54 protein-coding genes (1 of these 54 running past the window's edge) are annotated in these 55,916 nt (G+C 72.8%); 18 read left to right on the top strand and 36 right to left on the bottom strand.

The window, feature by feature from the left end:
- From ftsH to dacB, 5 genes are all read right to left on the bottom strand, one after another.
- Nucleotides 1–1,790 carry the 5' portion of an ATP-dependent zinc metalloprotease FtsH gene (ftsH, locus tag AB0O19_RS33815; protein WP_363586576.1) on the bottom strand. It extends 265 nt beyond the left edge of the window, so the window shows 1,790 of its 2,055 coding nt (coding positions 1–1,790); it begins with the start codon at nucleotides 1,788–1,790; the stop codon falls past the left edge of the window.
- 228 nt (nucleotides 1,791–2,018) lie between these two features.
- A complete protein-coding gene (gene hpt, locus AB0O19_RS33810) occupies nucleotides 2,019–2,573 on the bottom strand; it encodes a hypoxanthine phosphoribosyltransferase (protein ID WP_063348252.1) in 555 nt (184 codons plus the stop codon).
- 70 nt (nucleotides 2,574–2,643) lie between these two features.
- Nucleotides 2,644–3,771, bottom strand: coding sequence for a tRNA lysidine(34) synthetase TilS (tilS, locus tag AB0O19_RS33805; RefSeq protein ID WP_363586575.1), 1,128 nt, complete (start codon nucleotides 3,769–3,771; stop codon nucleotides 2,644–2,646).
- A 312-nt stretch (nucleotides 3,772–4,083) separates the two neighbouring features.
- Nucleotides 4,084–5,259 (bottom strand): zinc-dependent metalloprotease, encoded by a 1,176-nt coding sequence (locus tag AB0O19_RS33800; protein ID WP_363625026.1) that lies wholly within the window; start codon nucleotides 5,257–5,259, stop codon nucleotides 4,084–4,086.
- 102 nt (nucleotides 5,260–5,361) lie between these two features.
- A complete protein-coding gene (gene dacB / locus AB0O19_RS33795) occupies nucleotides 5,362–7,014 on the bottom strand; it encodes a D-alanyl-D-alanine carboxypeptidase/D-alanyl-D-alanine-endopeptidase (RefSeq protein WP_363625024.1) in 1,653 nt (550 codons plus the stop codon).
- A 76-nt stretch (nucleotides 7,015–7,090) separates the two neighbouring features.
- On the opposite strand from dacB, the gene AB0O19_RS33790 reads away from it, so the two are divergent.
- Both AB0O19_RS33790 and AB0O19_RS33785 read left to right on the top strand, forming a co-directional pair.
- Nucleotides 7,091–7,582, top strand: coding sequence for an inorganic diphosphatase (locus AB0O19_RS33790; RefSeq protein ID WP_063348256.1), 492 nt, complete (start codon nucleotides 7,091–7,093; stop codon nucleotides 7,580–7,582).
- Nucleotides 7,583–7,797: 215 nt separating this feature from the next.
- Nucleotides 7,798–8,466 (top strand): biliverdin-producing heme oxygenase, encoded by a 669-nt coding sequence (locus AB0O19_RS33785; protein WP_363625022.1) that lies wholly within the window; start codon nucleotides 7,798–7,800, stop codon nucleotides 8,464–8,466.
- 94 nt (nucleotides 8,467–8,560) lie between these two features.
- Here the strand turns inward: AB0O19_RS33785 and AB0O19_RS33780 are convergent, their stop codons facing one another.
- Nucleotides 8,561–10,222: an HtaA domain-containing protein gene (locus AB0O19_RS33780; protein WP_363625020.1), complete on the bottom strand. Its 1,662-nt coding sequence runs from the start codon at nucleotides 10,220–10,222 to the stop codon at nucleotides 8,561–8,563.
- Between the two features lie 59 nt (nucleotides 10,223–10,281).
- Complete coding sequence (locus AB0O19_RS33775; RefSeq protein ID WP_363625018.1) at nucleotides 10,282–11,847, bottom strand: HtaA domain-containing protein; 1,566 nt, start codon at nucleotides 11,845–11,847, stop codon at nucleotides 10,282–10,284.
- 251 nt (nucleotides 11,848–12,098) lie between these two features.
- Here AB0O19_RS33775 and AB0O19_RS33770 point away from each other — a divergent pair, with 251 nt between their 5' ends.
- From AB0O19_RS33770 to AB0O19_RS33760, 3 genes are read left to right on the top strand one after another with little or no spacing between them, the layout of a single operon-like run.
- Nucleotides 12,099–13,058 carry an ABC transporter substrate-binding protein gene (locus AB0O19_RS33770; RefSeq protein WP_363625042.1) on the top strand — a complete coding sequence of 320 codons (960 nt, stop codon included), beginning with the start codon at nucleotides 12,099–12,101 and terminating at the stop codon, nucleotides 13,056–13,058.
- Complete coding sequence (locus tag AB0O19_RS33765; RefSeq protein WP_363625016.1) at nucleotides 13,055–14,116, top strand: iron ABC transporter permease; 1,062 nt, start codon at nucleotides 13,055–13,057, stop codon at nucleotides 14,114–14,116. The genes AB0O19_RS33770 and AB0O19_RS33765 overlap by 4 nt, the downstream gene beginning before the upstream one ends.
- Entirely contained in the window at nucleotides 14,113–14,928 is an 816-nt protein-coding gene (locus AB0O19_RS33760) for a heme ABC transporter ATP-binding protein (protein WP_363625015.1), read from the top strand. The genes AB0O19_RS33765 and AB0O19_RS33760 overlap by 4 nt, the downstream gene beginning before the upstream one ends.
- 51 nt (nucleotides 14,929–14,979) lie before the next feature.
- On the opposite strand, the gene AB0O19_RS33755 is transcribed toward AB0O19_RS33760, so the two are convergent.
- The 3 genes from AB0O19_RS33755 to AB0O19_RS33745 form a co-directional block, all read right to left on the bottom strand.
- Nucleotides 14,980–15,189, bottom strand: coding sequence for a dodecin (locus AB0O19_RS33755; RefSeq protein WP_063348261.1), 210 nt, complete (start codon nucleotides 15,187–15,189; stop codon nucleotides 14,980–14,982).
- A gap of 182 nt (nucleotides 15,190–15,371) precedes the next feature.
- Nucleotides 15,372–16,334, bottom strand: coding sequence for an asparaginase (locus tag AB0O19_RS33750; RefSeq protein ID WP_363586565.1), 963 nt, complete (start codon nucleotides 16,332–16,334; stop codon nucleotides 15,372–15,374).
- Between the two features lie 73 nt (nucleotides 16,335–16,407).
- Nucleotides 16,408–17,019 carry an ABC transporter substrate-binding protein gene (locus tag AB0O19_RS33745; protein ID WP_363625013.1) on the bottom strand — a complete coding sequence of 204 codons (612 nt, stop codon included), beginning with the start codon at nucleotides 17,017–17,019 and terminating at the stop codon, nucleotides 16,408–16,410.
- Nucleotides 17,020–17,527: 508 nt separating this feature from the next.
- Here AB0O19_RS33745 and dtd point away from each other — a divergent pair.
- Nucleotides 17,528–17,968, top strand: a complete 441-nt coding sequence (dtd, locus tag AB0O19_RS33740) for a D-aminoacyl-tRNA deacylase (RefSeq protein ID WP_363586563.1) — start codon at nucleotides 17,528–17,530, stop codon at nucleotides 17,966–17,968.
- A gap of 19 nt (nucleotides 17,969–17,987) precedes the next feature.
- Here dtd and AB0O19_RS33735 read toward each other — a convergent pair whose 3' ends face one another.
- The 3 genes from AB0O19_RS33735 to AB0O19_RS33725 all read right to left on the bottom strand — a co-directional run bounded on the left by AB0O19_RS33735 (nucleotide 17,988) and on the right by AB0O19_RS33725 (nucleotide 20,134).
- Nucleotides 17,988–18,950: a glycine cleavage T C-terminal barrel domain-containing protein gene (locus AB0O19_RS33735; RefSeq protein WP_363625011.1), complete on the bottom strand. Its 963-nt coding sequence runs from the start codon at nucleotides 18,948–18,950 to the stop codon at nucleotides 17,988–17,990.
- 10 nt (nucleotides 18,951–18,960) lie between these two features.
- Nucleotides 18,961–19,425, bottom strand: coding sequence for a transcriptional repressor (locus AB0O19_RS33730; protein ID WP_363586561.1), 465 nt, complete (start codon nucleotides 19,423–19,425; stop codon nucleotides 18,961–18,963).
- Between the two features lie 106 nt (nucleotides 19,426–19,531).
- Nucleotides 19,532–20,134 (bottom strand): FABP family protein, encoded by a 603-nt coding sequence (locus AB0O19_RS33725; RefSeq protein WP_063348266.1) that lies wholly within the window; start codon nucleotides 20,132–20,134, stop codon nucleotides 19,532–19,534.
- Between the two features lie 348 nt (nucleotides 20,135–20,482).
- Between AB0O19_RS33725 and AB0O19_RS33720 the strand changes: the two genes are divergently transcribed.
- Entirely contained in the window at nucleotides 20,483–20,845 is a 363-nt protein-coding gene (locus AB0O19_RS33720) for a DsrE family protein (RefSeq protein WP_063348267.1), read from the top strand.
- A 3-nt stretch (nucleotides 20,846–20,848) separates the two neighbouring features.
- Here AB0O19_RS33720 and AB0O19_RS33715 read toward each other — a convergent pair whose 3' ends face one another.
- The 7 genes from AB0O19_RS33715 to AB0O19_RS33685 form a co-directional block, all read right to left on the bottom strand.
- The gene (locus tag AB0O19_RS33715; RefSeq protein ID WP_350885170.1) at nucleotides 20,849–21,121 is read right to left on the bottom strand and encodes a DUF3099 domain-containing protein; all 273 of its coding nucleotides are present in this window, start codon (nucleotides 21,119–21,121) and stop codon (nucleotides 20,849–20,851) included.
- A 127-nt stretch (nucleotides 21,122–21,248) separates the two neighbouring features.
- Nucleotides 21,249–21,539 carry a DUF1416 domain-containing protein gene (locus AB0O19_RS33710; RefSeq protein ID WP_030059605.1) on the bottom strand — a complete coding sequence of 97 codons (291 nt, stop codon included), beginning with the start codon at nucleotides 21,537–21,539 and terminating at the stop codon, nucleotides 21,249–21,251.
- A gap of 38 nt (nucleotides 21,540–21,577) precedes the next feature.
- Complete coding sequence (locus AB0O19_RS33705) at nucleotides 21,578–22,414, bottom strand: sulfurtransferase (protein WP_063351213.1); 837 nt, start codon at nucleotides 22,412–22,414, stop codon at nucleotides 21,578–21,580.
- Nucleotides 22,415–22,645: 231 nt separating this feature from the next.
- Nucleotides 22,646–22,726, bottom strand: coding sequence for an Ms5788A family Cys-rich leader peptide (locus AB0O19_RS33700; protein ID WP_350517234.1), 81 nt, complete (start codon nucleotides 22,724–22,726; stop codon nucleotides 22,646–22,648).
- A 294-nt stretch (nucleotides 22,727–23,020) separates the two neighbouring features.
- Entirely contained in the window at nucleotides 23,021–23,746 is a 726-nt protein-coding gene (locus AB0O19_RS33695; RefSeq protein ID WP_363586559.1) for a DUF2993 domain-containing protein, read from the bottom strand.
- Between the two features lie 181 nt (nucleotides 23,747–23,927).
- A complete protein-coding gene (locus tag AB0O19_RS33690; protein ID WP_363625009.1) occupies nucleotides 23,928–25,301 on the bottom strand; it encodes a hypothetical protein in 1,374 nt (457 codons plus the stop codon).
- Nucleotides 25,302–25,306: 5 nt separating this feature from the next.
- A complete protein-coding gene (locus tag AB0O19_RS33685; RefSeq protein WP_363586557.1) occupies nucleotides 25,307–25,600 on the bottom strand; it encodes a MoaD/ThiS family protein in 294 nt (97 codons plus the stop codon).
- A 679-nt stretch (nucleotides 25,601–26,279) separates the two neighbouring features.
- Here AB0O19_RS33685 and AB0O19_RS33680 point away from each other — a divergent pair.
- From AB0O19_RS33680 to AB0O19_RS33660, 5 genes are all read left to right on the top strand, one after another.
- Complete coding sequence (locus AB0O19_RS33680) at nucleotides 26,280–27,011, top strand: response regulator transcription factor (protein WP_350885162.1); 732 nt, start codon at nucleotides 26,280–26,282, stop codon at nucleotides 27,009–27,011.
- Between the two features lie 126 nt (nucleotides 27,012–27,137).
- A complete protein-coding gene (locus AB0O19_RS33675; protein ID WP_363625007.1) occupies nucleotides 27,138–28,199 on the top strand; it encodes a LacI family DNA-binding transcriptional regulator in 1,062 nt (353 codons plus the stop codon).
- 125 nt (nucleotides 28,200–28,324) lie between these two features.
- Entirely contained in the window at nucleotides 28,325–29,461 is a 1,137-nt protein-coding gene (locus tag AB0O19_RS33670) for a trypsin-like peptidase domain-containing protein (protein ID WP_363625005.1), read from the top strand.
- 63 nt (nucleotides 29,462–29,524) lie between these two features.
- Nucleotides 29,525–30,295, top strand: coding sequence for a response regulator transcription factor (locus AB0O19_RS33665; RefSeq protein WP_363625003.1), 771 nt, complete (start codon nucleotides 29,525–29,527; stop codon nucleotides 30,293–30,295).
- The gene (locus tag AB0O19_RS33660) at nucleotides 30,292–31,833 is read left to right on the top strand and encodes a HAMP domain-containing sensor histidine kinase (RefSeq protein ID WP_363625001.1); all 1,542 of its coding nucleotides are present in this window, start codon (nucleotides 30,292–30,294) and stop codon (nucleotides 31,831–31,833) included. The genes AB0O19_RS33665 and AB0O19_RS33660 overlap by 4 nt, the downstream gene beginning before the upstream one ends.
- A 74-nt stretch (nucleotides 31,834–31,907) precedes the next feature.
- Here AB0O19_RS33660 and AB0O19_RS33655 read toward each other — a convergent pair whose 3' ends face one another.
- The 6 genes from AB0O19_RS33655 to AB0O19_RS33630 form a co-directional block, all read right to left on the bottom strand.
- Nucleotides 31,908–33,707, bottom strand: a complete 1,800-nt coding sequence (locus AB0O19_RS33655) for a bifunctional metallophosphatase/5'-nucleotidase (RefSeq protein WP_363624999.1) — start codon at nucleotides 33,705–33,707, stop codon at nucleotides 31,908–31,910.
- A gap of 248 nt (nucleotides 33,708–33,955) precedes the next feature.
- Nucleotides 33,956–35,305: an ATP-binding protein gene (locus tag AB0O19_RS33650; protein WP_350885150.1), complete on the bottom strand. Its 1,350-nt coding sequence runs from the start codon at nucleotides 35,303–35,305 to the stop codon at nucleotides 33,956–33,958.
- Between the two features lie 54 nt (nucleotides 35,306–35,359).
- Nucleotides 35,360–36,934, bottom strand: a complete 1,575-nt coding sequence (locus tag AB0O19_RS33645; RefSeq protein ID WP_350885148.1) for an SCO6880 family protein — start codon at nucleotides 36,932–36,934, stop codon at nucleotides 35,360–35,362.
- 7 nt (nucleotides 36,935–36,941) lie between these two features.
- Entirely contained in the window at nucleotides 36,942–38,231 is a 1,290-nt protein-coding gene (locus tag AB0O19_RS33640) for a hypothetical protein (RefSeq protein WP_363624997.1), read from the bottom strand.
- Nucleotides 38,221–39,036 (bottom strand): hypothetical protein, encoded by an 816-nt coding sequence (locus AB0O19_RS33635; protein ID WP_363624995.1) that lies wholly within the window; start codon nucleotides 39,034–39,036, stop codon nucleotides 38,221–38,223. The genes AB0O19_RS33640 and AB0O19_RS33635 overlap by 11 nt, the downstream gene beginning before the upstream one ends.
- A 168-nt stretch (nucleotides 39,037–39,204) precedes the next feature.
- Nucleotides 39,205–39,555: a hypothetical protein gene (locus AB0O19_RS33630; protein WP_350885142.1), complete on the bottom strand. Its 351-nt coding sequence runs from the start codon at nucleotides 39,553–39,555 to the stop codon at nucleotides 39,205–39,207.
- Nucleotides 39,556–39,803: 248 nt separating this feature from the next.
- Here AB0O19_RS33630 and AB0O19_RS33625 point away from each other — a divergent pair, with 248 nt between their 5' ends.
- Together AB0O19_RS33625 and AB0O19_RS33620 are read left to right on the top strand one after the other, a co-directional pair.
- A complete protein-coding gene (locus AB0O19_RS33625; protein WP_363624993.1) occupies nucleotides 39,804–41,030 on the top strand; it encodes a bifunctional lytic transglycosylase/C40 family peptidase in 1,227 nt (408 codons plus the stop codon).
- 185 nt (nucleotides 41,031–41,215) lie between these two features.
- The gene (locus tag AB0O19_RS33620; protein WP_363586549.1) at nucleotides 41,216–41,929 is read left to right on the top strand and encodes a phosphatase PAP2 family protein; all 714 of its coding nucleotides are present in this window, start codon (nucleotides 41,216–41,218) and stop codon (nucleotides 41,927–41,929) included.
- A gap of 14 nt (nucleotides 41,930–41,943) precedes the next feature.
- On the opposite strand, the gene AB0O19_RS33615 is transcribed toward AB0O19_RS33620, so the two are convergent.
- Entirely contained in the window at nucleotides 41,944–42,141 is a 198-nt protein-coding gene (locus AB0O19_RS33615; protein ID WP_363586548.1) for a hypothetical protein, read from the bottom strand.
- A gap of 162 nt (nucleotides 42,142–42,303) precedes the next feature.
- Between AB0O19_RS33615 and AB0O19_RS33610 the strand changes: the two genes are divergently transcribed.
- Nucleotides 42,304–43,203 (top strand): hypothetical protein, encoded by a 900-nt coding sequence (locus tag AB0O19_RS33610; protein ID WP_363624991.1) that lies wholly within the window; start codon nucleotides 42,304–42,306, stop codon nucleotides 43,201–43,203.
- Nucleotides 43,204–43,399: 196 nt separating this feature from the next.
- Nucleotides 43,400–43,600: a hypothetical protein gene (locus AB0O19_RS33605; protein ID WP_363586546.1), complete on the top strand. Its 201-nt coding sequence runs from the start codon at nucleotides 43,400–43,402 to the stop codon at nucleotides 43,598–43,600.
- Nucleotides 43,601–43,670: 70 nt separating this feature from the next.
- Here the strand turns inward: AB0O19_RS33605 and AB0O19_RS33600 are convergent, their stop codons facing one another.
- Complete coding sequence (locus AB0O19_RS33600) at nucleotides 43,671–44,063, bottom strand: metal-sensitive transcriptional regulator (protein ID WP_363586545.1); 393 nt, start codon at nucleotides 44,061–44,063, stop codon at nucleotides 43,671–43,673.
- A 403-nt stretch (nucleotides 44,064–44,466) separates the two neighbouring features.
- On the opposite strand from AB0O19_RS33600, the gene AB0O19_RS33595 reads away from it, so the two are divergent.
- Together AB0O19_RS33595 and AB0O19_RS33590 are read left to right on the top strand one after the other, a co-directional pair.
- Nucleotides 44,467–45,087: a DUF47 family protein gene (locus AB0O19_RS33595; protein WP_063348282.1), complete on the top strand. Its 621-nt coding sequence runs from the start codon at nucleotides 44,467–44,469 to the stop codon at nucleotides 45,085–45,087.
- A gap of 5 nt (nucleotides 45,088–45,092) precedes the next feature.
- Complete coding sequence (locus AB0O19_RS33590; protein ID WP_063348283.1) at nucleotides 45,093–46,088, top strand: inorganic phosphate transporter; 996 nt, start codon at nucleotides 45,093–45,095, stop codon at nucleotides 46,086–46,088.
- A 157-nt stretch (nucleotides 46,089–46,245) separates the two neighbouring features.
- Here the strand turns inward: AB0O19_RS33590 and pstB are convergent, their stop codons facing one another.
- From pstB to mshD, 8 genes are all read right to left on the bottom strand, one after another.
- Nucleotides 46,246–47,022: a phosphate ABC transporter ATP-binding protein PstB gene (gene pstB, locus AB0O19_RS33585; protein ID WP_063348284.1), complete on the bottom strand. Its 777-nt coding sequence runs from the start codon at nucleotides 47,020–47,022 to the stop codon at nucleotides 46,246–46,248.
- Between the two features lie 43 nt (nucleotides 47,023–47,065).
- Entirely contained in the window at nucleotides 47,066–48,142 is a 1,077-nt protein-coding gene (pstA, locus tag AB0O19_RS33580; protein ID WP_363624989.1) for a phosphate ABC transporter permease PstA, read from the bottom strand.
- The gene (gene pstC, locus AB0O19_RS33575; protein WP_363586543.1) at nucleotides 48,139–49,116 is read right to left on the bottom strand and encodes a phosphate ABC transporter permease subunit PstC; all 978 of its coding nucleotides are present in this window, start codon (nucleotides 49,114–49,116) and stop codon (nucleotides 48,139–48,141) included. The genes pstA and pstC overlap by 4 nt, the downstream gene beginning before the upstream one ends.
- Before the next feature lie 149 nt (nucleotides 49,117–49,265).
- Nucleotides 49,266–50,396, bottom strand: coding sequence for a phosphate ABC transporter substrate-binding protein PstS (gene pstS, locus AB0O19_RS33570; protein ID WP_363586542.1), 1,131 nt, complete (start codon nucleotides 50,394–50,396; stop codon nucleotides 49,266–49,268).
- 243 nt (nucleotides 50,397–50,639) lie between these two features.
- A complete protein-coding gene (locus AB0O19_RS33565; protein WP_363625040.1) occupies nucleotides 50,640–51,062 on the bottom strand; it encodes an NUDIX hydrolase in 423 nt (140 codons plus the stop codon).
- 88 nt (nucleotides 51,063–51,150) lie between these two features.
- Complete coding sequence (locus tag AB0O19_RS33560) at nucleotides 51,151–52,239, bottom strand: CHAD domain-containing protein (RefSeq protein ID WP_363624987.1); 1,089 nt, start codon at nucleotides 52,237–52,239, stop codon at nucleotides 51,151–51,153.
- Nucleotides 52,240–52,342: 103 nt separating this feature from the next.
- Entirely contained in the window at nucleotides 52,343–54,520 is a 2,178-nt protein-coding gene (locus tag AB0O19_RS33555; protein ID WP_363586586.1) for an RNA degradosome polyphosphate kinase, read from the bottom strand.
- Between the two features lie 321 nt (nucleotides 54,521–54,841).
- Nucleotides 54,842–55,804, bottom strand: coding sequence for a mycothiol synthase (gene mshD / locus AB0O19_RS33550; protein ID WP_363624985.1), 963 nt, complete (start codon nucleotides 55,802–55,804; stop codon nucleotides 54,842–54,844).
- Nucleotides 55,805–55,916 lie beyond the last annotated feature (112 nt).

The following is a 55,916-nucleotide window of genomic DNA, read 5'->3' as shown; positions in this document are numbered from 1 at the left end:
TCGCGGTTCTCGACCAGGATCTCCCAGGCCTCGTTGTGCGCGTTCTCGATGAGCTTCTTGACCTCTTCGTCCACCAGCCCGGCGACCTCTTCCGAGTAGTCGCGCTGGTGGCCCATCTCACGGCCCAGGAACGGCTCCGCGTTGTCCGAGCCGAACTTGATGGCACCGAGCCGCTCGGTCATGCCGTACTGGGTCACCATGGCCCGGGCGGTGGCGGTGGCCTTCTCGATGTCGTTCGACGCACCGGTGGTCGGGTCGTGGAAGACCAGCTCCTCCGCCGCGCGCCCGCCCAGCATGTAGGCCAGCTGGTCGAGCATCTCGTTGCGGGTGGTGGAGTACTTGTCCTCGTCCGGCAGCACCATGGTGTAGCCGAGGGCCCGGCCGCGCGAGAGGATCGTGATCTTGTGCACCGGGTCGCTGTTGGGGCACGCCGCCGCCACCAGGGCGTGGCCGCCCTCGTGGTACGCGGTGATCTTCTTCTCCCTCTCGGACATGATCCGAGTGCGCTTCTGCGGACCGGCCACGACGCGGTCGATCGCCTCGTCCAGGATGCCGTTGTCGATCAGCTTCTTGTCCGAACGGGCCGTCAGCAGAGCGGCCTCGTTGAGGACGTTCGACAGGTCCGCGCCGGTGAAGCCGGGGGTGCGCTTGGCGACGGCCGAGAGGTCGACGTCGGGCGCGATCGGCTTGCCCTTCTGGTGCACCTTGAGGATGTCCAGCCGACCCTGGAGGTCGGGGCGCTCGACCGCGATCTGGCGGTCGAAGCGGCCCGGGCGCAGCAGCGCCGGGTCCAGGATGTCGGGGCGGTTGGTGGCCGCGATCAGGATCACGCCACCCTTGACGTCGAAGCCGTCCATCTCGACCAGCAGCTGGTTGAGGGTCTGCTCGCGCTCGTCGTGACCGCCGCCCAGACCCGCACCGCGGTGCCGGCCGACGGCGTCGATCTCGTCGACGAAGACGATCGCCGGGGCGTTCGCCTTGGCCTGCTCGAAGAGGTCGCGGACGCGGCTGGCGCCGACACCCACGAACATCTCGACGAAGTCCGAGCCGGAGATCGAGTAGAACGGCACCCCGGCCTCGCCCGCGACGGCACGCGCCAGCAGGGTCTTGCCGGTACCGGGCGGGCCGTAGAGCAGCACACCCTTGGGGATCTTGGCGCCGACGGCCTGGAACTTGGCCGGCTCCTGGAGGAACTCCTTGATCTCGTGGAGCTCCTCGACCGCCTCGTCGGCGCCCGCGACGTCCGCGAAGGTCGTCTTCGGGGTGTCCTTGGTGAGCAGCTTGGCCTTGGACTTGCCGAACTGCATGACCCGGGAGCCGCCGCCCTGCATCTGATTCATCAGGAACAGGAAGACCAGGACGATGATGACGATCGGGAGCATCGACAGCAGCAGGCTGACGAAGGTGCTCTGCTTCTCGGGGCTGATGGTGTAGCCCTCGGCGAGCGTGCTCTGGTCGTTGTCGTTGATCTGGGCCTGGAGCTTGTCGGCGATCGCAACACCCTGGTCGCCGATGTACGAGGCCTGGAACTTGCTGCCGGACGGCGTCTTGCCGGTACCGGCGTTGGACAGCGTGGCGCCGTCCTTCAGCTGGATCTTGATCGTGTTCGAGTCACCAGTGGTGATCTGCGCGGACTTGACCTGCTTCGCGTCGATCGCCGCGACGACCTGACCGGTGTCCACCGTCTTGTAGCCGTTCGAATCCGAAACGACCTGCATCAAAACGATGACGGCGAGGACGGCCAGCACGATCCACATGATCGGCGCACGGAAGTATCGCTTGACGTCCATCCATGCGGGGCGTTGCCGCCCCGTCCCTCCTGCCACTCAGCGGCGCCGCGGGCTGGGTGCCGCCGGCGCATCCTGGTCGGTGCTCATGTGAAGAGCGGTTTTAATGGACCGTACCGCAGTCGCACCCGCCCATGGCGGGAGCACAGCGACACGGCCGTCGTTCTTGGTCCCCCCGGTCCAACGGGCGGGAACCGGCTCCTGTTCCCACCCGTAGCCCGAACGGAGCCCTCAGCCCCCGTAGACGTGCGGGGCGAGCGTCCCGATGAAGGGCAGGTTACGCAGCTTCTCCGCGTAGTCCAGGCCGTAGCCGACCACGAACTCGTTCGGAATGTCGAAACCGACGTACTTCACGTCGATCTCGACCTTGGCCGCGTCCGGCTTGCGCAGCAGGGCACAGACCTCCAGCGAGGCCGGGCCGCGCGAGCTCAGGTTGCCCAGCAGCCAGGACAGGGTCAGACCGGAGTCGATGATGTCCTCGACGATCAGGACGTCCCGGCCGGCGATGTCGGTGTCCAGGTCCTTCAGGATGCGGACCACGCCGGAGGACTTGGTGCCCATGCCGTAGGAGGACACCGCCATCCAGTCCATGGTGACCTGCGAGTGCAGGGCCCGGGCGAGGTCGGCCATGACCATCACAGCCCCCTTGAGGACGCCGACGATCAGCAGGTCCTTGCCTGCGTAGTCCCGGTCGATGCGCTCGGCCAGCTCCAGGAGCTTGGCGTCGATCTCGTCCTTGCTGATGAGCACCTTCGCGAGGTCAGCGCCCATGTCGTTCTGGTCCACCGGGGATACGTCCTCAAACGTTCGGGGTCTGTGTGGCCGGCGGCCGACTACCCCGGGACATGCCCGCCCGTCAGTCGCCCTGCCGCCGAAAGACCAGCGTGCCACACCTGCGGGTGGCCTCGACGCCCCCGGGTAGGTGCAGCGGCCCCTGGCCGCGCCATCCGGTGACCAGCAGGTCGATCGTCTCCAGGTGCCGCGCGAACAGGTCCCCGGCCGGGCAGCCCGCCCGCAGCGCGGCCCGGCGCAGCACCCGGCGGCGGACCGCGGGCGGGAGCTCGGCGAGCTTCACCGCGTCCAGGGCGCCCTCACCCGTCCGGAGGTCGCGTTCGGCCAGGGAGGCCCACTGGTCGAGGGCGTCCGCGTCGTCGCGGAACAGCCGGGCGGTGCGGGCCAGCGCCTCGACCACCCCGCCGCCCAGGTGCTTCTCCAGCACCGGCAGCACCTCGTGCCGGACCCGGGAGCGGGTGTAGGCGGGATCACAGTTGTGCGGGTCGTCCCAGACCGGGATCGCCTGGGCGGAGCAGGCCTGCCGGGTGGCCGCCCGGTCCAGCTCCAGCAGCGGGCGGCGGTAGCGGCCCTTCTGCGCCGGCATCCCGGCCAGCGAGCGGGAGCCCGAACCGCGCGCCAGGCCCAGCAGCACCGTCTCGGCCTGGTCGTCCCGGGTGTGGCCGAGCAGCACCGCGAGCGCGCCGAGCCGCTCGGCGGCCGCGTCCAGGGCCGCGTAGCGGGCGTCCCGGGCGGCGGCCTCCGGGCCGCCGGACCGGCCGACGCGCACCGGGATCGCCTCGACCGGGTCCAGGCCGAGCGAGCGCAGCCGTTCGGCCACCTGGGCGGCCCGGTCGGCGGAGCCGGGCTGCAGGCCGTGGTCCACGGTGACGGCGCCGACCCGCAGGCCGATCTTGGGGGCTTCGAAGGCGGCGGCGATGGCCAGCGCCATCGAGTCGGCGCCGCCGCTGACGGCGACCAGCACCAGCGGCGAGCCGGGGGCGGCCGGGGTCCGGGGCAGTCCGGACGGGTGCCGGGCGGCGTTGCCGATCAGGGTGGTGCCGACGGCGGCGCCCACCAGGGGCGCCCCGGCCGGGCGCTGGCGGGGCTCGCGCACGGGCGCGGTGAAGGTGGTACCGGCCTCGGCGGCGAGGTCGGTGAGCGTGCGGCGGACGGCCAGGCGTATCGCTGCGACTGCGGGGTGTGGACCCACGGCGGACGACTCCTCGACGGAGGGGACAGGACGGCGGCTCGCGCGGCGGGGCCGCGCAGCTTCATGAGCGCCCTGTTACCGGGCGCTCACAGATGGTGGCAGAAAGGAGCACCCCGCTACGCCACCCGCGCCACCGGTACGACCACCGTCCCACGTTCGGGTGAATGGAGAAACGTATCTTCACCCTCCGTCTGCCCGATTGGACCACTCGTACGAGCGGGTTTGACCACCACCGACCACCGCGCGGCGCTTGGGGTCCGAACCCCGTCCGAACCCCGTCCGAGCCCCGTCCGAGCCCCGTCCGAGCCCGCCTCAGCGGGCGACGCGGGCGACCCAGGCGGCCGGATCGTGGATCTCCTCCTTGGTCGGCAGCGTGTTCGGGGAGGTCCAGACCCGGTTGAAGCCCTCCATGCCGACCTGCTCCACCACCCCGCGCACGAACACCGCGCCGTCCTGGTACTGGCGCAGCTTCGCGTCCATCCCGAGCAGCCGGCGCAACAGCAGGTCGAGCCGGTTCGCCCCGCGGTCCCGGCGCTGCTGGAACTTCTCCCGGATCTCCGCCACGGTCGGCACCACCGCCGGGCCGACCCCGTCCATCACCACGTCCGCGTGGCCCTCCAGCAGCGACATCACCGCCGTCAGCCGGCCCAGGATCTCGCGCTGCGCCGGCGACTGGACGACCTCCATCAACCCCGCCGACGGCATGCCGTCCCGGCCCCCGGCACCCGGCAGCCCGCCGCCGAGCGAACCCGCCGCGTCCCGCAGCCGCTCCAGCAGGGCGCCGGGGTCCACGTCGGTCTCCGCCAGGAAGGACTGCACCTCGGACTGGATGTGGTCGCGCAGCCACGGCACCGCGGTGAACTGCGTCCGGTGCGTCTCCTCGTGCAGGCAGACCCAGAGCCGGAAGTCGGACGGGTCGACGTCCAGCTCCCGCTCGACGTGCACGATGTTCGGCGCCACCAGCAGCAGCCGGCCCGGCCCCGGGCCCTCCGGCCCCAGCCGGGGCTTGTCGAACAGCGCCGCCGGGCTGTCCGGGGCCTCCAGCGAAGGCTCCGCCGGGGCGAAGGTCTCGTACTGGCCGAGCACCTTCCCGGCCAGGAACGCCAGCAGCGCGCCCACCTCGATCCCGGTGGCCTTCTCCCCCACCGCGCCGAACACCCCCGCCGTCGGGCTGCTCGCCCGGCGCGCCTGGAGCTTCTCCACCAGCGGCTGGACCACCGTGCGGAAGCCGGCCACGTTCGCCCGCACCCAGCCCGGGCGGTCCACCACCAGCACCGGCGTCGCGGTGGCCGCCGTCAGACTGCTCGACCGCATCCCCGTGAACGCCCGGACGTGCTCCTCGGCCTCCAGCGCGTGCCGGCGCAGTTCGGCGACCACGGCCGCCGCCTCCGCCCGGCTCACCTCCGGCCCCGGCCGCACCAACCTGGTCGCGGTTGCGACCGCGAGATTCCAGTCGACCATGCCAGCACCGCCACTCGCGCTCGTCATGCCCTCACCGTACGTGCTCCCACCCACCAGCGGCAGCCACCCGCCACGAACACCCCCACCCCGCCCCCGGCGGGGCGGGGGCCGCGGGCGGGCGGGGGCGGGTCAGCGGCAGCCGCAGGCGGCGAGGCGGGCGGCGATGCGGTCCATGGCGGCGCGCGCGGTGTCGGCGGGGGCGGTGGTGCGGGTCATGACGGCGAAGGCGAGGAGGCGTCCGTCGGCGTCGACGACGGTGCCGGCGAGGGTGTTGACGCCGCTGAGGGTCCCGGTCTTGGCACGGATCAGGCCGGCCGCGTCGGCGGCGCCCGAGCCGGTGCCGTAGCGCTTGCCGAGGGTGCCGGTGAAGCCGGCGATGGGCAGGCCGGTGAGGACCGGGCGCAGGGTCGGGTGCTGGTCGGAGGCGGCCAGGGCGAGGAGCCGGACGAGGACGGCCGGCGGGACGGCGTTGCCCGGGTGCAGTCCGCTGCCGTCGTTCAGGGACACGCCCGCCATCGGCACGCCGAGCTTGGCGAGCTCCCGGGTGACGGCGGTGGCGGCGCCCTCGAAGCTGGCCGGTTGGCCTGCGGCGAGGGCCGCCTGACGGGCCATCGCCTCGCCGATCTGGTTGTCGGAGGTGGTGAGCATGCGCTCGACCAGCCGGGCGACGGTCGGCGAGTCCACCCGGCCGAGGACGGGGGCGGCGGAAGCGGCCGGGGCGGCGGCGGGCCTGGCCGTGCCGTCGACGGTGACGCCCTGGGCCTTGAGCAGAGCGGCGAAGACCTCGGCGGCCTTCCCGGCCGGGTCGGCGACCCGGGCCGGCGCATCGTCACGGCTCTTGGGATCCACCTTGGCCTCGTCGACCATCAACGGGACGACCAGGGCGATGTTCTGCCCGTCGTGGTTCTTGTGCTGCGGGTTGCCCGCGTACATCGACAGGTCGTAGTCGAGCTTGACGGTGGTGGTGCCGGCGGCCTTGAGGGCGGCGGCGGTCTGCCGGGCCAGGGCGTCGAGCGAGGCGGGGGCGGTGTCGGCGTCGGCCGCCCGGCCGCCGATCTGGACCTGGTCGGCGGGCAGCGCGGTGAGCGTCGGGTCGCCGCCGCCGACCAGGGTGATCGTGCCGGGGTCCGCGCCCCGGACCACCCGGGTGGTCAGCCGGGTGTCGCCGGGGATCAGCGACAGGGCCGCGATCGCGGTGGCCAGCTTGGTGGTGGAGGCGGGGGTGGCCGGGGTGTTCTCGCCGGAGCCGTACAGGAGTTGGCCGTCGGCGGCGTCCGCGACGGCGAAGGTGACGGTGCCGAGGCTCTTGTCGGCGACGGCGGCGGCGAGCGCCTGCTGGAGGCCCTGGGCGGTGGGGGCGGCGGCGGGGCCGCCGGCCTCGACGGTGGCCAGGACGGCGCCGGGGGCGGGGGCCGGGCGGGCGCCGCCGCCCGGGGCGGGGGCCGAGCCGGTGGGGCCCGTGGAGCCGGTGCCGGTGGGCGTGGAGCCGCCGGTGGTGCCGGGGGCGGTGGGCTGTTCGCCCGGGCGGGTGGCCGGGGTGTCGCCCGGTCTGGGCTTGCCGTCGCCCCTTCCCCGGCCGCCCTTCCCGCCGTCGCGGCCGTCCCGGCCGTCGCCCCGGCCGTCGCCCTCGCCGTGCTCGGTGCTGTGGCCGCCGGGGCCCGGGGAGGGCTGCGCGTACGCTCCGCCCGAGGTCAGGACCGTTCCGGCGACCAGCAGGGCCGCTCCGAACAGTCCCGCGGCCGTCCCCCTGCGGCGGCGCGCCGCCCCGACCCCTGTTCCCACCGACCGGCCCCTTTCCTGAGCACTCACTCCCGTAGGAGACACTTGGATTCTGTCAGTCCCTACCTTGGAGGAACCGTTGGAATTCGACGTCCTTATCGAAATCCCGAAGGGCTCTCGTAACAAGTACGAGGTCGACCACGAGAGCGGCCGGCTGCGGCTCGACCGGATGCTCTTCACCTCGACCCGCTACCCGGCCGACTACGGCTACGTGGAGGGCACGCTCGGCGAGGACGGCGACCCGCTGGACGCGCTGGTGATCCTGGACGAGCCGACCTTCCCGGGTTGCCTCATCAAGTGCCGTGCCATCGGCATGTTCCAGATGACCGACGAGGCCGGCGGCGACGACAAGCTGCTGTGCGTTCCGGCCACCGACCCGCGCTGGGAGCACCTGCGGGACATCCACCACGTGTCGGAGTTCGACCGCCTGGAGATCCAGCACTTCTTCGAGGTCTACAAGGACCTGGAGCCGGGCAAGTCCGTCGAGGGCGCCAACTGGGTCGGCCGCGCCGAGGCCGAGGCCGAGGTCACCGCTTCGATCAAGCGTCTGGCGGAGCAGGGCGGTCACTGAGCCGTCGTTCCGATCTCGTTCGATCAGATAGTTCTGAGCAGTTCGAGGTAGGTCGGGGCAGCCGGAGGCCGGGGTTCGCGGATTCGTCCGCGGGCCCCGGCCTTCGCCGTGTCCGGGGCCGGGCGCGGCCGTCTTGCCGACAGCCTGTCGGCAAGACGGCTTGTTAGGTTAGGCTAACCAAAACAGTCGGGGCCGAATCCGATCCTGGAGGCCGCATGCCCACGCCCGAGCCCGTCCCGTTCTCCACCGCGCTCCGCACCGCCAGCAGCGAGGAGCACGAGGCTGCGGAGCAGTCCTCGTTCATGAGCCACCTGCTGGGCGGACGGCTCGGGGTCGAGGCCTACGCCGACCTCACCGGCCAACTCTGGTACGTCTACCGGGCCCTGGAGAACCGCGCCGGACACCTGGCCGAGCACCCGCTCGCCGGGCCCTTCATCGACCGGGCGCTGCTGCGCACCGCCGCCATCGAGCGCGACCTGGCGCACCTGCGCGGGCCGGACTGGCAGGACGGCCTGGCGCCGCTGCCCGCCACCGCCGCGTACGTCGCGCGGGTGGAGGAGCTGGCCGAGACGTGGCCGGCCGGGTACATCGCGCACCACTACACCCGCTACCTGGGCGACCTGTCCGGCGGTCAGATCATCCGCGGCATCGCCGAGAAGACCTGGGGCTTCGAGCGCAAGGGCGACGGCGTGCGGTTCTACGTCTTCGAGGAGGTCGACAACCCGGCCGCCTTCAAGCGCGAGTACCGGGCCCGGCTGGACGCCGCCGGGCTGGCGATGGACGAGGTGGAGCGGCGCCGGGTGGTCGAGGAGTGCAAGCGGGCCTTCGTGCTCAACGGCGCGGTCTTCCGGGACCTGGACGCGCGCTACCCCCTGAGCGCCTGAACGTTTCTCCCGAGGCGCACCCGCCCGGGTGCGCCAACGGGTCGGCCCCGGCGAGCGGTTGCTCGCCGGGGCCGCCGCGCGTCCCGGGGGTGCGTCAGGAGCGCGCGCCGCGCCGGTTGCGCACCAGCACGGTGGCGCTGCCGCCGACCAGCAGCAGACCGGCCGCGGTGGCCAGCAGCGGGACCACCGGGGTCTCCGAACCGGTGGCGGCCAGCACGCCGCCCGCACCGCCCGCGCTGCCCGCACCGGTCAGGCCGCCGCCGGTGGTCAGCGAGGCGCCGCCGACCGTTCCGGTGCCCGAACCCTGGCCTCCGGCAGGCTGGTTGGCGCCACCGGCACCGGCACCGGACCCGGCGGTCGGCGGGGTGGCCGGCAGCTTGGCGTCCTTGTCGAACGCCAGGGTGGCGCTGACCGGGTCCAGGGCCGTGCCCGCCGGGTAGTTGGAGAACACCGGGACACCCTCGGCGGTGAGCGTGGCCGGGACGCCCGAGAGCGTCACCACGCCGTTGACCGGCTTCAGGGCGGAGGCGGGCACGTCCAGCTTGGCGATCCGCGCGCCGCTCAGCGACGTCGCCTTGCCGTCGGGGGACTTGCCGTTCACGTCGGCGGTCAGGAAGGCGCCGCCCTGGTCGATCGTCAGGCCCAGCTTGGAGAGCGTGGTGTCGAGCGCCCAGCCGTCCTTGCCGGGGTGGCCGAGGAAGCGGACCGAGCCGTCGAAGGCGGCGGTCAGCGAGTGGTCGGCGGTGTTGTAGCCGCCGGTGGCGCCGCCGAAGCGGTAGTCGGCCGCGCCGCCGCCGAACTCGACCTTGCCGCTCGCCATCGGGGTGGCCAGGTACGCGCGGAAGCTCTCCTTGACCGTCCAGTCGAGGGTGCCGTTCAGCACGGGCAGCCGGCCGGGGGCGCCGGTGGGCGCCGGGGTCCCGGTCGCGGACGGGGTGGCGCTCGTGGACGGCGAGGCGGTGGCGCTCGGCGACTGCGTCGCGGACGGCGTCGAGGTGGCCGACGGCGTGGCGGAGGGCGTGGCCGTCGGCGTGCCGGTGGCGGACGGCGAGGCGGTCGGCGTGCCCGTGGCGGACGGCGTCGACGTCGGGGTCGGGGCCGTCGGCGAAGCGGTGGCGGTCGCCGTGGCGGTCGGCGACGGCGTCGCCGGGCTCTGCTTCAGCAGCAGCGACAGCGGGTCCATGTCCGCCCCGGCCGCGTAGAAGCCCGCGAAGGCCTTGGCGCCCTGCTCGGTCAGCTTCGCCGCCGTCGGCACCCCGGTGGTGGTGTCCCGCCCGACGGTGAACGTCACCAGCGGCACGTCGTCCCGTCGGGTGACCTCGGTGGCGCCCATCGACTCCTTGGAGGCGGTGTCGGCGGTGAGCGTGCCGGTCGTCCCGGCGGTGGTGACCTTGAGGTCGCTGAGGGCGACGTCCAGCGCGCCGTGGTGGGCGGTGAAGCGGACCCCGCCGGTGAAGGAGGAGCTCAGCGCGTGGGTGGCGAGGTCGTACGTGGCGTTCGCCAGGCCGAAGTGGAAGGTGCCGTCGGCGTTGGTGGTGGCGCCGCCGGTCAGTTCGATGGCGCCGCCCTGGGAGGCCGGGCCGCTGACGTAGCTGCGGAAGCTGGCCTTCACGCCCCAGTCCAGCGAGCCGGTGTCGTACGTGACGCTGCCGGGACCACCCGCGCCGAAGGCCAGTGCGGGGGCGCCGAGGGCGGTCAGGCCGAGGCCGGCGGTGGCGGCCGCGAGGGCGGCCAGCCGGGTGCGGTTGCGGGACATGGTGGGTACTCCGTTCGGGTGGGGCGGGGGGGGAGGGAGCGGGGGGACGCTCCGGGGTGTCAGGCCGCGTCGCCGGGGCCCGGCGCGGCACCGGGGCCGCCGTCGGCGCCCGCGCCCGGCGCGGCGGCCGCGCGGCGGCGCCGGACGAGCAGGCCGCCGGTCACGGCGAGCGCGGCCACCAGCACGGCGCCGCCGGCCACGGCCGCCACCGGGAAGCCGCCCGGGGAGGAGGCGGCGGCGACGGGCGCGGCGGAGGGGCCGGTGGCGGGGGTCGCGGTGGCGCTCGGCGCGGTGGCCGGGGCGCTGCCGAGGTCGGGCAGCGGGGGCAGCGCGGCGGCCGGGTCGAGCGCGACGGCGAAGCTCAGCGGGTCCATCTCGGTGCCGGCCGGGTAGAGGCCGCCGAAGGCCTTGGCGCCGCCCTCGGTGAGCTTCAGCGGCACCTCGACGGCCTTCAGCAGGCCGCCCTCGGGCTTGAGGCCGGCCGGGTCGAAGGCGGCCAGCTCGACGCCGGTGAGCTGCTGGGTGGCGCCGTCCGGGGTCCGGCCGGAGACGTCCGCGACCAGTCGGCCCTGGCCTCCGGCCACGGTGACGCCCGGGTTGGCGAGGGTGAGGTCCAGGCCGTAGGTGTCGCCGCTGCGCAGGCCGGTGAAGCGCACGGTGCCGGTGAAGGCGGCGGTGAGGTCGCCGTTCGCGGGGTCGTAGCCGCCCTTGGCCGGGGTCCAGCGGAAGTAGGCGCCGCCGTCCGCCGCGCCGGCGCCGAGTTCCCAGCGGCCCTGGGCGATCGCGCCGGTGACGTAGTCGCGGAAGGTGCGGCGCACGCCCCAGTCGAGGGCGCCGTTCGCGAACTCGGTCCTGGCGGGGGCCTGGGCGACGGGCGGGGCGGTCGGGGTCTCCGCGGTCGGGGTCTCGGCGGTCGCCGACGGCGTCGGCACGGCGGCCGCCGAGGGGGTGGCCGCGGCGGTCGGCGGCGGGGTCGACGAAGTCGGCTGCGCGGCGGGCAGGTTGACCGAGAGGGTGAGCGGGTCCAGGGCCGTCCCGGCGGGGTAGAAGTTGCCGAAGGCCTTGGCCCCGGCGTCGGTGAGGGTGCCCGGCACGTTGCTGAGCGTCAGGGTGCCGGCCGCGCCGCGCAGGTCGACGCCGGCCAGTGAGAGCTCGGCCAGTTTGGCCTGGCTCGCGCTGCTGACCTGCCCGGTGTCCTTGGACTTGCTGCTGACGTCGGCGTACAGCCCGGCCGCGCCGCCCTGGACGGCCCGGACGGTGAGCCGGCCGAGGCTCAGGTCGAGCGCGTTGGCGCCGTTCTCCTGGTGCCCGGTGAACCGGACCCCGCCGGAGAAGGCGGCGGTCAGCGCACCGGTCGCCGGGTCGTAGCCGCCGGTCGCGGAGTGGAACCGGAAGGTGCTGCCGCCGACCGTGGCCGCGCCGCCGTTGAGCGTCCAACTCCCCTTGGCGATGGGCCCGGTGATGTACGTCAGGAAGGACTGCTTGATGCCCCAGTCCAGCCGTCCGCCGGCGACCTTGCCCTCCGCCGCGTGCGCCGGGCCGGGCGACAGGCCCACCGCCAGCAGGGCGGCGAGGGCGGCCACCAGGGTGGCGGCCAGACGGCGGAGCCGGCTGGACAGGGGCACGGCGGATCACTCCTCGGCGGGGTGCGGTCAGTGGCGGTGAAGGACGCGGCAAGGGAGGGGTCGGGCGTGGCGCCGACCCCCTTGCGGAACTCAGGTAAGGCTAACCTAATATATGAGTCAAGAGTCCCGCCGCAACCCCTCCACCAGGACCGGAGCGGCGACAACTCCCACTGAAGGGAAGCGTGTTGAGCAGCAGTACGATCCGAACCGGGGCGGCCCGCGGGCCCGCCCTCCTGCTGCTCGCCCTCGGCCTGCTGCTCGCCCTCACCGCCTGCGGCCCGTCCGGCACCGCCGGCGGAGCGGCCGCGGCGAGCTCCTCCCGGGCCCCCGACGCGGTCGAACCGCTGCCCGTCGAACCCGTCCCGCAGCTCCCGGCCACCACCGCCTCCGTCGACGGCCGCCAGGTCACCGTCACCAGCGCCGAGCGGATCATCCCGCTCAACGGCAGCCTCTCCGAGCTGGTGTTCAGCCTCGGCCTCGGCCCCAAGGTGGTCGCCCGGGACGTCTCCACCACCTTCCAGCAGGCCGCCGCCCTGCCGGTGATCACCCAGGCCCACGACGTGTCCGCCGAGGGCGTGCTGTCGCTGCACCCCACCGTCGTCCTCGCCGACCGCTCCACCGGCCCGGCCGAGGCCATCGCGCAGATCCGCGCGGCCGGCGTCCCGCTGCTCGTCCTGGACGACGCCAAGCGGCTCGCCGACGTCGGCCCGCGCATCGACACCGTCGCCGCCGCCCTCGGAGTCCCGGACGCCGGACGGCAGTTGAAGGAGCGCACCGAACAGCGGATCGACGAGGCCAGGGCCGCCGCCCCGGCCGCCGCCCGCCGCCCCAAGGTCGCCTTCCTCTACCTGCGCGGCAGCGCCTCCGTCTACCTGCTCGGCGGGCCCGCCTCCGGTGCCGGCTCGCTGATCGAGGCGGTCGGCGGCCAGGACGCCGGCACCGCCGCCGGCCTCACCGGCGACTTCACCCCGCTCACCAGCGAGGCCCTGGTCAAGGCCGCGCCCGACGCCATCCTCGTGATGAGCAAGGGCCTGGACTCGGTCGGCGGCGTCGACGGCCTGCTCAAGCTGCCCGGCGTCGCCCAGACCCCGGCCGGCCTCGACCGCCGGATCGTCTCGATCGAGGACGGCCAACTGCTCAGCTACGGCCCGCGCACCCCCCAGGTGCTCCACGAGATCGCCGCCCAGCTCTACCCGGCGGACGCCAAGTGACCACCGCCGTACGGGCGAAGACCGCGCCCGCCGTCAGCAGGACCACCCTGATCACCGCCGGGCTCGCCGCCGCCCTGGTGCTCTGCGCCCTGCTCGCCGCCGGCATCGGCGCCTACCGCATCCCGCTCGGCGACATCCTGGCCTCCGCCGCCCACCGGCTCGGCCTCGGCGGGCACGCCCTGGACCGGGTGCCCGAATCGGTGCTGTGGAACGTCCGGCTCCCCCGGGTGGTGCTCGCCCTGCTGGTCGGCGGCTCGCTCGGCTGCGCCGGGGCGCTGATGCAGGGCGTGTTCGGCAACCCGCTGGCCGAGCCCGCCGTGATCGGCGTCTCCTCGGGCGGCGCGGTCGGCGCGGTGGCCTGCATCGTGCTCGGCCTGGACGCCCTCGGCAGCTGGACGATCACCGCCTTCGCCTTCGCCAGCGGCCTGCTGACCGTCTTCGCGGTGTACCTGATGGCCCGCTCCGGCGGCCGCACCGAGGTGGTCACGCTGATCCTCACCGGGGTCGCCGTGAACGCCTTCTGCGGCGCGCTGATCGGGATCTTCCTGTTCACCGCCGACTCCGCCGCGATCAGCCAGGTCACCTTCTGGCAACTCGGCTCGCTCTCCCAGGCCACCTGGGGCAAGGTGCTCGCCGTCCTGCCGTTCGCCGCCGTCGGCCTGGCCGTCGCCCCGCTGTACGCCCGCAAGCTGGACCTGCTGGCCCTCGGCGAACGCCCGGCCCGCCACCTCGGGGTGGACGTCGAGCGGATGCGGCTGGTGCTGATCACCGTCGTCGCGCTGCTCACCGCCGCGGCCGTCGCGGTCAGCGGCATCATCGGCTTCGTCGGGCTGGTCGTCCCGCACCTGCTGCGGATGCTGGCCGGGCCGGGCCACCGCTTCCTGCTGCCCGCCTCGGCGCTCGGCGGCGCGCTGGTCCTGGTGGCCGCCGACCTCGCCGCCCGCACCGTCGCCGAGCCGGCCGAGCTGCCGCTCGGGGTGCTCACCGCACTGATCGGCAGTCCGTTCTTCTTCTGGCTGCTGCGCCGGACCAGGACCAGGCAGGGAGGCTGGGCATGAGATTGCGAACCCCCCGGCAGGTGCCCGAACGGCCCCTGCCCGGAACCGAGTTGCTGACCGCCGAGACCGTCCGGCTGACCGTCGGCGGGCGCGCCCTGCTGGACGGCGCGTCGGTGCGGGTCGCCGCCGGAGAGGTGGTCGCGCTGCTCGGGCCGAACGGCGCCGGCAAGTCCACCCTGCTGTCCGTCCTGGCCGGCGACGTCCGGCCGGACGGCGGCGAGGTCCGGCTGCGCGGCCGCCCGCTGGCCGGCTACGGCGCCGCCGAGCTCGCCCTGCACCGCGCGTTGCTGCCGCAGTCCGCCGCGCTGTCCTTCCCGTTCCCCGCCGACGAGGTGGTCCGGATGGGCCGCGCCCCCTGGACCGGCACGGCGGCCGCCGCCGAGGACGAGGCCGTGGTCGCCGAGGCGATGGCCGCCACCGAGTCCGCCGCCTTCGCCGGACGCCCGTTCACCGCGCTGTCCGGCGGCGAGCGGGCCCGGGTGGCGCTGGCCCGGGTGCTGGCCCAGCGCGCGTCGCTGCTGCTCCTGGACGAGCCGACCGCCGCCCTCGACCTGCGCCACCAGGAGCTGGTGCTGCGGGTCGCCAGGGAGCGCGCCGCCGCCGGGGACGGCGTGGTCGTGGTGCTGCACGACCTGTCCCTGGCGGCGGCCTACGCGGACCGGGTGGTACTGCTGAACGCCGGGGCGACGGTCGCGGACGGGCCGGTCGCCGAGGTGCTGCGCGCCCCGCTGCTCAGCGAGGTGTACGGCCACCCGGTCGAGGTGCTGGCGCACCCGCGCACCGGGGTGCCGCTGGTGCTGCCCGAACGCTGACCGGGCACGGGGCCGGCGCGGCGGGGCTGCGGGCGGGCCGCGGAAGCGGGCTCAGTCCTCCAGCCGGAAGCCGAGCTTCAGCCCGACCTGGTAGTGCTTCACCCCGCCGTCCTCCAGGTGGCCCCGGACCTGCGTCACCTCGAACCAGTCGAGGTTGCGCAGCGTCCGGGAGGCCCGCTCCACCCCGTTGCGGATCGCGGCGTCGACGCTCTCGGTCGAGGATCCGACGATCTCGGTCACCCGGTACACGTGGTCAGTCATGGCGGACTCCCTCAGCTGTGCGACGGCCCCCGGTCCACCGTGCACCGCCGCCGCTCCGCCCGCACGCCGACGGCCGCCTCCGGCCTCCCCGCATCCCCTGGAAGGCCGCCGGCAGGCCCCGGGCAGGCCCCGGGGAGGCCGCCGGCACACCCCGGGGCGGCCGCGGGAGGCCGTGGAGGCCGCTAGAAGGCCGCCCTCACCTGCCCGACCGGGGCACCGCCGCCCAGCAGCGGGGCCGCCCCGATCCGCTCGACGGTCTCGTCCGCGCCGGTCACCCCGAGCCGGCGCAGCGCGGCCGCCAGCACCGGGCCGCGGGCCCGCTCGCCGCCGTCGTCGATCTTGAAGGCGAGCGCCCGCCCGTCCGGCAGCGCCACCACCTGGACGGCCTCGGCGCCCATCTTGGACAGCGCGCCGGGAACGGCCCGCATCAGCCAGGTGTCGGCCCGGCGGGTGCCGGCCACGTACTCAGGGTGGGCGCGCATCGCGTCGGCCACCCGGCGGGGCGCCGTGCCCTCGGCGGCCAGCACCAGGCCGCGGTAGCCGCGGGCCAGGCCGGTCAGCGTGACGGCCAGCAGCGGGGCGCCGCAGCCGTCCACCCCGGCGTGCGTGGCGGTCTCGCCGGTGCCCTCCTCCAGGGCCTCGCGGGCCAGCCGCTGGATCGGGTGCCCGGGGTCGAGGTAGCTCGCGGTGTCCCAGCCGTTGGCGACGCAGGCGGCCAGCCAGCCGGCGTGCTTGCCGGAGCAGTCCATCAGGACGGGGGCGCGGCGGCCGCCGGAGCCGAGCAGCAGTTCCGCCTCGGTCTCGTCGAGCGGGAGGTCGGCCGGGGTGCGCAGGGCGGACTCGTCGAGCCCGGCGGAGCTCAGGATGGTCCGGACACCGTCGAGGTGAAACGATTCCGCGGAGTGGCTGGAGGCGGCCAGCGCCAGCAGTTCGCCCTCGATCGCCAGCCCGGCCCGCAGCGTGGCCACCGCCTGGAACGGCTTGGCGGTCGACCGGGGGAAGACCGGCGCGTCGGGGTCGCCGAGCGCGAACTCCACCGAGCCGTCGGCGGCGAGCAGCACCAGGGAGCCGTGGTGGCGGCCTTCGGTGAAGCCCGAGCGTATGACCTCGGCGAGGACGACGGGCGGGGTGGCGGACTGGGACATGGCGGGAGCCTTCCGGGGGTGAGGGTGGACCGGGGGCGAGCCGGGCCCCGCCCGCCCGTGGTACCTCACCCGGTCAGAGCGGCCCCCCTGCGAGCAGGTCCTCGACCCGTGCTTCCCCATCACGGTACCTGCGGGTGATCTCCGCGCTGCAACCGTCGGCCGTCCGCAGCAGCCGCTGCCGCCGCCCGGACACCTCGCGCTCGTGCGCGCGCAGCCGCTCCAGCGCGGCCAGCAGCTCCTCCGCCGGGTGCGCGGCCAGGTCGGCGAGCTGGACGTCCCCCATCAGTTCGGCCGCCTCCAGCTGGGACTCGTGGCCGCGCGGCGGCCCGAGCGTGACGTGCCGGGCCGAGCGCCGCACGGTGGAGGGCGCGTCGGTCAGGATGGCCGGGAGGCGGTCCAGCAGGTCGCCGGGCGGCCCGCCCGCCCCGGGCGGCCCGGCCGCCCGGACCGGACCGCCGGGCCGGCGGTCGAGTTCGGCGCGCAGGATGTCCATCCGCCCGTGCAGCAGCCGCCGCAGGTAGGAGAGGTCGGCCTCCTGCTCCAGGGTCTCCCGGCGCAGGATCCGCAGCTGGTCCAGGCCCAGCCGCTCCAGATCGGGCTCTATCGCCGTGCCCAGGGCCCCGGCGCCCCCGGCGACCTCCGCCACGTGCCCGGACCGGTCCCACGCCGCGCTGCTCGCGTCCATCAACCAACCCACCTGCCGTCGTCCGATCCCGCCCGCTCGCGGCACTGCGTCCCTGCCGCCGGTCCGGCCCGTCCCCCGACGGGCTCACGCGTCCCGTCCGTTGGCACGCCCGGCCGCCCCCGAAGGTTCCGGTTCCCGGCCGGAACCACCCACCGGGGCGATGCCGCCAGAACGCCTGACCTACGGGCTCGACCGCCCGGCCGAGCCCGGCCCGGTGCGGCGGACCATATGGCGCGCCGGGCCCTCCGTACGGTCCAACAGCGTGCCACCCCGCCCGGCGCGGGCGCACCGCCCGTGCACCCGAACGGCCCCCTGGCGAACGGGGGTGGCTGATATGACCGGACCTTTCCGCAGGAAGAGCGGCGCCCGACCCCGCGCAGGCGCGCACCACCCAGCGTGCACCACCTGCACACGCGCCCCTCCCGCACGCCCCGGGTGCCGCCGGGCACGGCGCCGGGTGCCCGCCGGGCACGCCGGGCACGCCCCGGGCCTCCGGCACAATGGCGGCATGCGAGCAGTGGTGCAGCGAGTGACCGAGGCCAGGGTGACCGTGGCCGGAGAGACCGTCGGCGCGATCGAGGGGCCCGGGCTCTGCGTCCTGGTCGGCGTCACCCACGAGGACACCCCGGCCAAGGCCGCCCAGCTGGCCCGCAAGCTGTGGACGCTGCGGCTGCTGCCCGCCGACGACGAGGGCGTCGAGCAGTCCTGCTCCGACCTCGGGGCCCCGCTGCTGGTGATCAGCCAGTTCACCCTCTACGGCGACGCCCGCAAGGGCCGCCGCCCGACCTGGAACGCCGCCGCCCCCGGCCCGGTCGCCGAGCCCCTGGTGGACGAGGTGGTCGCCCGACTGCGCGCGCTCGGCGCCAAGGTGGAGACGGGCCGGTTCGGCGCCGACATGCAGGTGGCGCTGGTGAACGACGGCCCGTTCACCGTCCTCGTGGAGGTCTGACCGCAGCCGGGCGCACGGGCTACTGCGGGACGATCACGTCCTGGGTGCCCGGCACCGTCCCGGCCAGCAGTACCGCGTCCACCGGGACGTTCCGCTTGACGATCGCCAGCGCGATCGGCCCCAGCTCGTGGTGGCGGGCCGAGGAGGTGACGAAGCCGAGCGGGCGCCCGTCCGGCTCCGCGGCCAGCCGCACCTGCGTCCCGTGCGGGGGCAGCGTCTCCTCGGTGCCGTCCAGGTGCAGGAAGACCAGGCGGCGCGGCGGCCGGCCCAGGTTGTGCACCCGGGCGACGGTCTCCTGTCCGCGGTAGCAGCCCTTCTGCAGGTGGACGGCGGTGCGCAGCCAGTCCACCTCGTGCGGGATGGTCCGGTGGTCGGTCTCGAAGCCCAGCCGCGGCCGGTGGCCCTCGATCCGCAGCGCCTCGTACGCCCAGACCCCCGCCGCCGGGCCGTACCCGGCGGTCAGCTTCGCCAGCTCGGCGCGCGGCACGAACAGGTCGCGCCCGTACGGGAGTTCCCGCACCGCCGCGGCGCCCTCGACGGAGGCGGTGGAGCCCGCCGGCAGGTGCACCACGGCGTACTCGGCGGTCGCGTCGGCGACCTCCACCCGGTAGAAGAACTTCATGCTCTCCAGGTAGCCCAGCAGCGCCTCCTGGGTGCCCGGCTCGACGTGCGCCCAGGTGGTGGTGCCGTCGTCGACCAGGTAGAGCGCGTGCTCGACGTGCCCGTTCGGGGAGAGCACCAGCGCCTCGGTGGCCTCCTGCGGCGCCAGCGCGCTGACGTGCTGGGTGAGCAGCAGGTGCAGCCAGGCCAGGCGGTCCTGGCCGGTGACGGTGAGCACGCCGCGGTGCGAGAGGTCCACGAAGCCCGTGCCCTGCGCGAGGTTGCGTTGTTCGCGGAAGATGTCGCCGTAGTGGGCGGCGACGCCCTCGTCGGCGCCTTCGGCGGGGACGGCTCCGGGCAGGCTCAGCAGCGGGCTCTTCATACCGGCCAGCTTACGACCGGCCGTCCGCGAGCTTGGCGGTGCAGTCGGCGCAGCGGCCGAAGATGGCGAAGTGCTTGAGGTCGGTGTCGAAGCCGTGCTGTTCGCGCAGGCTGCGGATCAGCGGCTCGGCGATCTCGGTGCCGGTCTCGGAGACCTTGTCGCAGTCCCGGCAGACCAGGTGCAGGTGGTGGTGGCGGCCGGCCAGGTGGTAGGTCGGGGCGCCGTGGCCGAGGTGGGCGTGCGAGACCAGGCCGAGTTCCTCCAGCAGTTCCAGGGTCCGGTAGACGGTGGAGATGTTGACGCCGCTGGCGGTCTGCCGGACGTGGCAGAGGATCTCGTCGGGGGTGGCGTGGTCGAGGCGGTCGACGGCTTCGAGTACGAGCTGCCGCTGCGGGGTCAGCCGGTAGCCGCGTTCGCGCAGGTCGGCCTTCCAGTCGCCGGAGAGCTGCCAGTCGGTGGTGCCGGTGTCCGCCACGGTGCTGTCCCTGCCAAGGTCGGGGGTCCTGAGGCAAGTGTAGGGACCGGCCGGCGGCCGGTCCCTACCTCACGCGAAAGCCGTACCGCTCAGCGGAGCGCCGGGCTCACTTGAAGAACGCGATGCCGTCGTCCGGCAGGTCGTTGATGTCCTTGATCAGCTGGGCCGGGCTGAGCACCTTCTTCAGCTGGGCCGACATGTACGGGCGCAGCGGCACGTTCGGGGCGGCCTTCTCGCCGACCCAGAGCAGTTCCTCGTTGACGAAGCCGTACAGCCGCTTGCCGCCCGAGTACTCCGGCGAGCCCTCGATCCGGGCGACCGCGTCCGTGGAGACGTCGATCTGCGGCTTGCCGTCGGCCAGCTCGCCGTACCAGATCTCCACGGTGCCGTCGTCGCGGACGGACGAGATCTCGATCCCGCGGACGCCGCTGGTGCCGTCGTGGTTGCTGGTGATGCGCCAGAACGCGTGCTCGTTCTCCAGCGGGCGGACCTTCTCGCCCTCGTTGTCCAGCACCCAGGTGCGGGAGCGGAACTCCAGGAAGGGCCGGCCGTCGTGCCGGATCACGATCTCCTGGCCGAAGTTGCACTTCTCGGCGCCAGGGCCCTCTTCATCTGGCAACGGGGCATAGACGCCCGCGCCCTCCCAGGTGCCGAGGAGGAAGGCGAGCGGGACGACGTCCTTGTGGAGGTCGGAGGGGATCTCGATCATGTTCCTGGTCGCTGTCGTCGTCGGTGTGGGCTGCCTCAACCGTACGGCAGGATCAGCGCTGGCCCTGGTAGAGCTTCATCACCGAGAAGATGGCGAACCAGGTGATCAGCACGGCCATGAGGGCCAGCAGACCGTCGAAGAAGATTTCCAGACCGGACACGGGTGGCTCCCAGGCGGCGACAGTGTGGTGGATTTTGCTGCCGCTCACTCTATCCGCCGGTCATCGGCCGGTCGCGGTGAGCCCCACCACGTCATCGTTCGCGCCGATTCTCCTCCGCCGTCCAAGGTTTCCCCAAGGGATCCCGGGATGACGGCGAGCGGGGGCCGCGAGCCCTCTAAGGTGGCGCCATGTCGAAGAAACTCGTCATCAAGGTCACCGCCGGGGCCGATGCGCCGGAGCGGTGTTCGCAGGCGTTCACCGTCGCGGCGGTGGCCGTCGCCAGCGGGATCGAGGTCTCGCTCTGGCTGACCGGGGAGTCCTCCTGGTTCGCCCTGCCGGGGCGGGCGGCGGAGTTCGAACTGCCGCACGCGGCACCGCTTCCGGACCTGCTGGAGGCGATCCTCGCGAGCGGCTCGGTGACGCTGTGCACCCAGTGTGCGGCCCGCCGGGGGATCGTGCAGCAGGACACCGTCGAGGGCGTCCGGATCGCGGGCGCGCAGGTCTTCGTCAGCGAGATCATGGCGGACAACGTCCAGGCACTCGTCTACTGACGGCTACGGGTGCTCCTCGTGGTCGGGGCGGTCCCGGTCGTGGCCGGGCTCGTCCCACTTCGGGTCGTCCCAGCGCGGGTCGTTCCACCAGTCGTCGTCCGGGTCCCGCTTGTTGGCGAACACGGCGGCGGCCGGCGGGATCACCATCGCGACCACGCACATGCCGATGGCGGCGGGCACGGAGAAGAACCTCACCACGCCCCAGGCCAGCACGAACAGGCCCAGGCAGACGCCCATCAGGGCGAAGTAGTAATGCCGCCGCCGCCTTGTCTGCACGTCTCCACGGTACGACCGAGGGCCCTGCCGCGGCAGGGCCCTCGGTGCACTCAGCCCGTGAACCAGGCGGATCGGGTGGTTCGGGTGGTTCGGGTGGCTCAGGTGGAACGGGCGGATCGGGTACCGATCAGACCGCGATCGCGACCTCGACGGCGGTGCCCTGGGAGGCCACCACCTGACGGTCCACGGTCTGGCCCGGCACCAGCGCGCGCAGGGTCCACTTGCCCGGGCGGGCGAAGAACCGGAACTGGCCGGTCGCCGAGGTGGGCACCTCGGCCGTGAACTCGCCCCCCTCGTCGAGCAGCCGGACGTAGCCGTTGACCGGCTCACCGTCGCGGGTCACCGAACCCTGGATGATCGTCTCGTTCGCCACGTCAACTCCTGCCAGGTCCGGGCCGCCGGCCTTCGCACCGCACATGTCTTGTCTTCCCTTCTGACGACGGTCGAGCCGCGGGCTCAGTTGCTGCCGAGCTCGATCGGCACGCCGACGAGGCTGCCGTACTCGGTCCACGAACCGTCGTAGTTCTTGACGTTCTCCTGGCCGAGCAGCTCGTGCAGGACGAACCAGGTGAGCGCGGAGCGCTCGCCGATGCGGCAGTAGGCGATGGTGTCCTTCGCCAGGTCGATGCCCTCGGCCTCGTACAGCGCCTTGAGCTCGTCGTCGCTCTTGAAGGTGCCGTCGTCGTTGGCGTTCTTGGCCCACGGGATGTTGCGGGCGCTCGGCACGTGGCCGGGGCGCTGCGACTGCTCCTGCGGGAGGTGCGCCGGGGCGAGCAGCTTGCCGGAGAACTCGTCGGGCGAACGGACGTCGACCAGGTTGAGCTGGCCGATGGCCGCGAGCACGTCGTCGCGGAAGGCGCGGATCGAGGAATCGGCGGCCTGCGCCCGGTACTCGGTGGCCTCGCGGGCCGGCACCTCGGCGACCAGGTCGCGGGAGTCCAGCTCCCACTTCTTGCGGCCGCCGTCCAGCAGGCGGACGTCACCGTGGCCGTACAGCTTGAAGTACCAGTAGGCGTACGAAGCGAACCAGTTGTTGTTGCCGCCGTAGAGCACGACGGTGTCGTCGTTGGCGATGCCCTTGGCGCTGAGCAGCGCGTCGAAGCCGGCCTGGTCGATGAAGTCGCGGCGGACCGGGTCCTGGAGGTCCTGCTTCCAGTCGATCCGGACGGCGTTGCGGATGTGGTTCTTGTCGTACGCGGAGGTGTCCTCGTCGACCTCGACGATGACGACCTTCGGGTCGTCCAGGTGGGCCTGGACCCAGTCGGCGTCGACCAGGACGTCGCTGCGGCTCATGGTGGTGTTCTCCATCCGAGGGCGGTGTGCGGAAGGTTCTGCTCGGGAGGTGCTGCTGGGTGCCCGGGCGACTGCGGTCCGAATTCCTGTCCGAATACTGGGACGGGAGTGGCGGTCCGGGCCGACCGGCGGGGAGCTGCGGGGTGCGGCGGCGACGGCCGGCCGGGGTGGCCGGGCAAGGTCACCGGGAAAATCGGCGGCGGGCTTCAACTGCCCAGCCAAAACGCCGAGTTAGCGCATTCGACACAGACAGGCGGCCACGCGGCACAGGTCGACCGCCCGCCGCTTCGTGAGATCCGTCTGTCGCTTCATGTCGACGATGCTAGGGACACCGGAGGCCCGCTGTCATCAGCGTACCGAATGTCGAGACTGAATAGCCCGAATGCCGAGATTTGACCCTTTCATGGCCTGCGGGGCCGCCGTCCCGCCCGAGGCCGGCGGCCCCGGGCGGCCCACAACGGGCGGAAACGACACCGCTCCGCGAGACGCGCCGGACGGCGCGTCTCGCGGAGCGGAACGCAGGAGACGGAAGAAATGGAAGGAACGGAGGGAGGGAACGGAGGAACGGAGGGAGGGAACGGCACGGGAGCGGAAGTGACCGGTCGGTCAGCCCAGCAGGTTGACGCCCTTGCCCTCGAAGGTCAGCTGCAGGCCCTCCGGCAGCGGCGTCGCCCCGTCCTTGTCGGCCAGTTTCAGCCCGGCCGGGAGCGAGTCGAGGGTGAAGCTCATCGGCTTCAGCCGCTGGTCGGTGACCCCGGCGAACATCCCGGCCAGCGCGCTGAGCTGGAAGCCGTCCGCGGTGACGGTGCTCCCGCTGCTGTGCACCGAGCCCTCGCCGACCGCGACCGGCCCCAGCGCGGCCTTGATCTTGCCCGGCCCGCCGTACGACAGGGCCAGCCGGGTGTTGCCGCCCACCGGCAGCTTGCCCGCCCCCGACATCAGCTGGGAGGCCGGCGGCAGCAGCTGCGCGAGGTCCGCGTACGAGATCAGGCCGCTGCCGGTGCCGCTGTCCACCGTGGCGCTCCTCAGGCTGTCGCTCACCGTGACGCCGGACAGCCGGGCCTTGAAGGAGCGCAGCGCCACCTGCCGGCCGCCGTCACCGACGGTCAGGCCGTCGGAGGAGATCCGGACGTCGTCCAGCTTCATCGACAGCGCCTGGGTGAGGAACGGGAAGCCCTCGATCGAGATGTCCGGCCGCTGGCTCATCCGGCCGCTGCTCACCATCCGGTCGGCGGCCTGGTCCTCGGCCACCCCGACCGCGATCCGGTCGGCACCGACCAGGAGGCCGGAGAGCACCACCAGGCCGATCGTCGCCTTCAGCCATCCACGCATCGCACTCCCCGTCGTCGCCGGTCGCCGTCGTCGTTCGCTGTCCTCGTTCGGTGTTCCTCGCCCGGCGTTCCCTGCCCGGCGTTCCATCGCGGCCCCGGCCAAGGCCGTTCCGGCCCGACCGTACGACGTCCCGCCCCGGAGCATGGTTCCGGAGCGGGACTCGCCGTCGTCCGGCCGGGTGTCAGCCGGCCAGCAGGTCCGTGGCGATCCAGATCAGCGGCGAGGCCACCGCCAGCGGCAGCGCCACGCCCGCCGTCATGTGCACGAACCGGGACGGGAAGTCGTACGCCGCGACCCGTCGGCCGACCAGCGCACCCAGCCCCGCCAGCACCCCCAGCGCCGGCGGCGCGCCCACCAGCAGACCCAGCAGCACCGCCGCCGCCAGGCCCAGCACCGGGCCCAGCAGCTTCGGGCCGGGCAACGGCGCCGCCGCCAGCACGGTGGCCAGCGCGACCGCGCCCACCCCGGCCGGCACCCAGTCGGCCACCAGCAGCGAGGTGCACAGCGCCGTCACCACCGTGGCCGAGCCGAGCACCGTCAGCGCGTAGAACCGCTCCTTCGGGTCCGAGGGACGGAACGTCTGCAGCACCAGGACCAGCAGGAAGAACCCGCCCAGCGTGCCGACCACCGCCGCCACGCTGCCCTCGGAGTCCGCCAGCAGCACCGCCGCGTCCGCGGTCAGCCCGGCCAGCGCGGCGAGCGCGATGCCCTGGCGGGCCGGCCACATCCCGTTCAGCCGGAACCAGCCGGCCGCCGTCAGCACCTGGAGCAGCGCCACCACCAGTGCCAGCGCCACCTGCCCGAGCGCGGCGCCGCCGGCCAGCAGCGCGGCCACGCCGACGGTGATCAACGCCGGCTGAAGGCCCGGATCGATGATCGGCGAACCGGTCCGGCCGCGCGGGCCGGCGGGCGGCGCCACCGGCGCGGGCCGCGCCGGGACGGCCGCGTACGGCGGCGCGGCCGGGGCGCCCGCCGGGCCGCCTGGGGCGACCGGGCGCTTGAGCGTCATGGTCGGCGAGTCGAGGGCGGGCGCTCCCTGCTGCGGGGGCGCCGTCGGCGGGGCCGCCTGCCGCGGGACCGGCGCCGGAGCGGCGTGCCGGGCCTGCGGCGGCGCGGCATGCCGTCCCGCCGGCGGCGGCGGGGTGGGCGTCCAGGCCGGCGGGGCGCTCGGCATCGCGCCGGACACGACCACCGGCGGCAGCAGCGTCGTCGCGGCCGCGTCGTCCATCGGGGGCACGGGCGGCAGCAGCGTCGTCGCGGCCGCGTCGTCCATCGGCGGCACGGGCGGCAGCAGCGTGGTCGCCGTGGCGTCGTCCAGCGCGGGGACGGGCGGCAGCAGCGTGGTCGCCGCGTCATCCATCGGCGGCTGCCCGTACCCCGGGTAGCCGTACGGCGGCTGCTGCCCCGGCTGCGGCGCCTGGGCCTGCGGGTACGGCGGCTGCGGGTACGGGGGGTGGGGCTGCTGCTGCGGATGCCGGTAGGGCGGCTGGGGCGGCGGGGGTTGCTGCGGCCACTCGCCGTAGCCGCCCTGGTTCGCGTTGTTCATGTCCGTCACGCCGCTCAGCCTCCCGCGAACGGGGGCAGCACCTCGACCGTGCCGCCCTCGGTGAGGGGCACGGCCGTGTGGTCCCGGCCGCCGACCTGGGAGCCGTCGACCAGGTAGGAGCAGTGCCCGAGCAACTGGACGAGCTTCGGCCGGTCCGCGTGCCGCCGCCTGGCCTGTGCCAGCGCCTCCGCCAGGGTCACCGCCTCGTACGGCTCCTCGGCCAGCCCGGCCTCGGACTTCGCGGCCGCCCAGTAGCGGATCGTCCCGCGCACCCGGGCGCCGCTCGCGGGCTCCGTGGTCGCACCCATCGGGCCACCCCTTCTCGTCGTCCTCGCCCGGCCCCGGTGCCCCGGTCCGGCTCGCCACCGGGCCGCCCGACCACCCGAAAGATGGACTCGCACGGCGCCGCCGATGTGCGTCCCATGATGGCGTGTCCGCCGCCACGAGGGGCAATCGCCCTGGCCGAGGGGGCCCGGAGGACGGCTCGAAGCTGTGTCCAGGCTCACCCGGCGCGCGCCCGGATTGGGCGAACCGCCGGATTCGAGCCCTCCCGGCGCGGAGGGCCGTCGGCTATTCTCGACGTCCAAGAGGGATCCGGGCAGAGTCGCCCCCGGGTCCTTTTGTGCTTTCAGGACGCCAGTACGGACATTCTTGCGATTCGTCGGCCCACCCCCGGCGCGTCGCGGGAACCGCCCCGCCCCACGCGGCACGACGACGTGCCCCGGCCGGCCGGGGTGTCCACCCGGCACCCGGGCCGCCGCCCGGGACCGGAACAAACCGGAGGATTCGCGGGATGAACAGGGCAGAAACGGTGCGCCAGGGGTTGCGGGACCCTCGGCGCGTGCGCCGTCGCGTCCTGCGCACCGGCCGGTCCTCCGGCGCTCCTCGGGCGTCCGTCCTCCTCCCCCCGCCCTCAGCACGTGCGCCATCCGGCTGTGGCGGCAGCCGTAACGCGACCGCGACGACCCGGAAAGGGGACTACCGGGTATGAGTTCTCTCCTCCTCCTCACCAACGCTCTGCAACCCTCCGCGGAGGTGCTGCCGGCCCTCGGCCTGCTGCTGCACAACGTCCGGGTGGCCCCCGCCGAGGGATCCGCCCTGGTGGACACCCCCAGTGCGGACGTCATCCTGGTCGACGGCCGGCGCGACCTGCCGCAGATCCGCAGCCTCTGCCAGCTGCTGCGCTCCACCGGCATCGGCTGCCCGCTGATCCTGGTGGTGACCGAGGGCGGCCTCGCCGCCGTCACCGCCGAGTGGGGCATCGACGACGTCCTGCTGGACACCGCCGGCCCGGCCGAGGTCGAGGCCCGGCTGCGGCTCGCACTCGGCCGGCTCCACATCAGCACCGACGACAGCCCGATGGAGATCCGCAACGGCGACCTCTCGGTCGACGAGGCCACCTACTCCGCCAAGCTCAAGGGCCGGGCGCTCGACCTCACCTTCAAGGAGTTCGAGCTGATCAAGTACCTCGCCCAGCACCCCGGCCGGGTCTTCACCCGGGCCCAGCTGCTGCAGGAGGTCTGGGGCTACGACTACTTCGGCGGTACCCGGACGGTGGACGTGCACGTCCGACGGCTGCGCGCCAAGCTCGGCGTCGAGCACGAGCAGCTGATCGGCACCGTGCGCAACGTCGGCTACCGCTTCGTCGTCCCGGAGAAGCCGGAGAAGGGCGAGCGCCCGGAGCTCGCCCAGCGCCCCTCGGCGCCGCTGGAGGCTTGACCGGCGGCCGGGCGGGCCGACCCCGCCCGGCTTGTCCGGTTCGCTCCCCCGGTACCTGCCGAAAGCCCTGCCGGAAAGCCCCAGGTCCCACTGCCGACGCGCACGCCACACGCGTAGACTCCCCCCGTGGCCAAAGTGACGCGCGACGATGTAGCCCGGCTGGCTGGTACCTCGACCGCGGTCGTCAGCTACGTCATCAACAACGGGCCGCGCCCGGTCGCGCCCGCGACCCGGGAGAAGGTCCTCGCCGCGATCGAGCAGCTCGGCTACCGGCCGAACAGCGTCGCCCAGGCGATGGCCTCCCGCCGGACCAACCTGATCGGCATGGTCGTCCCGGACGCCCGCCAGCCCTTCTTCGCCGAGATGGCGCACGCCGTGGAACGGGCCGCCTCCGAGCGCGGCAAGCTCGTGCTGATCGGCAACTCCGACTACGTGGACGACCGCGAGGTGCACTACGTCCGGGCCTTCCTCGGCATGCGCGTCTCCGGCCTGATCCTGGTCAGCCAGGGCCCCTCGCAGCGCGCCGCCGAGGAGTTCGCCGCGATGGAGGGCGCCAAGGTCGTGCTGCTGCACCGCCGCCCCGAGGCGATCGACGACGTGGCGGTGGTCACCGACGACGTGGGCGGCGCCGAGGCCGTCGTCCGCCACCTGCTGGAGGTGCACGGGCACCCGTACGTGGCCTGCTTCGGCGGCCCTGTCGAGTCCCCCGCCCCCGGCGACCCGGTCATCGACCACGTCGAGGGCTGGCAGCGCGCCATGGACGCACACGGCCTGCCCACCGAGCCCCACCTGATCGACGCGCCGTTCCACCGCTACGGCGCGTACGAGGTCGCGCTCGGGGTACTGCGCTCGCCGGACCGGCCGCGGGCGATCTTCTGCTCCACCGACGACCAGGCGATCGGCGTCCTGCGGGCCGCCCGCGAGGTCGGCCTGAAGGTCCCGGAGGACCTCGCGGTGGCCGGCTTCGACGACGTCCCCGAGGCCGCGCTCGCCGACCCGCCGCTGACCACCGTCGCCTCCGACCGCGACGCGATGGCCCGGGCCGCCGTGGACCTGGTGCTCGACGACTCGCTGATGGTGCCCGGATCGGACACCGAGCGGGTCCGCAAGTTCCCGTCCCGCCTGGTGATCCGCCGCTCCTGCGGCTGTGACGGCGCCGCGGCGGTCCCGACCGGGGAAGCGGAGTAGCGAACTCCGCTCCACCCGCCGTCGCACACCGCCTGACCAGGCTTTATGAGAACCCAACGGGCTTCTCGGACCCTTCTGAGCCGGTTCTCATGCCATCCTCATCCACCAGGCGGACTTTGGTCTGCATGAGCGAACAGCAGCAGCACCACGACGAGCAGTACGGCCCGTACGAGCCCCGCGTGGTCGAGGGCACCGTCCTCGGCAGCAGCGCCGCCACGACCGCCTACGGGTACCGCGAGGACCACTCGGCCGGCGGCTTCGACTCCCCGCCCCCGCCCATGCCCCCCGAGCCGCCCACCGCCGGACGGCCCGGAGGCCACGGCGGCCACGGCAACCGCGCCCGGCGCGGCCTGCTGCGCGGGCGGCTCGCCCTGGTCACCGCCGTCGCCGCGGTCGCCGCCGTCATCGGCGGCGTCACCGGCGGGTTCGTCGCCGCCGAGCAGCACGGCTCCGCCACCCGCACCAGCACCGTCGCCAGCCCCGTCTCCGCCCGCTCCGACGGCGGCGCCGACGTGCCGGCCATCGCCGCCGCCGTCTCGCCGAGCGTCGTCCAGATCACCGTCAAGAACGGCAACGGCACCGCCACCGGCACCGGCGTCATCCTCGACACCAGCGGACGGATCCTCACCAACTACCACGTGATCGACACCGCCGCCGACGGCGGCCAGATCACCGTCACCTTCAAGGACGGCTCCACCGCCGCGGCTACCGTCACCGGCACCGACAAGTCCCTCGACGTCGCCGTGATCACCGCCGGCGGCGGCAAGAACCTCACCCCCGCCACCCTCGGCGACTCCTCCGGCGTGGCCGTCGGCGACCCCGTCGTCGCCATCGGCAACCCCGACGGCCTCACCGGCACCGTCACCTCCGGCATCATCAGCGCCGAGAACCGCGACGTCACCGTCCAGCTCGACGAGGGCACCACCAGCAGCAACGGCGGCTTCGGCTTCCCCAGCCTGCCCGGCCTGCCCAACCTGCCCGGAACGCGCGGCAACCTCCCGCAGCAGAACAGCGGCAGCACCACCACCTACAAGGCCTTCCAGACCGACGCCGCCCTCAACCCCGGCAACTCCGGCGGCCCGCTCATCAACGCCAACGGCCAGGTCATCGGCATCAACTCGGCGATGTACGCCCCCAGCGGCGCCAGCTCCACCGCCGGCGGCGGCGGCAGCAGCGCCGGCAGCGTCGGGCTCGGCTTCGCCATCCCGATCAACGACATCAAGCAGGTTCTGCCGAAACTGGAGGCCGGCCAGAACCTGTAAGACGGACAATTACCCCCGGTACTCCCAGCAGGCCCTCCACCCGACGAGAAAGGGCAGCAGCCCATGACCCCGTCCGCCGACGACCGCACCCCCGCCGAGGCCGGCCACCCCTCCGCCCGGCTCCTCGTGGTCGACGACGAACCCGCCCTCCGGGACGCCCTGGAGAGCAGCCTCGCCTTCGAGGGCTACGAGGTCGCCACCGCCACCGACGGCTACGAGGCCCTGGAATCCGTCGAACGCGACCGGCCCGACCTCGTCCTGCTGGACATCATGATGCCCCGGATGGACGGCCTCACCGCCGTCCGCCGGATGCGCTCCCGCGGCGACACCGTCCCCGTCCTGATGCTCACCGCCCGCGACGCCGTCGGCGACCGCGTCACCGGCCTGGACGTCGGCGCCGACGACTACCTCGCCAAGCCCTTCGAGCTCGACGAACTGCTCGCCCGCGTCCGCGCCCTGCTGCGCCGCAACGCCCTCGCCACCGAGGCCGCCGCCCGCGCCGCCGCCGAGGACGAGAGCGAGGTGCTGGCCTTCGGCGACCTGCGGATGAACACCGCCACCCGCGAGGTCACCCGCGCCGGCAAGCCCGTCGAACTCACCCGCACCGAGTTCATGCTGCTGGAGATGTTCCTCTCCCACCCCCGCCAGGTCCTCACCCGCGAACAGATCCTCAAGGCCGTCTGGGGCTTCGACTTCGAACCCTCCTCCAACTCCCTGGACGTCTACGTGATGTACCTGCGCCGCAAGACCGAGCAGGGCGGCATGCCCCGCCTCATCCAGACCGTACGCGGCGTCGGCTACGCCCTGCGCCCGGCCGCCGGCACCACCACGTGACCGAGCAGGGCGAGCGCACCGCGACCGGGGCCACCGTTCCGCCGCCGCCCCTGATCCCGCCCCGCACCCCCGGCCGCCGGCAGCGCCTCGTCCACTGGCTGCGATCCCGCTCCCTGCGCAGCCGCCTCACCATCCTGAGCGCGGCGGCGGTGGCGGTGGCCATCGCGCTGTCCGCGCTGGCGTGCTGGTTCATCGTGGAGAAGCAGCTCTACAACCAGGTCCGCACCGACCTGCTCAGCGCCGAACCGGAACCGCTGCGCGGCGCGAACTACCCCTGTGGCGACACCCCGCAGGACGCCCTGGCCAAGTCCCTGGCCACCCCCCGCACCAGCCGGCCGCCGACCGACATGGGCAGCCCCCCGCTGCGGGACACCCAGAACGTCTCCTCCGACCTGTCCCTCGTCTGCCTGCCGATCGGCGCGAAGCGGGCCATCGTCATCGAACCCGGTGACGCCAAGGTCCTCGGCCTGAAGAAGGGCCAGTCGGTCGTCCGGGACGGCCAGTACACCAACGGTGAGCCCGCGATGGTCCGGCTGGCCTGGTACCCGAACATCAACCCCGGCTACCCGCCGGTCCTGGTCATGGTCGCCGCGCCGACCAAGCCCGTCGAGGACTCCCTCCAGGGCCTGGCCATCCTGCTCGGCTCCGTCTCCGTCGGCGGCATCCTGCTCGCCGCCGTGGCTGGCCGACTGGTCGCCCGGTCCGCCCTGAAGCCGGTCGACCAACTCACCGACGCCGTCGAGCACATCGCCAGGACCGAGGAGGTCGGCACCACCATCCCGGTCCAGGGCCACGACGAGATCGCCCGGCTCTCCACCTCCTTCAACTCGATGAGCACCGCCCTCGCCAACTCCCGCGAGCGGCAGACCCGTCTGATCGCCGACGCCGGGCACGAGCTGCGCACCCCGCTCACCTCGCTGCGCACCAACGTCGACCTGCTGATCCGCAGCAACGACACGGGCCGCCCGCTGCCCGCCGCGACCAAGACCAAGCTGCTGGGCAACATGAAGGCGCAGATGCAGGAGCTCACCGTCCTGATCGGGGACCTGCTCCAGCTGTCCCGCCCGGACTCCCCCAAGCCGGTCCACAACCCCACCGTGGTGGCCCTGCACGAGATCGCCGGACGGGCGGTCGAGCGGGCGAAACTGCGCGGCCCGGGGCTGGTCTTCGAGACCGCGACCGACCCCTGGTTCGTGCACGGCGACGCCCCCGGGCTCGAACGCGCGGTGATCAACCTGCTGGACAACGCGGTCAAGTACAGCCCGCCCGGCGGCACCATCGAAGTCCGGCTCCAGCAGGGCGTGTTGACCGTCCGCGACCACGGCCCCGGCATTCCGCCGGAGGAACTGCAGTACGTGTTCGACCGGTTCTGGCGTTCGCCGTCCTCGCGGCAGCTGCCCGGCTCCGGCCTGGGCCTGTCGATCGTCGCGCAGAGCGTCCGGGAGGCGGGCGGCGAGGTGTCGCTGGGCCCGGCCGGGGACGGCGGACCGGGCGCGCTGGCGACCGTCCGGCTGCCCGGCGGCCCCACTCCCGAATAGAGCGGGACGGGCGGACAACGCAGGACGGGCGGGGCGCCCCGACAGCGCCCCGCCCGTCCCGTACCGGCTCACGGTCAGTCGATGTCGACGCCCGGGCCGATGACCTTGATCCGGTCCTGTGCCGGGGCCTTCAGCGGCGAGGCCGCCGAGCTGTGGGCACCCAGGTAGGCCGCGAAGACGTCCAGGTCGGAGGCGCCGACGAGCTTGTCGGTGCCGGCCGCGAAGGCCGGGAAGCCGTCGCCGCCGCCGGCCAGGAACTCGTTGGCCGCGACCCGGTACTTGGCGGCCGGGTCGATCGGAGCGCCGTTCAGCCGGATCGAGTCGACGACCACCCGGTCCGCGCCGGTCTTGCGCATGTCCAGGGTGTAGCGCAGGCCCGAGGACGCCTGGAGGATCTTCGGCGCGGCCTCGTTGGAGCCGCTGACCTGCTGCTGGAGCAGCTGCACCAGCTGAGCGCCGGTCAGTGTCTTGACCTGCATCATGTTGGTGAACGGCTGGACGGTGAACGCCTCGCCGTAGGTCACCACGCCGTCGCCCTCGGCGCCGGAGGCCTTGTAGACCAGGTCGGCGCGGATGCCGCCGGGGTTCATGAAGGCGATCTGCGCCCCGCCCTTGGCGGCCGGGGCGAGCCCCTCCACCTGCGCGTCGGCGATCAGGTCGCCGAGCGGCTTCTCCAGGTCGCTGTTGCCGCGGCCGTTGATGTCCGAGGCGATGTAGCCGATCGGCCGGTTGGCGATCGGGGCGGCCAGCTTGGAGTAGTGGTCGACCAGCGCCGTCATGTCGGGCGCCTTCTCGACGGTGCGGCGCACCACGTGGTTCTCGGCCTTGACCGTCGGGCGCACGATCTCGCCGGTGGTCTTGTCCAGCTTCATGTCGATCTCGGTGTACAGCCGGCCGAAGGAGGCGGCGCTGGTGACCGAGCGCGGGACGCCGTTGGGGTCGGGGATGGTGCAGGCGTACGCGTTGTGGGTGTGGCCGGTGACGATGGCGCCGATCGACGGGTCGAGCTTCTTGGAGATGTCGACGATCGGACCGGAGATGCCCTGGCCGGCCGGGCCGCAGTCGTAGTTGTAGACGCTGCTGGCCGGGTAGCCGCCCTCGTGGATCAGCGCGACGATCGAGTTGACGCCCTTGGCCTTGAGCTCGGCGGCGTACTTGTTGATCGTGGTGACCTCGTTGGCGAACTTCAGGCCCTTGACGCCCTCGGCGGTCACGATGTTCGGCGTGCCCTCCAGGGTGACGCCGATGAAGCCGACCTTCACGCCCTGGGACTTGGTCACCCAGTAGGGGGCCAGCAGCGGCTTGCCGGTCTTCTCGTCGGTGACGTTGGCCGACAGGTAGTTGAAGTTGGCGCCCTTGAACGTGCGGCCGGGCTCGTAGCAGCCGTCGACCGGGTGGCAGCCGCCGTCCTGCATGCGTCGCAGCTCCTGCGCGCCCTCGTCGAACTCGTGGTTGCCGACCGAGGTGACGTCCAGGCCGAGCTTGTCCATCGCCTCGATGGTCGGCTCGTCGTGGAAGAGCGCCGAGGTGAGCGGGCTGGCGCCGATGATGTCGCCGGCCGCGACGGTGATCGAGTCGTCGGCCGGGATCCGCGCCTTGCGCAGCTCGGTGGCCAGGTACTCGATGCCACCGGCCGGGGTCGAGACCTCCTTGCCGGTGGCCGGGTCGATCTCCCGGATGGTGCCGGACGAGCCGGCCGGGGGTTCCAGGTTGCCGTGGAAGTCGTTGATCGCCAGCAGCTGGAGGTTGACGGTCTTGTGGCGCTTGGCGTTGGCGTCGGCGGCCTGCGCGGCCGTCGGCACGGCCACCGTGCCGAACAGACCTGCGGCGGCGACGACGGCGAGCGCCGCGCGTCGGGATCTGACGGTGAGCATGAGGGTCCCCTGCACCTTGGAGGAGCGCCCGCTGTGGACTGGACCGGGCGTCTGGGCGATGTGTTGCGCCTGTGAAGCCTAGAGTCAACGCGCGTAGCTGTCAGGACCTCGGACGTAACGAGAGGATTACCTCCTGACGAACCGTCGCCGTCCGACCAGGGCCGCTGCCCCCGTCCGAGCCTCCCGGCGCCGCCCTGCAGAGCCTCCCGGCGCCGCCCGGCAGAGCCGCCGGGACCCCCGTCGGCCGCTCAGACTCCCGGTTCGGCCGCCAACTGCCGCTCGGCCCGGTCCCGTTCGGCCACCGCGTCCTCGGTCATCGCGCGGTCGGTGTACACCAGCGGCCGCTCGGCCTCGGTGATGATGTGCTTGACCACCTGGACGTTGCCGTTGACGTCCCAGACCGCGATGCCCGGCGACAGGGTGGGGATGATCTCCACCGCCCAGCGCGGCAGGCCCAGCACCCGGCCGGTGGCCCGCGCCTCCTCCGCCTTCTGCATGTAGATCGTCCGGGTGGAGGCCATCTTCAGGATCGCCGACGCCTCCTTGGCCGCCGCGCCGTCCACCACGTCCGACAGGTGGTGCACCACCGCGACGAAGGAGAGCCCGAGCCGGCGGCCGAACTTCAGCAGCCGCTGGAACAGCTGCGCCACGAACGGGCTGTTGATGATGTGCCAGGCCTCCTCGACCAGGAAGATGCGCTTCTTCCGGTCCGGCCGGATCCAGGTGTGCTCCAGCCACACGCCGACGATCGCCATCAGGATCGGCATCGCGATCGAGTTCCGGTCGATGTGCGAGAGGTCGAAGACGATCAGCGGCGCGTCCAGGTCGATGCCGTCGGTGGTCGACCCGTCGAACATGCCGCGCAGGTCGCCGTCGACCAGCCGGTCCAGCACCAGCGCCACGTCCAGGCCCCAGGACTGCACCTCGTCCACCGCCACGCCCAGCGACTCCACCGAGGACAGCTCGGGGCTGCGCAGGGTGTCGATGATGTCGTCGAGCACCGGCTGGCGGTCCTTCACCGTCGCCACCACATGGGCGTGCGCGGCCTTCAGCGCGAACCCGGCCCGCTCCTCCAGGCCCCGCCCCATCGCCACCTCGACGATGGTGCGCAGCAGCGACAGCTGGCCGGTCTGGGTGATCGCCGGGTCCAGCGGGTTGAGCTTCACCCCGCCGTCCCGGGCGGCCATCGGGTCGAGCCGGATCGACTTTATGCCCAGCGCGTTGGCGATCAGGTTCCACTCGCCGACGCCGTCCTCGCCCTGCGCGTCGAGCACCACGACCTGCCGGTCGCGGAACCTCAACTGCCGCAGCACGTACGTCTTCTCCAGCGCCGACTTGCCGTTGCCGGACTCGCCGAGCACCAGCCAGTGCGGGGCCGGCAGCTGCTGTCCGTACAGCTGGAAGGGGTCGTAGACGTACCCCTTGCCGCTGTACACCTCACGGCCGATGATCACGCCCGAGTCGCCCAGCCCCGGCGCGGCGGTGGGCAGGTAGACCGCCTGCGCCTGGCCGGTGGAGGTGCGCACCGGCAGCCGGGTGGTCTCCACCTTGCCGAACATCAGGCTGGTGAACGCCTCGGAGAGGTTGCCGAGCGCCATGTACGGCCTCCTGGTCTGGTCGACGGGCGGTGGTGGAGCGGTGCGGACCGGGTGTCAGCGGCGGATGCCGGTCGCGAACGGCAGGGTGTTGACGAAGGCCCGGTGGTGCTCGCGGTCGCACCACTCCAGCTTGAGGTAGCTCTTGCCGGCCGAGGCCCGGATGGTGCGCTTGTCCCGGGCCAGCGCGTCGGGGTTGCGCGAGGACACCGTGATGTAGCCGACCAGGTTCACGCCGGCCGCGCCGGAGGCCAGGTCGTCGCCGCGCTGGTCCACCCGGCCGGTGTGGGCCAGGTCGCGCGGGTCGACCGTCCGGTTCATCTTGGCCGCGCGGCTGGCCTCCGCCTCGTCGTTGGTCTTCTCGGTCAGCATCCGCTCGATCGCGACGTCGGTGGGCTCCAGGTCCATCGTCACCGCGACCGTCCGGATCACGTCCGGGGTGTGCACCAGCAGCGGCGCCAGGAAGTTGACCCCCACCGGGGTCAGCGGCCACTCCTTGATCCACGCGGTGGCGTGGCACCACGGCTCCCGGGTCGCCGACTCGCGGGTCTTCGCCTCCAGGTACTGCGGGTTGGTCGCGTCCAGTTCGGCCGGCCAGGCGTTGCGCCGGGACATCGCCTGGATGTGGTCGATCGGGTGGTCCGGGTCGTACATCGAGTGCAGCAGCGAGGAGAGCCGGGCCTGCCCCAGCGGCTGGCGCACCCGGATGTCCGCCTCCGCCAGCCGGGCGCAGATGTCGGTGAGCTCGCGCGCCATCACGGCCGCCAGCCCCTCGTCGTCCCGGGCCCGCCGGCCGGTCGCCGTACGGCCCATCGCGTGCGCCTCGGCCGCCAGGTCGCGGGTGTAGTGCATGCACGCGACCAGGTACGCCCGGTGCTGCTCCGAGGAGGTCGACACCATCGACTGCAACTGGTCGTACGAGTCCTGCAGCCAGCGCGGCGCGTCGTGGTCCCCGCGCCGCTCGACGTCCTTGGCGTGCGCGTCCGGGTCGGCCGGCAGCGTCCGGGCCAGGATCTGCAACCGGGTCACGAAGCCGTCCCCGTTGGCGACGTGCTTCAGCAGCGTGCCGAACCGGTCGACCAGCGCCTCCTGGTCCTCCGAGTCGCGCAGGCCGACACCCGGGCCCTCGATCTCGATCGCGGCCGTCACCGTCCGCCGCTCCAGGTGCATCAGCACCCCGACCTCGTCCGGCCCGAACGGCGCGGTCAGCCAGCGCAGCCGCCCCACCCCGGGAGGCGGGCCGACCTCCACCTCGCGGCCGTCCATCCGGGTCCCGGCGTCCATCACGTCCGAGCGCCACACCGACCGGCCGCTCCGCACCGTCCGGCGGTAGGTGCGGTTGATCTCCGCCCACTTGTAGAACGTCCGCCTGCGGTACGGCACGTACACCGCCGCGATGGCCACCATCGGCAGGCCGATCAGGCCGCCGATCCGCAGCGGCAGGATCGGCATCAGCAGGCCCCAGAGCATGCCGAGGAACGCCCCGAAGATGATCAGGACGATCTCGCCGGACTCCCGGTTGCGGCCGATCGGCGCGTTCGGGCGGGCCTTGCCGATCAGGTAGGTGCGGCGCTGGTGCACGTACGGCTGGGCGTACTGGGCTCCGTACTGGCCGAGCGGTTCACTGCTCACTTACCCATCACCCTCCCTTCGCTGAGTTGCTGTCGCGGATCGGAACCGAGGTCTGCGGCGGCCCGGCCTGCGGTGGTGGCGCCGGCGTCCGCCCGGCGTGCGCGGCGATGCCCGGCGCGACGGAACCGCCGCCCGCACCCCCGCCGCCGCCACCCGCGCCGACCGGCCCGCGGTCACCGTGGGTGGTGATGCCCTGCTTCATCAGGTTCGCGGTGCCGTTGATCATCGCCGATCCGGCCGACACCGCGCTCGCCCGGGCATGGCGCATGTTCATGATCTCGTCGCCGAAGCCCGGCACGAAGCGGTACACCGCGGCACTCGCGAAGATCGACAGGAACAGGATCGCCAGCCCCGACAGCACCCGCGCGAAGTCGTCGCTGGCCCCGGCACCCGTCGCCACCGCACCCGCCAGGCCCAGGATGACCACGATGATCGGCTTCGCCAGGTCCACCGCCACCATCACCCCCGCCCACCGGCGCACGTGCTTCCACAGCTGCTTGTCCACCAACCCCGCGTACACCGCCGTACCCAGCAGCGCGCCCACGTACAGCATCGCCGCCCGGATCAGCAGCTCGATCCAGAGCACCGCCGCCGCCAGCACCGCCACCAGCGACACGATGATCAGGATCAGCGGGCCGCCGCCCATGTCACCCTTCTCCAGGGTGTCGGCGAACGCGCCCAGGTACGACCCGGTGTCCGACTTCGTCCCCACCGCGATCGCCTTGGTCAGGCCGTCCGTCACGCTCACCACGGTGTAGAGGATCAGCGGCGTGAACGCGGACGCCACGACGGTCAGCCACAGGAAGCCGATCGCCTCCGTGAACGCCGTCGCCAACGGCGCCCCCCGCACCGCCCGCTTCGTCACCGCCAGCAGCCACAGCACCAGCGTGATCACCGTCGACACGGCGAACACCACCGCGTACTGCTGCAGGAACGACGCATTGGTGAAGTCCACCTGCGTCGTCCCGTCGATCGCGCTCGACAGCTTCCGCACCACCCAAGCCGCCGCCTGGGCGCACCCCTTGGCCAACGACCCCAACGGATCGGTCACACTCCCGACGGTCCCACTGCCCGGGATGACGACTGCGCCATTCGGGGCGCAGCCCGCGTCGCTGCCCGGGATCGGCAGATCGACCTTCTGGCACGTGGGGGTGGCGGACGGCGTGGCCGTCGGTGACGGCTCGGCGAACACCCGCTGGGCCGTCAGCAGCGCCGCGACCTGCAAGGCGGCGAACGCCCCCGCCAGCGTGCCCGCTCGGCGTGCGGTGGAACGGTGTGAGGTCTGGTCAACGGGCATAGCGGAACCCCCCGAACTGCTGGACGGCGCCGGTGATCTCGTCGGCGGTGGCGGCCTGCTGGTCCCCCGGCATCGGCGCGGGGCCCTGCTTGCTGGTGAAGTCGGTGAGCTTCCAGTCGCTGCCCGTCCAGTGGAGCGAGAGCGTGAGGGTGAACCAGTTCGTCGTCACGGGCTGGACCGAGTGTTCGCCTGCGAGGCCGGTGAGGCCGGTGCACCAGACCTCGACCTTGGCGTCGCCGTCGCTGTAGCCGGTCGACTTGGCCCCGACCGGGACGGTGCGGCTGACGAACGTGAGGCCCTTGGGCGCACGGCCCTGGGCGTCGAGGCCGTAACGGGCGGCGGTGTCACCGCCGAACCCCTGGTCCAGGCGGCTCTGCAGGCCGGAGACCGCGCCCGGGTCGGCGATGGTGGCGACGATGGTGTGGCGGCTGTCGGCGCGGAACATGTCGGCGGAGCCGATCGCCACCGCGTAGTTGGCGGCGGCGGACTGGGCGCCCTGGTCGGTGTGCGGGTAGCCGGATCCGATGCCGTTGGTGGTGGTGCCGACGGGCTGGTCGCCGCTGGGGGCGGGGCCGGCGCCGGCGGGCGCGGTGGGGGCGGCGTGGTCGGCGGAGCGGCCGGTGCTGCCGGGGTCGGGTTTGTCGCGGTTGGCGATGGCGATGGCCACGACGAGCAGGGTGGCGACGACGAGGACGGTCAGCAGGGTGCGGAGCGGTCGGGCCTGACGCGGGGTCGGCTGGGAGGAGGGCTGTTCGCCGACCGGCAGCCGCGTACGGGTGTGCGGCTGGTCGTCGGACAACGGCACGGCGGCCCTCCTGGTGCGGGGAGCCGGGGGGCTCCGGGGGCCCTCCGCCGGGGGCGGGCGCGGACGGAGGGTGGGAACGGGGGGTGGACTGCTGGCGGGTGGGCTCGGGGCGGTCCGGACGGGGACCTGGCCCCGGGGCGGGCGGGCCTGGCTACTGCTGTCCGATCGTCAGATCGCCATGCCGTAGACAATGGTGAACAGAGTGCCGAGTGATCCAATGATGAACACGCCGGTCAGACCGGCGACGATCAGCCCCTTGCCCTGTTCGGCACCGAAGCTGTCGCGCATCGCGGTCGCACCGATCCGCTGTTTGGCCGCCCCCCAGACGGCGATGCCGAGGCAGATGAGGATGGCGACGGCCATGATGACCTCGACCATCACCCTGGCCTCCGACCCGAGGGTCGCGAACGGGCCCCAGTCCGGGGCGATCCCGCCGATGATGGTGTCGATATTCGGCTTCTTTGGAGGGTCCTCGGCCAGGTGGCCGATCGCGTTCGTGTGCACGCTGCTCAGGTTCATTTCCATCTCACCGCCCGATCAGGCAAATTCAAGGGCCCTGACCCCGCCCGCGCGAAGGGTCGGTACCTATTCTTGGCCAGATCTGATGTCGACTTGGCTACTTCTCGCGGATTGGTCGTGAGGCACCGGGCACGTACGCGAGGATGTCCACCGTACGAAGGATAGCGCTCACTCTTTGTATCTCTGATGATTGCGGTGAGCAACGCCTTCCGGAACACTTCGACTGACGATTCGTCGGGATGGTGCTGATGGTACTCCGGAAGGCCGGTACGGCCGCCGCCGCTGCGGGAGTTGTGACGTTCGGGTTGCTCGGTTTGGTGACGGTGGGGACGTTCGCGGCGAGTGGGACGCCGCAGCAGTCGGCGAATCGCGCCGCACTCTCGCCGGGGACGGTCCCGGCGGCGTTCCAGGCGCCGATCCAGCAGTGGGGTGCGCTCTGCCCGGAGATCTCGCCGCCGATGCTCGCGGCACAGCTCTACCAGGAAAGCGGTTTCGATCCGAAGGCCCAATCGGGCGTCGGGGCACAGGGAATGGCGCAGTTCATGCCCGATACCTGGGCGGCGTACGGCACGGACGCCAATGGGGACGGCAAGAAGGACGTCTGGGACCCGCTGGACGCGATCGCCTCGGCGGCCACCTTCGACTGCGCGCTCGCGAAGGACGTCGCCAAGGTCCCGGGCGACCGGCAGGCCAACCTGCTGGCCGCCTACAACGCCGGCCCGTACGCGGTGACCAAGTACAACGGGGTGCCGCCGTACAAGGAGACCCAGGGCTATGTGAGGAACATTCAGGCGATGGCCCGCAGCTTCTCGGTGCCCACGGCGCCGGTGGAGGTGTCCGGGCAGTCGGCCGGGGCGATCTACTTCGCGCAGAGCAAGCTCGGGACGCCGTACCTGTGGGGCGGGGAGGGGCTGCCCTCGCAGAACGGGCGGTTCGACTGCTCGGGCCTGACCCAGGCGGCGTACGCCAGCGTGGGCATCACGCTGCCCCGGGTGGCGAACGACCAGTGGTACGCCGGTCCGCACCCGTCGCGCGATCAGCTGCGGCCGGGCGACCTGGTGTTCTGGGCGACGGACCTGAACGATCCGCGGAGCATCCACCACGTCGGGATCTACGTCGGCGGCGGTTACATGATCAACGCGCCGCACACCGGCGCGGTGATCCGCTACGACAAGATCGACACCAGGGAGTACATCGGCGCGACCCGGGTCACCTCGGACGGCGCCCAGGCGCTGCCGGCCCGCAACGCGGACGGCTCCGTGAGCGCCCCGAGCCGCCCGGGCTCGACGACGCCGACCGGCCCGACCGGCCCGACCGCAGCGACCACCCCTTCGGCCCCGGTGGCCCCGGCAGCCCTGGCGAGCCCCGGCGGCGCCGCCACCCGGCCCGCCGCCGGACCGCCCGCGGCCGCCGCGCCGCCCGCCCCGACCGGCCCGGACCCCGCCGGGGCGGGGCGGCCGGCGTCGAAGAACTGAGCCGCCCGTGGCCCCGAGGTGTGAGTGCCCTGTGGACGCTGAGTCAAGTTTCCATAACCGCGCGTTTCCGTGGAACGCTGTGCCCCGGCGATGACGTTGGTCCCGATGGCCCACCGTCAGCTTCCCGCGCCGGGAAGGGCCCCGACCGGATCGAACAGCTGCAGCGGACCAGAAGGAGGTGCGGCGTGTCGACGCCGCTTGCCGACACGACCAACCCCGACCTCGGCCTGCTCTACGCCGTCAACGGACTGGCCAAGCGCTCCCCGCAGTGGCTGGACCACCTGGTCTCGTGGATCGGTGAGTACGGCATCCTGATCGGCCTGGCGATGCTGGGCCTGGTGGCCTGGCTGCAGGCGAGACGCCGCCCGGACGCGCCGGTGGCCGTCGCCGGGCTGCTCTGGGTGCCGCTCTCCGTCGCCATCGCCGAGCTGGCCAACCTGCCGATCGCCGCGATCGTGAACCGTCCGCGCCCGTTCGTCGACCACAGCGGGCTGCTGGTGCTGGTGGACGGCAAGGCCGGCACCCACTCCTTCGTCAGCGACCACTCGACCATGACGATGGGCGTGGCGGTGGCGCTGTTCCTGGTGAACCGGCGGCTCGGCTGGATCGCCGGGGGCCTGGCCCTGTTGCAGGGCTTCTGCCGGATGTTCATGGGCGTGCACTACCCGACCGACGTGATCGGCGGCTTCGCGCTCGCCGCCGCGGTGGTGCTGCTGCTGGCGCCGATCGCGATGGCGGTGCTCGTCCCGCTCTGCCACGCGCTGGGCCGGACCGCCCTCGCCCCGCTGATCCGGGCGCCGGAGCGCGCCGGCGGCGGCCCGCGCGGCCGGCGGCGCGGGCGCGAGCGCGGGGCGGTGCGCTCCGAGGAGCAGCCGCCGGAGTCCGATCTGGCGGCGTGAGCCGCCCGGCCCGGCTACCCCGGTCCGCCGCCGCTCTCCGCGAGGGCGAGGTGGTCGTCCCCCTCGCGCCGGACCAGGTCGCGCGAGCGGCGGGCCGGTGAGAACCAGCCGCAGCTGCAGGTCGCGAAGGCGAAGGAACCGCGCTCGCTGACCGCGACGCGGTGTTCGGGCATCCGGGCGGTGCCGGGGGAGGCCGGCAGCTCACTGTGCACGTGGTTCACCGTAACGCGCCGGGCGCCGGGCGCGCGATGCCGTCCACAAGACCTCTTCCGCGTAACCCTTCGCGGCTCAACTCGTTTGCCCGGAAAGAGCTCTGTTCACCTGGTGGTGTCGGCAGGGCAGTCGGGCCCGAGGGGGTTGTCGCGAGGATGAAGATGACCGACCAGCAGCGTGGCGGACGGCCGGGGCGCCGTCCGCGGCCGCATCTGCGTTCGGCGGCCGGGGCCGCCCTGCTCGCCGCCGCCCTGGCCGGCCTGTCCGCCGGCTGCGCGGCCGGCTCCGGTGGCGGCTCCTCCGACCAGCAGTCGGGTGCCCCCGACCAGCTCGCCGCGGACCCGCTGACGGCGGTGCGCAACACCGCCGACATCACCGGCCGCACCGGCTCCGCGCACACCGCCACCGAGCTGGTCACCGAGTCGTCCGAGAAGAAGGCCGTCTTCACCGGGACGGGCGGCTACGACTACGTGAAGCGGATCGGCCGGCTGGAGGTCCAGGTGCCGCCGGGCGCGGCGACCACCGGGAAGATCGTCGAGGTGGTCCTGCCGGGCACCGTCTACCTGCAGAACAGCGGCGCCAAGGTGCCCGAGGGCAAGTGGGTCAAGCTGGACGTGCGCCAGCTGCCGGACGGCAACCTGGTCAGCAGCGGCGCCACCGACCCGGCCTCGGCGGCGGGCGCCCTGCGCGGGGCGCAGAAGGCGGACGCGGTCGGCACCGAGACCGTCGACGGAGTGGCGCTGCACCACTACCGCGGCACCCTGGACCTGGCCAAGGCGGCCGACGCGACCGGCGGCCGCGGCGGGGACGGCCTGCGGATGGGGGCCCAGACCTTCACCGTGAAGGAGGTCCCGTACGACGCCTGGCTGGACGACCAGGGCCGGCTGCACAAGGTGGTCGAGGTGTTCACCTTCGCCGGGGTGGCCGGTTCGAAGGAGGCCAAGGACCAGGTGAAGGTGACGTCGACCACCTCGGTGACGGACTTCGGCAAGCCGGTGGAGGCGGCCGAGCCGCCGGCCTCGGACATCTACGCGATGAAGCCCTCGGAAAGTCCGAAGTAGGCCGCCGGGGCAGGGCTCCGGCGCCGGGGCGAACCGGGGCGCCGCCGGAGCGGGTGGCCGCCCGGGGAGCGGCGGTCACCCGTTTCGGCGGCGTCGAGATGGCCCGTCCGTGCCATGTGGACGGGCTCCGAAGTGCCTAGGCTGGACGTCGGGTGGCTGCCGCCCGCGCTGGCGAGGCACTGAAGGGGTGGTGCAGGTGGTGTCGTCCACGGGCGGCCGCAGCGGCGGCCACGACGACGCGGCCCTCGACGAGATCGATCTGGCCGGCGAGCTGATGATCGCCGCGACGGCCAGCACCGGCGACCGGCTGCCGACCGAGCGGATCGACGAGGTGCTGCTCGACCGGACCGAGCCGGGGCGGACCGACGGCGAGGCCTGGCGGCAGGCCGACGGGTAGGGCGTTCGCGGCTCGGGGGTGCCGGCGACCGGGGGCGTGCGCGGCCCGGACCCGCTCGCCCGGCCCGGCCTCAGCTGCGCAGCAGCCGGCCGATCGCGGCCGTGGCCTCCGCGACCTTGGCGTCGAGTTCGGCACCGCCCTCCTCGGCGGCGGCCGCGACGCAGTGCCGCAGGTGCTCCTCCAGCAGGGACAGCGCGAAGGACTGCAGCGCCTTGGTGCCGGCCGAGACCTGGGTGAGCACGTCGATGCAGTAGACGTCCTCGTCGACCATGCGCTGGAGGCCCCGGATCTGGCCCTCGATCCGGCGCAGCCGCTTGAGGTGGGCGTCCTTCTGCGCGCTGTAGCCGTGCGGACCGTGCCCGCCCTGATGTCCTGCGGCGGCCGCGGGGGCGGCGGGTGCGTCGGCCTGCGCGTCGGTGCCGTGCCCGTGGTCCGGCTCGGTGCGCGCTTGCGTCGTGGTCATCGGCCCGCCTTCGTCTGGATGCCTGGTGGCTGCGTCGGCCACCAGTGTCCAACACCGGGGCCGTCCGTGGTGTTCCGACGGCCGACGAGGCATGTGCCGAAGGGTTCCGGACGGGCTGCGGACGGGCTGCGAACGGGCTGCGAACGGGCTGCGGGCGGGCCGCCGCGCGGTTCACCCGTCTGAGCGGCGCCCCCGTCTTCCGTACGTACCACGGGGACAATCCGGGCGAGGTTCCGTCAGACTGGGGGCTCACGTCCGCACCTGGGTGTGCGGTCCGGATCAGCTGGTGCGGCAGCCGAACGGAAGAGGAGGTTCCGCCTCCACCATCACCACCCCGTTTGCGCGATTGCGCTTGGTTGCACCTAGCATCGTTCAGTCCCTACCCCGCACATCGGAGATTTCCGTGCGTTTTAGCCTGACCCCGAAGGAGACGAGCTTCTACGACATGTTCTCTGCCGCCGCGGAGAACCTCGTCGTCGGTTCGAAGCTCCTGCTGGAACTGCTGGGATCAGACGTGTCGGCCCGCGCGGAGATCGTCGAGCGCATGCGCGCCGCCGAGCACGCCGGGGACGACACCACCCATGCCGTGTTCCACCAGCTGAACTCGTCCTTCATCACGCCCTTCGACCGCGAGGACATCTACAACCTCGCCTCGTCGCTGGACGACATCATGGACTTCATGGAGGAGGCCGTCGACCTGGTCGTCCTCTACGACATCCAGACGCTGCCGAAGGGGATCGAGCAGCAGATCGAGGTGCTGGCCCGGGCCGCCGAGCTCACCGCCGAGGCGATGCCGAACCTGCGCAGCATGTCGAACCTCACCGAGTACTGGATCGAGGTCAACCGGCTGGAGAACCAGGCCGACCAGATCCACCGCAAGCTGCTCGCCCACCTGTTCTCCGGCCAGTACGACGCCATCGAGGTGCTCAAGCTCAAGCAGGTCGTGGACGTTCTTGAGGAGGCGGCGGACGCGTTCGAGCACGTCGCCAACACGGTGGAGACCATCGCCGTCAAGGAGTCCTGACCCTCGTGGACATGGCAGCACTCATCGCCGTCGTCGGCGTTGCGTTCTTCTTCACCTACACCAACGGCTTCCACGACTCCGCGAACGCGATCGCCACCTCGGTCTCCACCCGGGCGCTGACCCCCAGGGCCGCGCTGGCGATGGCCGCGGTGATGAACCTGGCCGGCGCCTTCCTCGGCAGCGGCGTGGCGCACACCGTCTCCCAGGGGATCATCGAGACCCCCACCGGCGACCGGGGCATGGTGATCCTGTTCGCCGCGCTGGTCGGGGCGATCGCCTGGAACCTGGTCACCTGGTACTTCGGCCTGCCGTCCTCCTCCTCGCACGCGCTGTTCGGCGGCATGGTGGGCGCGGCCATGGCCGGCGGCATCGACGTGATCTGGGGCGGCGTCCTCGACAAGATCGTCATCCCGATGATCGTCTCGCCGGTGGTCGGCCTGGTCGGCGGCTTCCTGGTGATGCTGGCGATCCTGTGGATCTTCCGCCGGGCCAACCCGCACAAGGCCAAGCGCAACTTCCGGGTCGCCCAGACCGCCTCGGCCGCCGCGATGGCGCTGGCGCACGGTCTGCAGGACGCGCAGAAGACCATGGGCATCGTGGTGATGGCGCTCACCATCTCCGGCCACCACTCCGGCGAGGGCATCCCGGTGTGGGTGAAGATCTCCTGCGCCACGATGCTCTCGCTGGGCACCTACGCGGGCGGCTGGCGGATCATGCGGACGCTCGGCCGCAAGATCATCGAGCTGGACCCGCCGCAGGGCTTCGCCGCCGAGGCCACCGCCGCGACGGTCATGTACGTCACCTCGTTCGTCTTCAAGGCGCCGATCTCCACCACCCACGTGATCACCGCGGCGATCATGGGCGCGGGGGCCACCAAGCGGATCCGCGCGGTGCGCTGGGGCGTCGCCAAGAACATCGTGCTCGGCTGGTTCATCACGATGCCGGCGGCCGCCATCGTCGCAGCGCTGGTGTACTGGTTCGCCCACCTGTTCTGGGGCTGACCGGCCCCGCACGTGACAGGGCCCGCCCCCACATCTCGGGGGCGGGCCCTTCTTCATGCTCCACGGCGGCACCGCCATGCAGCACCGCGGAGCAGCCTGTTTGCTCGCCGTTCGCCTCCGGACACCGCGGTCCGTCGGCTCGTGGCGGGGGTACGGCCTAGCCGAAGCGGCCGGAGATGTAGTCCTCGGTCGCCTGGACCGACGGGTTGGAGAAGATCCGCTGGGTGTCGTCCAGCTCGACCAGCTTGCCCGGCTGGCCGACGCCGGCCAGGTTGAAGAAGGCGGTGCGGTCGCTGACGCGGGCCGCCTGCTGCATGTTGTGGGTCACGATGACGATGGTGAACTGCGACTTCAGCTCACCGATCAGGTCCTCGATCGCGAGGGTGGAGATCGGGTCGAGCGCGGAGCAGGGCTCGTCCATCAGCAGGACCTGCGGCTCGACCGCGATGGCACGGGCGATGCACAGCCGCTGCTGCTGGCCGCCGGAGAGGCCGGCCCCCGGCTTGTTCAGCCGGGTGTGGACCTCGTTCCAGAGGTTGGCGCCCTTCAGCGAGCGCTCGACCACCTCGTCCAGGACGGACTTCTTGCGCACGCCCGCGAGCTTGAGGCCGGCGATCACGTTGTCGTAGATCGACATGGTCGGGAACGGGTTCGGGCGCTGGAAGACCATCCCGACCGAGCGGCGGACGGCGACCGGGTCGACGTTCGAGGCGTAGAGGTTCTCGTCGTCCAGGAGGACCTTGCCCTCGACCCGGGCGCCGGGGATCACCTCGTGCATCCGGTTGAGGGTGCGCAGGAAGGTGGACTTGCCGCAGCCGGAGGGGCCGATGAAGGCGGTCACCGAGCGGGGTTCGATGCTCATCGAGATGTCCTCGATGGCCTTGGTGGTGCCGTAGTAGGCGGACAGTCCGCTGACGTCGATGCGCTTGGCCATGATCGTTGCTTCTCTCGTCTGTCTTCGTACGTCAGTCGGTCGCTCAGTGTCCGCCCTTGGGCGAGCGCCAGCGTGCGATGCCCCGGGCGATGAGGTTGAGCCCCATCACGAAGGCGATCAGCACCAGCGCGGCGCCCCAGGCGCGGGCGTAGCCGAAGTCGTTGTTGACCACCGAGTACTGCTGCCAGATGTACATCGGCAGGGACTGCTGCGGTCCGTCGAACGGGTTGCTGTTGATGGCGTCGGCGCCGAAGACCAGCATCAGCACCGGGGCGGTCTCGCCCGTGATGCGGGCGACCGCCAGCATCACGCCGGTGGTGATGCCACCGATCGCGGTGGGGAGGACGATCCGCAGGATGGTCTTCCACTTCGGCACGCCGAGCGCGTACGAGGCCTCGCGCAGCTCGTTCGGGACGAGCTTGAGCATCTCCTCGGTGGACCGGACCACGACCGGCATCATCAGGATCGCCAGTGCGAGGCTGCCCGAGAAGCCCGAGTAGCTGAAGCCCAGGGCGATGTTCCAGAGCGAGAGGACGAACAGACCGGCGACGATCGACGGGATGCCCGTCATGACGTCGACGAAGAAGGTGACGGTCTTGGCGAGCGTGCCGCGGCCGTACTCGACCAGGTAGACGGCGGTCAGCAGACCCACCGGGGCGGCCATCGCGGTGGCCAGGGCGACCTGCTGCATGGTGCCGAGCAGCGCGTGGTAGATGCCGCCGCCGGGGCCGGAGGCGATCACGCCCTTCATCGAGTGGCTCAGGAAGTTCCCGTTCACCACGCCGATGCCCTGCTGGACCGTGTAGACCGTCAGGGAGATCAGCGGGACGACGGCCAGGATGAAGGCGACCCAGACCACCGAGGTGGCGAACCGGTCCTTGGCCTGGCGGCGGCCCTCGACCTGGGCCGAGACGCCGTAGCTGACCAGCAGGAACAGCAGGGCCGAGATCAGGCCCCACTGCAGGTGGCTCTCCAGCCCCGCGGCGGCGCCGATCCCGCAGCCGACCGCGATCGAGCCGACCGCGACGGCGGCCGGGGCCCACTTGGGCAGCCGGTTGGCGGTCAGGGACCGGCTGAGCGGCCGGGCGTCGGCCGTGACGGAAGTCGTTGCCGCGGTCATGCGTTGGCCCCCGAGTACTCCTTGCGGCGGGCGATGATCAGTCGCGCGGCACCGTTCACCAGCAGGGTGATGACGAACAGGACGAGGCCGGAGGCCATCAGGGCGTCGCGCCCGTTGTTGCCGGCCTCGGCGAACTTCAGCGCGATGTTCTGCGCGAAGGTGCCGCCGCCCGCGTCGAGGATGTGCAGCGAGAGCACGTTGCTCGCGGACAGCACCACCGCGACGGCGATGGTCTCGCCGAGCGCGCGCCCGAGGCCGAGCATCGAGGCCGAGATGATGCCGGGGCGGCCGAACGGCAGCACCGCGGTGCGGATCATCTCCCAGCGGGTCGCGCCGAGCGCGAGCGCCGCCTCCTCCTGCATCCGCGGCACCTGGCGGAACACCTCGCGGGAGACCGCCGTGATGATCGGCAGGACCATGATCGCCAGCAGGATGCCGACGGTGAACAGGTTGCGCGGGGTGCCGGTCTTGGTCTGGTCGAAGAGGTACGTCCAGCCGAGGTACTGGTTGAGCCAGCTGGTCAGGCCGTCCATGTGCGGGACCAGGAAGAGCGCGCCCCACAGGCCGTAGACGATGCTGGGGACGGCGGCGAGCAGGTCGACCAGGTAGGCGAACGGCTGGGCGATCTTCCGCGGCGCGTAGTGCGAGATGAACAGCGCGATCCCGATGGCCACCGGGACGGCGATCGTCATCGCGATGACGGCGCTGACGAGGGTGCCGAAGGCCAGGACGGCGATGCCGAAGACCGGCTTCGTGGCGTCCGGCGTCCACTCGAAGGTGGTGAGGAAGTTGCCCTCGTTGGTGCTGAGGGCCAGGCCCGCGCGCCAGGCCAGGAAGCCGGCGATCGCGGCCATGATGACCAGCAGCAGGATGCCCGAACCGCGGGCGAGGTTCATGAAGATCTTGTCGCCGAAGCGGCTGTCGCGCGGTCGGCGTTCCCTGCCTCGCGGGGCGGCAGGGGAGGATGAAGTCATTGTCTACTCCGGTCTGGTGGTGCCGCCCCGGAAGGGGGACGGCACCATGGCGGCGGTGCCCCGGACGTTGGTGCTGGGTCGGTGCGTTCCGGTGGGACGACCCCGGCCCCCCTCGCTCACGGGGCCGTCCCACCGGTGCTCCTGTCGGGTCAGGCCAGGGAGGAGACGGCGGCCTTGACCTTGTCGCTGATGGCGGCGGGGAGCGGGACGTAGCCCTTGTCGCCGATCGCCTTCTGCGCGGCGTCGCTGATGGCGTAGGTCAGGAAGGACTTCAGGTTCTCGAGGTTCTCCGGCTTGTTGCCCTTGTCGCAGGCGATCTCGTAGGTCACCAGGATGATCGGGTAGGCGTTGTCGGCCTTGGTCCCGTAGTCCAGGGAGAGGGCGAGGTCGCCGTCGGTGCCCACGACGGTGGAGGAGGCGAAGGTGAGGGCGGCGTTGGCCGCGGTCGCCTCGACGGGCTTGGCCGCACCGGTGGCGATCTTGGCGCTCTTGAGGTTGTTGCTCTGCGCGTAGGACAGCTCGGCGTAGCCGATGGAGTTCTTGACCTGCTTGATCTGCGCGGAGACGCCGGCGCTGCCCTGGGCGGACTGGCCGCCCTTGCCCTTCCACGCCTTGTCCGGCGCGGCGCTCCAGGCGCCACCGGAGGTCTTGGCGAAGTAGGAGGTGAGGTTGTACGAGGTCCCGGAGTCGTCCGAGCGGTGGACGGTCTGGATCTCGGCGTCCGGCAGCTGCACGCCCGGGTTCAGGGCGGCGATCGCGGGGTCGTTCCACTTGGTGATCTGCGAGTCGAAGATCTTGGCGGAGGTCGGGCCGTCCAGGACCAGGTTGTCGACGTTGTCGACGTTGTAGACCAGCGAGACGAGACCCGCGACCAGCGGCAGGTCGATCGCCTTGCCGCCGGTGCAGACCGTCTTGGAGGTGTCGACGTCGGCGGGCTTGAGCGCGAAGTCGGTGCCGGCGAAGGCGACCTTGCCCTGGTTGAACTGCTGCACACCGGCGCCGGAACCGCCACCGCTGTAGTTGACGGTGGTGCCGGAGCAGGACGCGCCGTAGGTGGTCTTCCACACGTCGATCGCGTTGGCCTGAGCCGTCGAGCCCGCAGCGAGCAGCGTCCCGCCCTTGCCACAGTTGACCGCGGCGGCCGAAGCGGAGCCGCTGGAGCCACCGGCGGCCTTGGCACCGTTGTCGTCCGAGCCGCAGGCAGCGAGCGACAGCGAGCTGACGAGCGCCATGGCACCGATGGCGAGGGCCTTGGAGCGGCCGTTCCGCTGGAGCTTCACAGGGGTGTCCCTTTCTGTGGCATTGCCCGTCGCGCGGGCCGTGCGAGGACGGCGGGCGCGGGTTCTGCTGTGGTCCGGGGCCCGTTCGGCCCTCCGGTAAACCCGAAGTTAGGCCGGGTAGGTGACACGACAGCCGGTCACAAGTGAACGGAGAGTGAACCTCGAAAGGATGACAGGAAACTACGCCAGGTAGTCACGGTTGCGTCACGGCGAGGGCGCGACGAGATCACTTCCACCGTTCCGTCACCGAGGGTGACCGCCCGCCCGTACGGGCTTCGCACCCAGGATCGCCAGCAGGGCGTCGACCAGCAACCGGTCGCGGTCGTGCGTCAGCCGGGCGCGGGCCTTCCCGGCGGGCAGCCACTCCAGCCGGTCCACCTCGCGGTTCGGCCGGAACGCCCCGCTCGACGGCACCGCCGCCCAGTAGCGCACCTCCTTCGGCCGGCCCTGCGCCAGGTAGTGCTGGGCCGGCAGCTCCGGACCGAGCAGGCAGGCGAACCCGGTCTCCTCGCGCACCTCGCGCAGCGCCGCCGCGACCACTCCCTCCCCCGGGTCGAGCTTGCCCTTCGGCAGGCTCCAGTCGTCGTACTTGGGCCGGTGGATCACCGCGATCCGCGGCCGCCCCAGCCGGCCGCTCTTCTTCGGCCGGCCCGGCAGCCACAGCACCGCACCCGCCGCCAGGATCACCCGGGCGTGCCCCACCCCGGTCGCGGGTGCGTCCGCTGCCGGCCCGGTGCTCAGGCGATCGCGCAATTCAGGCCGTCCGTGGTGCGGGGGAATGCCCCCAGCCCTCGGCAGGGGGGAGGTCCGGCCAGCCGTCCAGGCCGGGCGGGAGGTCGGGCCACCGGCGGCCGAAGGCGTACCGCGCCGCCTCCACCTCCAGTCGCTGATCAGCATGCACCACGCCCAGCACGTAGGCGGTCGCCGGGGTGATCCGCGGGGTCCGCGCGGCGGTGGCCGCGGTGACCGCGGCGTCCGCCGCCTCCTGGTGCCGCCCCAACACCCCGTCCAACTCGTCCAGTTCGGCGGACCCGCGACCGCACACCTCCAGCGCGTACCGGGCCCGCTTCACCAGGATGCGCGTCCGTGCCCACGGCGCGTCGTCGGCCGCCAGCGCCGTGTCCGCGTCCACCGCGCCGCGCGCCGCCGGGACGGCGCCCAGCCGGCGCAGCCCGTCGCCGCCGTACGGCGTGGCCGCCCGGTGCAGCGGCAGCTGCTGGGCGCTCGCCGACAGCGCCGTGAACGCGGCGGCCGCCTGCGGCAGCAGCACCGCCGGCGCCCGGCCGCCCGCCGACTCCAGCAGCGGGGCGTCGCCGACCAGCAGCGTCATCCGGTCCGCCAGCGCGTGCAGCCGGGCCGACCGGAGCTCCTGGAGCACCGAGGAGTGCGCCCTGGTCCGGGCCAGGGTCAGCTGCCGGTCCAGCAGCGCCCGCGCCTTGGGCGCCCCGACGTGCCCGGCCAGCATGCCCGTCCCGTCCGGATCGCTGCCGCTCAGCGAGTCCAGCGCGCCCAGCAGCCGGGCCGAGCGGCGGACGTAACCGGGCTCCAGCGCCAGCAGGTTGAGCAGCCAGCGCAGCTCGGTGCGCGATTCCTGGGCCCAGGCCTGCTCGAAGACGGAGCCGAAGGTGTGCAGCAGCCCGCCGATCCGCCGGACCGCCCGCAGCAGGTCGGCGGTGCCGGCCGCCGGGACGACCGCGGCCGTCCCCGGTCTGGCGCCGACCTCGCCCACCGTCAGCGGCAGGGCGCGCAGGAACGCGCCGGCCTGGGCGGTGAGGTGGCTGGAGAGGATGTCCCCGGCGGTCGTGGTGGCGGCCGCCTGGGCCGTCATCGGCGCATCGGTCATGGCGTGGTAGATCCCCGTTCCCCCGGGTTCGTCCCCCCGGGGCTGGTGGCCGACCGCCGGAACCGGTCCCCTGCGGTTCCAGCGGCTCGCATCAGTGCTCGCGTCAGCGCGAGGCCGCGGCCCGGCGGCGCAGGCGCGAGTCGATCAGCAGATCCTGGACGTGCCGCAGCGGCCGGCTCTCGGCGTCCTGCGAGTGGCGGGTCCACGCGCCGTCCTGCCCCAGGTGCCAGGACTCGGTCTCGTCCGACATCCCGAGGTCGATCAGGCCGGACAGCTCGGCCCGGTGGGCCGGGTCGGTGATCCGCATCAGCGCCTCGATCCGGCGGTCCAGGTTGCGGTGCATCATGTCGGCGCTGCCGATCCAGACCTCCGGATCGCCGTTGTTGCCGAACACGAAGACCCGGGAGTGCTCCAGGAAGCGGCCCAGGATGCTGCGGACCCGGACGTTCTCGCTCAGTCCCGGCACGCCCGGCCGGATCGCACAGATCCCGCGCACCCAGACGTCGACCGGTACGCCGGCCTGCGAGGCCCGGTACAGCGCGTCGATCACGGCCTCGTCGACGATCGAGTTGACCTTGATCTTCACGTACGCCGGCCGACCGGCCCGGTGGTGGGCGATCTCGTTGTGGATCCGGGAGACCAGCCCGTCGCGCAGGCCGCGCGGGGCGGTCAGCAGGCGGCGGTAGGACTCCCGGCGCGAGTAGCCGGACAGCCGGTTGAAGAGGTCCGAGAGGTCGGCGCCGACCTGCGGGTCCGAGGTCAGCAGCCCCAGGTCCTCGTACAGCCGGGCGGTCTTCGGGTGGTAGTTGCCGGTGCCGACGTGCGAGTAGCGGCGCAGGGTGTCGCCCTCCTGCCGGACCACCAGCGACAGCTTGCAGTGCGTCTTCAGCCCGACCAGGCCGTAGACGACGTGGCAGCCGGCCTCCTCCAGCTTGCGGGCCCACTTGATGTTGGCCTGCTCGTCGAAGCGCGCCTTGATCTCGACCAGGACCAGCACCTGCTTGCCCGACTCCGCCGCGTCTATCAGCGCGTCCACGATCGGCGAGTCGCCGGAGGTGCGGTACAGCGTCTGCTTGATCGCCAGGACGTCCGGGTCGGCGGCGGCCTGCTCCAGGAAGGCCTGCACCGAGGTGGAGAAGCTGTCGTACGGGTGGTGCAGCAGGACGTCCCGCTCGCGCATCGCCGCGAAGATGTCCGGCTGGGACGCCGACTCGACGTCCGTCAGCCCGCGGGCGGTGCCCGCCACGAACTTCGGGTACTTCAGCTCCGGGCGGTCCAGTTCGGCGATCCCGAACAGACCGGTCAGGTCGAGCGGACCGGGCAGCGGGAAGACCTCCGCCTCGGTGATGTTCAGCTCCCGCACCAGCAGGTCCAGGATGTAGGGATCGATCGACTCCTCGACCTCCAGCCGCACCGGCGGGCCGAAGCGCCGCCGCATCAGCTCCTTCTCCAGGGCCTTGAGGATGTTCTCGGTGTCGTCCTCCTCCACCTCCAGGTCCTCGTTGCGGGTCACCCGGAAGGCGTGGTGGGCGAGCACCTCCATGCCCGGGAACAGCTCCTCCAGGTGCGCGCCCATCACGTCCTCCAGCGGGACGTAACGCTGCGGCGAGGCCTCCAGGAAGCGGGCCAGCGACTGCGGCACCTTCACCCGGGCGAAGTGCTTGTGCCCCGAGACCGGATTGCGCACCACCACGGCCAGGTTGAGCGAGAGCCCCGATATGTACGGGAAGGGGTGCGCCGGGTCGACCGCCAGCGGGGTGAGGACCGGGAAGATCTTCTGCCGGAACAGGGTGTGCAGCCGGGCCTGCTCCTTCTCGGCCAGCTCCGGCCAGCGGACGACCTCGATGCCCTCGGTGGCGAGGTCCGGCAGCACCTCCTGCTGGAAGGCGGCGGCGTGCCGCGCCATCAGCTCGCGCGAGCGGGTCCAGATCAGGTCCAGCACCTCGCGCGGCTGGAGGCCGGACGCGCTGCGCTGGGCGACGCCCGTCGCGATCCGGCGCTTCAGCCCGGCCACCCTGACCATGAAGAACTCGTCCAGGTTGCTCGCGAAGATGGCGAGGAACTTGGCCCGCTCCAGCAGCGGGATCCCGGGGTCCTCGGCCAGCTCCAGGACGCGCTCGTTGAACGCGAGCCAACTGCGCTCGCGGTCCAGGAAGCGGCCCTGCGGCAGTGCGTCGAACTCCTGCTCGTCCTCGGCCGGCAGCTCGGGCGGTATCCCCAGCGCACCGGACATCCTGGCCGGCGGGGACAGCGAGGCAGAGACGGGGCGGGGGATGCTCATGGGCTCCAGCTCCTCCAGCAGCAGGACGTCGTCCGGACGCGAATGGCTCTGCGGGCCGTCGTCCTCGCCCAGGGCCAACGCCCACCCGCCGGGCGCGGTCCGTACAGGGCCGGCCGGCGCGTGGCGGTCGACTCTGCACGAGCGAGACACTACGGACTTCATCCTGTGATCTTCGCGGCAGCAATTGAATCCACGGTAAACACCGCATGGCCAGGAGGAAAGCTGAGTCGGTCGGGGCAAGGGCCGGTGACGTCCGGCCCCTTGCCCCGGACCGCCCGGAGCCGCTAGGTCCTGCCCGGTCCCGTAGGTCCTGTCCGGGTCCTAGGCCGCCTGGTCCTCGCGGTACTGGACGCGGTACATGAGGTCCACCTCGTGGATGGTGAACCCCAGTCGTTCATATACCCGCACCGCGGCCGGATTGTCGGCGTCGACGTAGAGCAGGACCGTCTCCACTCCGCGCTCGCCAGCGTCCGAACCGGTCAGGTGACGCAGACCGGCAGCGGTCAGGGCACGGCCGAGACCGCTGCCCTGCTCCGCCGGGTCCACCCCGACCACGTAGACCTCGCCGAGCGCAGGCTCGGTGGCGGTGGCCGGGTGCACCTTGGTCCAGTGGAAGCCGACCACCTTGCCGCCCCGGGTGGCGAGGAAGAAGCCGGCCGGATCGAACCAGGGCTCGGCCAGCCGCTCGGCCAGGTCCCGCTCCGTCCAGGAACCCTGCTCCGGGTGGTGGGCGAAGGCCAGCGCGTTCAACCGCAGCCACTCGGCGTCGTCCTCGCCGGGGCGGAAGGTCCGGAGCTCGACGCCCTCGGGGATGGCGACGGCCTCGCCCTGCGGCCCGCTGCGGCGCATCTGCCGCAGCTCGCGCACCAGCTCGGCCCCGTACCGGCCGGCCAGGTGCCGGGCCGCCGGGTGACCGCCGTGCACCCAGAAGTCCACCGCGTCACGGCCGGCCCGGTGGGCCTGTGCCAGCACCGCGTCCACCAGCGGCCGGGCCAGGCCGCGGCCGCGGGCGGCCGGGTCGACCACCAGCTCGGCGGCGGGGTTGGCGGCAGGGCCCTCCGGGACTTCGAGCTGTCCGTAACCGACGACGGCGGCGTGCTCGCTCTCGATGAAGTGGCTCACGCCAGGGCGCGGAGTGTCCGAGGAACGCAGCCGAAGCCGGCCCTGCTCGGACACGGCAGCCCGGCCGTCCACCGCCTGGGCGTCCGCCAGAACGCGCAGGGCGCCGTCGCGCTGCTCGGGGCGGAGCACACTGTTCGCAATGACCGCTGTCTGATCGTCCATGCCCCGACGATACGTCACCGGAAATGCAGAGAACCCCCATCCGGTTTCCCGGATGGGGGTTCTCTGTGAATGATTGTTCGGCGGCGTCCTACTCTCCCACAGGGTCCCCCCT

Origin of the sequence: Kitasatospora sp. NPDC091276 (genome assembly GCF_040684355.1) — a bacterium.
Classification (GTDB): Bacteria; Actinomycetota; Actinomycetes; order Streptomycetales; family Streptomycetaceae; genus Kitasatospora.
The sequence above is the reverse complement of the archived record's forward strand: the minus strand, read 5'-3'. Positions and strand labels throughout refer to the sequence as shown.

Excerpts from the sequence above, each read along its gene's own strand:
- AB0O19_RS33800 (WP_363625026.1), bottom strand. The coding sequence starts at position 5,259 with ATGACGAGCGCGAGTGGCGGTGCTGGCATGGTCGACTGGAATCTCGCG.
- AB0O19_RS33785 (WP_363625022.1), top strand. The coding sequence starts at position 7,798 with ATGCCCACGCCCGAGCCCGTCCCGTTCTCCACCGCGCTCCGCACCGCC.
- AB0O19_RS33780 (WP_363625020.1), bottom strand. The coding sequence starts at position 10,222 with ATGTCCCGCAACCGCACCCGGCTGGCCGCCCTCGCGGCCGCCACCGCC.
- AB0O19_RS33760 (WP_363625015.1), top strand. The coding sequence starts at position 14,113 with ATGAGATTGCGAACCCCCCGGCAGGTGCCCGAACGGCCCCTGCCCGGA.
- AB0O19_RS33755 (WP_063348261.1), bottom strand. The coding sequence starts at position 15,189 with ATGACTGACCACGTGTACCGGGTGACCGAGATCGTCGGATCCTCGACC.
- AB0O19_RS33750 (WP_363586565.1), bottom strand. The coding sequence starts at position 16,334 with ATGTCCCAGTCCGCCACCCCGCCCGTCGTCCTCGCCGAGGTCATACGC.
- AB0O19_RS33745 (WP_363625013.1), bottom strand. The coding sequence starts at position 17,019 with ATGGACGCGAGCAGCGCGGCGTGGGACCGGTCCGGGCACGTGGCGGAG.
- dtd (WP_363586563.1), top strand. The coding sequence starts at position 17,528 with ATGCGAGCAGTGGTGCAGCGAGTGACCGAGGCCAGGGTGACCGTGGCC.
- AB0O19_RS33735 (WP_363625011.1), bottom strand. The coding sequence starts at position 18,950 with ATGAAGAGCCCGCTGCTGAGCCTGCCCGGAGCCGTCCCCGCCGAAGGC.
- AB0O19_RS33725 (WP_063348266.1), bottom strand. The coding sequence starts at position 20,134 with ATGATCGAGATCCCCTCCGACCTCCACAAGGACGTCGTCCCGCTCGCC.
- AB0O19_RS33720 (WP_063348267.1), top strand. The coding sequence starts at position 20,483 with ATGTCGAAGAAACTCGTCATCAAGGTCACCGCCGGGGCCGATGCGCCG.
- AB0O19_RS33710 (WP_030059605.1), bottom strand. The coding sequence starts at position 21,539 with ATGTGCGGTGCGAAGGCCGGCGGCCCGGACCTGGCAGGAGTTGACGTG.
- AB0O19_RS33705 (WP_063351213.1), bottom strand. The coding sequence starts at position 22,414 with ATGAGCCGCAGCGACGTCCTGGTCGACGCCGACTGGGTCCAGGCCCAC.
- AB0O19_RS33700 (WP_350517234.1), bottom strand. The coding sequence starts at position 22,726 with ATGAAGCGACAGACGGATCTCACGAAGCGGCGGGCGGTCGACCTGTGC.
- AB0O19_RS33695 (WP_363586559.1), bottom strand. The coding sequence starts at position 23,746 with ATGCGTGGATGGCTGAAGGCGACGATCGGCCTGGTGGTGCTCTCCGGC.
- AB0O19_RS33685 (WP_363586557.1), bottom strand. The coding sequence starts at position 25,600 with ATGGGTGCGACCACGGAGCCCGCGAGCGGCGCCCGGGTGCGCGGGACG.
- AB0O19_RS33680 (WP_350885162.1), top strand. The coding sequence starts at position 26,280 with ATGAGTTCTCTCCTCCTCCTCACCAACGCTCTGCAACCCTCCGCGGAG.
- AB0O19_RS33670 (WP_363625005.1), top strand. The coding sequence starts at position 28,325 with ATGAGCGAACAGCAGCAGCACCACGACGAGCAGTACGGCCCGTACGAG.
- AB0O19_RS33665 (WP_363625003.1), top strand. The coding sequence starts at position 29,525 with ATGACCCCGTCCGCCGACGACCGCACCCCCGCCGAGGCCGGCCACCCC.
- AB0O19_RS33655 (WP_363624999.1), bottom strand. The coding sequence starts at position 33,707 with ATGCTCACCGTCAGATCCCGACGCGCGGCGCTCGCCGTCGTCGCCGCC.
- AB0O19_RS33650 (WP_350885150.1), bottom strand. The coding sequence starts at position 35,305 with ATGGCGCTCGGCAACCTCTCCGAGGCGTTCACCAGCCTGATGTTCGGC.
- AB0O19_RS33640 (WP_363624997.1), bottom strand. The coding sequence starts at position 38,231 with ATGCCCGTTGACCAGACCTCACACCGTTCCACCGCACGCCGAGCGGGC.
- AB0O19_RS33630 (WP_350885142.1), bottom strand. The coding sequence starts at position 39,555 with ATGAACCTGAGCAGCGTGCACACGAACGCGATCGGCCACCTGGCCGAG.
- AB0O19_RS33625 (WP_363624993.1), top strand. The coding sequence starts at position 39,804 with ATGGTACTCCGGAAGGCCGGTACGGCCGCCGCCGCTGCGGGAGTTGTG.
- AB0O19_RS33610 (WP_363624991.1), top strand. The coding sequence starts at position 42,304 with ATGACCGACCAGCAGCGTGGCGGACGGCCGGGGCGCCGTCCGCGGCCG.
- AB0O19_RS33600 (WP_363586545.1), bottom strand. The coding sequence starts at position 44,063 with ATGACCACGACGCAAGCGCGCACCGAGCCGGACCACGGGCACGGCACC.
- pstB (WP_063348284.1), bottom strand. The coding sequence starts at position 47,022 with ATGGCCAAGCGCATCGACGTCAGCGGACTGTCCGCCTACTACGGCACC.
- pstA (WP_363624989.1), bottom strand. The coding sequence starts at position 48,142 with ATGACCGCGGCAACGACTTCCGTCACGGCCGACGCCCGGCCGCTCAGC.
- pstC (WP_363586543.1), bottom strand. The coding sequence starts at position 49,116 with ATGACTTCATCCTCCCCTGCCGCCCCGCGAGGCAGGGAACGCCGACCG.
- AB0O19_RS33560 (WP_363624987.1), bottom strand. The coding sequence starts at position 52,239 with ATGACCGATGCGCCGATGACGGCCCAGGCGGCCGCCACCACGACCGCC.
- AB0O19_RS33555 (WP_363586586.1), bottom strand. The coding sequence starts at position 54,520 with ATGAGCATCCCCCGCCCCGTCTCTGCCTCGCTGTCCCCGCCGGCCAGG.
- mshD (WP_363624985.1), bottom strand. The coding sequence starts at position 55,804 with ATGGACGATCAGACAGCGGTCATTGCGAACAGTGTGCTCCGCCCCGAG.